The following is a 56874-nucleotide window of genomic DNA, read 5'->3' as shown; positions in this document are numbered from 1 at the left end:
TTACAGGAGGTGGATTATGGAAGAGGTAAAAGAAGTAATCAGTATGCCAAGGATTGGAGACCAAGCCCCAGGTTTTGAGGCTATGACCACGATGGGACCTATCAAGTTTCCAGAAGACTTTAAAGGACAGTGGGTAGTGTTCTTTTCCCATCCGGCAGACTTTACTCCAGTTTGTTCTACCGAGTTTTTAGCCTTTGCTCAGATGAACGAAGAGTTTGCCAAGAGAAACGTCCAGCTTTTAGGTCTAAGCATAGACAGTGTGTTCTCTCACATCGCCTGGGCTATGAACTTAAAGGAAAAAACCGGGATAGAGATTCCCTTCCCTATAGTAGCTGATGCTGATGGCAGAGTAGCGAAGCTTTATGGGATGTTACATCCAGGAGAAAGTTCCACCGCTACCGTAAGGGCTGTTTTTATCATAGACCCTAACGGTAAGATAAGGGCTATTATTTACTATCCTCTTTCTGCAGGAAGAAACATGAGAGAAATCTTAAGGTTGATTGATGCCTTACAAACTGCTGACAAGTATGGGGTAGCCACCCCTGCCAACTGGGTGCCTGAGCCTCAGGTTTGGGAGTTTACTGAGGAAAACACAAAGGTAATAGTACCTCCTCCAACCTCCTATGAAGAGGCAGTAAACAGGGCTAAACAAGGCTATGAATGCATTGACTGGTATTTCTGCAAGAAAAAACTGAGTTAGAGGGAAAAACATGTCTACAGGTTGTGTAAGCCCAGACGGAAGGCTTAGCGAAAAGGCTCTTGGGCTGTTAAAGTTGTTAGAAGAAAAAGGGGCTCTTACCCCTGTTGAAATAGCAGAAATAACCAAAAGACCCCTTTTTCAAGTAAGAAGTTCGCTAAGAGAACTTACAGAGGCTGGGTTTATTGCCTCATCAGAAGGGGAAAAATACAGTCTTACAGAAAAAGGACGTGCAGCCTTAAGCTAAACCTCTTTTATTTTTATAAAAACAGGAGGAAGGGAAAATTCCTTTCCTCCTGTTTAAACTTTTTCATGTTTAGGGTATAATTTAACCCCAAAATTTTTCTTAAAAAAGTTACCTTCTAAGCCTTTTCCAACATGTCTTTTTACTTTCTCCTTTTAAATTCACCACGAGGAAATTGACTTTTTATGTTTTTATGTTAACCTTTCTAAAATTTTTGGTTAACGAAATTTAAACCCTTTATCTAAAAACCAAAATTTACTTTAGCATGGAGGGCAAAGATGGGGATAGGCAGGATTTTAGGAATAGGAGGGGTTTTGTGTTTTTTATTTAACACAAATGCAGAGGCTGAAAACAGCGAAAAGATTACCTCGGTTTTTCTTGAGGAGGTAAAGGTTACAGCCCAGGCAAGTGTTGAAACGGTTGAACGTGTCTCTCAAGAGGTGAAAGTATTAAAAGAAGGTTGGGAGTTAAAGATCGGGCCTGAGAAGTTTTCTAATTTGCAATTTAGAGAAAGAGGAGAGTTTGGGGTGCAGCAGGATCTTTCTATCAGAGGTTCTACGTTTGAGCAAAATCTGGTAGTTTTTGAGGGTATAAGACTTTCTGACCCTCAAACAGGGCATCATCTTATGAACCTTCCTTTCACTCAAGAAGAGCTTTCTTCTGTAGAGTTGCTGGCAGGAGGAGCAAGTGCCCTTTATGGCCCTGGTGGTTTTGGTGGAGCCATCAACTTTAACCTCAAAAAGCCAGAAAAGGGAGTTTTTTTATCAGGAGGATACGGAAGCTATGACCTATGGGAGATGAAAGGTAGCTTAGGTTTTGTGTTAGGAAAAACCCCGATAGGGATCAACCTTTCTCAGCAGAAATCAAACGGTTTTATCTGGAACCGAGATTTTGACATAAGAACCTTTAATACCTACGTAAAAGACCAAAGTAAACTAATTTTTTATGGTTTTCAGGAAAAAGACTTTGGGGCAAGAAATTTTTATACCACTAAATACAACACAGAATGGGAAGAAACAAGGACCCATCTTTTTGTAGCCAAAAAGAATTTTTACGGAAATTCATGGTTTTTTGAGCCTGCACTGCTATACAGAATCCATTATGATACTTATCTTCTTGATCGCAATAATCCAGACTTTTATAAAAACCAGCACAAATCTCAGGTATTAAGGGCAAACTTGCCTTTAAGGTTAGAAAAAAGACTTGCTGACTATGTGGTTGGAGTTGAGGCTTCTTATGAAACCCTTGATAGCTCAAGGCTGGGAGACCATGTTAGACAAGGGTTAGGGGCTTATTTTTGGATATATCCGAAGATAAGTGATAAATTTTTCCCAAGCCTTGGGGTTCGATATGACAGCCTGGCTAAGAATGAAGACCTCTTTTCTTACTACTTAGGGCTTGCCTATCTGATCAACCCTAAGCTAAAAACCAGGGCCTCTTTTAGTTTTTCCTATAGAGCTCCAAGCTTTACAGAACTATACTATGATTCGCCTTATACCAAGGGTAACCCTGGTCTTTCTAACGAAAAGGCCTATAACTCAGAAATAGGTTTTGATTATAAGACCTCACACGTTGCTCTTTCAGGAACGCTTTTTTATAGAACAGGGAAAGACATCATAGACTGGATAAAGGTAGGAGCTATAACTCAAGCTCAAAACATAGAGGAACTAAAAACCTTGGGAGCTACCATGGACTTAAACATAGCATTTAACAGGATTAAACCGTTTCTAAGCTATACCTACTTAAACCAGGTAGCCAAAAACCTAAGTTCAGCCAGATACCAGGGTTCTTATCTAAGATATAACTTAGTAGGTGGGGTTTATGCAAAACTTCCCTGGGATATAGATTTGATCGTTAGCGCCAACCTGAGAAAACCCTATCGAGCTAATGAGATATACCTTTTAAACCTGGAATTGAAAAAACAGTTTAAAACCGGGGTTGGCCTTAGTTTATGGGGAAAAAACCTTCTTGACGAAGAATATGAAGAAATAAAAGGGGTAAAGGCCTGGCCTCAAACCTTTGGGTTAAGAATAGAGTTTAAAAAGTAATCTGTTTAAAGGGGCGTTAACGCCCCTTTAAACCATTTAAAAGATTTTTACCAGTTTTCACAGACTAATTCAAAGTAGGCTCTTGGGTGGTCGCAAGAAGGACACTTTTCAGGTGCTTCAAGTCCTCTGTGAATATAACCGCAGTTTCTGCATCTCCAGATGACTTCTATCTTTTTCTTGAAAACCGTTCCTTCCTTCAGGTTGTTGGCTAAAGCAAGGTATCTTTTTTCATGAAACTGCTCAGCTATAGCTATGGCTTCAAACACTCTGGCAATTTCCTCAAAACCCTCTTCTCTTGCGATCTTAGCAAAGGTAGGATACATTACTTTATATTCATAGTTTTCTCCACTTGCTGCATGAAGCAGGTTTTCAAGGGTATTTCCCAGTTTTCCTGCAGGAAACTTAGCGGTAATCTCTACCTCTCCTCCTTCTAAAAACTTATAAAGCCTTTTTGCATGTTCCTTTTCCTGGTTAGCAGTCTCCTCAAAGATAAAGGAAATCTGGTCAAATCCCTCTTTTTTAGCTATAGAGCTGTAAAAGGTATAACGGTTACGCGCCTGGGACTCTCCAGCAAAGGCAGTCAAAATGTTCTTTTCTGTCTGGGTGCCCTTTAGACTTTTCATACCTAACCTCCTTATTATTTTTTTTATTTAAAAATTATTATAAAGTATTTTCTCTAAAAGTCAAGACATCAATTTTTTAAATTATTTTTATAACCTTTGAGTCTTCACCTAACCGGTAGATAACTTTTATTTAGGAGATGTAAGGGGTGGATTAGAAAAAAGGAAAGATACCCTGGGAAGGCTAACTAACCCTTCCCAGGGAGAAACAAAAAATTATCTCTTAAGATTTATCAGTTCTTCAAGCATGGTATCTGAGACGGTGATGATACGGGAATCAGCCTGGAAGCCTCTCTGAAAGACAATCATTTTTACAAACTGTTCTCCCAGGTCTACGTTAGACTGTTCTATCGAGTTAGGAGCTATAGTTCCAAGGCCATTGCTACCTGGTTTTCCGGTTACAGGAGGTCCTGAGTGGGTGGTTTCTTTAAAGAGATTACCCCCTACTTTCTGCAGCCTTTCAGGAGCGTTAAAGTTTGCCAAAGAAACCATCCAGAGAGGAATAACCCTTCCGTTAGAGTAATTGCCGGTGATAATACCTTGGTTGTCTACAGTTATACTTTCCAAGGCACCTGGGCCAAAACCGTCTTGGTCGTAAAAAATGGTGGCATTAGAGGTTGCGTATTGCGTAGTTCTTACAGATTCAGACCTCCAGGAGTCTTTAAAAAAGTATCCAAAGTTTAACTCTATTTGCTGAAGGTCATTTCTTACAAGACCTTGATCTTGCGAGTTTGGTGGGTAAATATCATATGGAAAATCTATGCCCAAAAAGTCGGCTATCATAAGGGGGTAACCGTGTGAACCAAGGGCTGAAAATTTATCCACCGGGTCTGGAACAGGATTACCAGAGGTATCTACCACCTGAACTAAAGCCCCGGTGTTTGCATCCAAACGGTAGGTTTCATAAAACTTTTTTACATTTCCTTGGTTATCAAATTCAAGCCTACCATACATCAATACCCCTTTTAAACTCTTAGCCTGCACATTACCTGAGGGTATTTGAAGCTGTTGAGTAATCGTTCCTTCTTCGTACTGCCACTGCATAGGAAGGGTGTCTTTGGTAAAATCTCTTGCGTCTTCATTAGGGTTACAAGCCACCAAAAATTCGTAAACGTTATCTTTGGTGGTAGGGTTATAATAAACCGTAATCTCATGAGGAGTCCCAAGGGAATCATACACAGTAAGGGTTGTTCTGTAAGAATAGGCGGTAGAAGGTATAGGAACATCCTGTCTTGCATCCCAGTATGAAAGAAGGGTATCAGTTTCCTGTAAGGTAAACACTGTAGCAGTTGGTGTACCACCGCTATACCCTAAGTTAGACCAGTCTAAGTTGATCCTTTGAGTGGTTCCATCAAGAAAGAAGAAAATGTTCGTTTCATCAGAGTTGTCACCTTTTACAAGGAGGGTCCCTGTCTCTTGAGTAGGGTCATCAGGATTAGTTGCAGGGGTTGCAGCAGGGTTTTCAAAAACCCTATAGTCCCACCTGCCATCGGTGCTGTCATACCTTATATACACACGTAGCTTCCTTTGCGTTCCGTTAGCATCTATTACCTGAGGATCAGTAGGAGCAATAAAGTCTATGTATTCCCAGGTATCTGGATCTACATCACCTGACAATTCTATCATTCCTGTTCTTCCTGGCATCTTAATGTCGTTAGCACCGTTTACATGGGTAACTCCACTCCAGTCTAAACTTATTAGCTCTTTGGTAGAGGGGAGTTCAAAAGAGGCTCTAGTTGAGGTGCTGTCTGTAGAACTGACTATAGTCTGGTTTGTTTCCAAGTTATAGATTTCATAGGCCCATTTTTGGGTGGCTGCGTTATATCCAAGTCTTATTCCTATCTTATTGTCTTTACCATCTACGTCCCTTATTACTACCTCATAATAGCCTGCGTTAGGGAAATAAGTATAGTTTCCGTCTGAAGGGTCGTCGTATAGATTTCCGCTTAAAAAAATAAGCTTAGTTCTTGTTTCCTCTCTTGCATCTAAGTTTGTGATAACATCTATCTTAGAAGTCTTAACCGGAGGAGAAGAGCGGTCTATTTGAATGTCGGTGATAGCACCGGTTATGTCTCCGGTTACCTCATCTATCCTCCATCCTTGCACCCTTAACCCACCTGCATTAACTAAATATCCTGTTTTATCTATCACAAACTGTCCGTCTCTGGTGTAAAACACATTTCCTGTACTTTTAGGGTCTTTTACGATAAAAAACCCTGATCCGGCTATAGCCATATCAGTTGGGTTGGCTGTTGATTCAAAAGACCCTTGATTAAAAAGAGAATAAAGTGCCTGAATACTTGCTCCTCTTCCAAGTTGTCCTGAGCCAGCCCCGGTATTGATACTTTGAGACATAACATCACTAAAAGAGATCCTGGCACCTTTAAACGCGGTAGTATTTAAATTAGAAACATTGTCTCCGATTACGCTCATACCATGTCCAAGGGCCCTCAACCCACTTGTTCCTGTAAACAAGGCATCGGTCAAACCCATATCAACACCCCCTTTATATTTTTATCGGATTTTTTTATCGTTTACTTAAGAAATCTTCTAACATCTGGTCTGCGGTGGTTATCACCCTGGTATTACTTTGGAAAGCCCTCTGCAAGGTAATTAAACTCACCATCTCAGAAGCTAAATCTACGTTTGAGTTTTCGAGGGCTCCAGAAAGAAGCCTTCCCCTTTCAAAAACCCCGGGAGAAAAGATAAAAGGCTGAGCCCCTTCTCTTGCCATAAAAAGTCCATTTCCTACCTTAATCAAATTTTCTTCATACCCAGAAAAGTCTGCTAAGAAAATCTTTGAAACCTCTATGTTTTTGTTGTTGGTATACCAGGCAACCACCTTACCTTCTTCGGTAATCACCTCTATCTTGTCAAATACCCCTACTGGATAACCATCTTGGTTAAAGTACATCTGAGCAAAAGGGTTAGCCTGAAGTTTACTGGGATTGGCAGATCTCGTTATACTTCCGTCTGGTTCTACCCTGAAACCAAGGTTTAAGGTTATGGTTTGGGTAGCACCTCCTATGTTTACCTGAAACTGTGGTCTTCCAAGAGTGGTTAAATCCATCGGTGGGTCAACTGTGGGGTCAAAGGAAGAAGGGTTGGTTATCTCCCAAAAATTAGCCCCCACTATATCTCCGTTACCTCCAAAAGATAGCCTTCCATACAAAAATGCCCCTTGATATTTCCCTGAACCTCTTCCGTCTAAGGTGGGGTCTTCCAGGGCAAACAAAAGCTCATATTCATTAAGATTTGAAGTGCGGTCTACATAAAGCTTAAAGTTAGTCTTGTTCCCAAAGGAATCATAACCATAAAAATCAAAGACATAATCAAACTTCTGATTTTCTATTATGTTAGAAGAGGTTGCATCATAACTTTGCCAAAGTGGATCGTCTATAGGTTCAACAGGTTTGGTGCTATCAAAGATAAGCTGAAGGTCTATGTTAGATGTGCTTTTAGGAGGCATAACCTTAGGGATAAGATATGGTTTAAGATTGGTTAAATCGGCTGAAGTTGCATCTGGATCTGAACCCAAAAGGTAAAGTCCCATACTGTTTTGTAAGGCCAAGTGTTGTTCGTCTACCTGGTTAACAAAAAACTGTCCATCCCGAGTAAAAAAAATATTTCCCTTTTGGTCTGAGACCACAAAGAAGCCCTTACCAGAGATGGCAAGGTCAGTTGGAGAATCTGTGGTTACGATAGCCCCTTGGTTAAAAAGCGTTCTTATAGCCTTTACGTTACTTCCCAAACCTTTTTCTCTTCTAAAGGTTTCTGCATAAGCTTCTACCAGGGCATTGGCAAACTCATACCTACTTCCTTTAAACCCGGTGGTGTTAAGGTTAGAGATGTTGTCTGCAGAAACATTCATTCCCATAGAAGTGGTTAACACCCCGCTATATCCTATATACATGGCACCAAAAAGTCCCATTTCTTAACCTCCTATCAATTCTTTGATGTCAGAAAGGTTAATTTCCTGGACCCCGTTTATCACAAGCCTGTTTTCTTCCCCTAACTTAGCTCCTGTAACTTTAGCTACCATCGTTGGTTTTACCGAATTGACCGTTTTACCATCAAAAAGGAGGATAGAAAAGGTATAGTTACCATCAGGCACAGAGTTTCCTGCCTGATCCTTTCCATCCCATTCTATCTTATAGATCCCTTCTTTAAGGTCTGTAAGGGTTATCTTTTTTACCAGATTACCTTTAGAATCCCTTATAACTATTTCTCCTCCGGTGACAAACCCCTCAACCTTAAACTCACCCCCTAAAAACTGACCTTGCTCTACCCTTCCTATGTTTGAATCTACCTTTACCTTTTTATCTACCAAACTTGAGACATAGGTAAGATTAAGGTTTTTACCAAGGTCAACCAAACTCTTTAAGGTGTCGTTTATGTTAAAAAGCTGGTCTACCTGATTGAACAAAGCAAGTTGAATAGCCATATCGTTGTTTTCAAGAGGTTTCATAGGGTCTTGATACTGAAGTTGAGTAACAAAAAGTTTTATAAAATCATCTTTTTGTAAAACTTTTTTAGGTGTTCTCTGGGTATTCTGAGAAGAGCTGTTTACTGAACTAATGGTAGAACTATTGGTGTTAACCGGGGTGGTAGCCATAACCTTTTTCCTCCTTAAACGATAAAATAATGTTTTCCCTTTAGGTTTTTGAACCCTTTCTCAGGGGGTAAAATATTAGGATCTTGACTTTGTGCTTCTAAACCGGTTTTTAACCCCTTAGGCCCCTCTCTTTTCTCTCCAGATCCACCTGCAAACCCCTGATAACCCCAGTTAAGCTGGGTCTGGAAATCTTTAAGAGAGAGCCCAAGTTCTTTTAAACTTTCTTTTATGGTTTCAACGTTATTTTGAAGTTCACGAAAGGCCTCCTCTTTCTCCACCCTGGCTACGATGATTACCTCTTTTTCTTTAACCTTAATCTCTAAATCAAGACCTCCTAAATGGGGAGGTTCAAGCCTTACATAAGCCTTCTTTTCTCCTTCTGGAAGGACCTCTGCCGAAAACCTCTTCACAAACTCAAAAAACTGAGGAGACATCTTATCTCCTTCTAAGAACTTTACAGTCTCTATGTTTACCATGTGCTGATCCTCAGTCTTTAGGTGAGACACTTGATGGTAAAAAAATTGAAACCGTGTTAACTCTCCCTGCCCTTCTTGAAAAACTCCCTGTTTTTCCTTTGATAAGGAGATACCCTCAGCTAAAAAAGTCCCTTTTTCTTTAATCCTTTCAAAATATTTTTCAAACATCCCAACACTTTTATCTGAAACCTCTTGAGGACCTGAAGGCTTAGTAGATAATCCCTTAATCACCTCAAACGGGGCTTCAGCCAAGTTCAAACCCTTTACTTCTGCATTTCTCTCCCCTAAAATAGTCTGTTGTTCAGACAATCTTTCTCTTAACTTATTAAACAAACTATCGACAACCTGATTATTGGTTATAAAACCTTCCTTTAAACGTGCCTCAGCTTGATTTACAACCTCTAACAACCTTGGATTTAACCCTAAAAAGTTTTTATCAGAAAAAACCTCGGTCTTTAATCTTTCTTCAAGTTTTTGTATCAAGTTCTGAAAAGATAAACCATCCTTTCCCTCTAAAACTGTTTGTAATTTTTGTCCTTGGAGTAAATTTTGCTCTTCCTCCGTAACAGGTAGATCAATTTTTATCTTAAAAAACGAATAAGCCCAAAGAGACGTCATCTCTTCGTTAGACTGAAATCCATTTTCTATCTTATGGTTTAGCCAGGTTAGAAAATCAGTTTTAAGGTCAGGTAAAGATAAAAGTTTGTTCAATTCTTCATAAACCCTAAGTTTTTCTGAGGGATTAATTAAAAATCTATCCAAAAGTTCTCCCAACGCCTTTTGGTTTAGATTTAACCCAAAAACCTCTGTTAATCCTTCTTTAGATATGGATTGAATAACTCCATCCAAGTTAATACCTGTCCTATCAACCAAATATCCCCAAAACAAAAAACTCCACACACCTTGCAGGTCCTCATCTTGAGCTTGGTCTTTTTGAAAAATCTTAGTGTGAGACAGACCTTCAGTTTGTGTTCCTTTAGTCTGTATTAAACCCTGAACTTGGTCTGCGTTTATACCCTGAGAACTCAACAGCTGAGAAGAAGGATCTCCGTTAGAAAGCAAATAAAGAAGGATAACTTGTAGAAAGTTAAATTCCTGATTAATCTCTCCTGAAATACCCCCATTAGATAAAAAAAGGTTGCCACAGGAACAATTATTTGAATTTAAATTTATCTTCATCTTAGCTCCCCTCAAGGCTTTTTTAATTTAAAATCAAAAAGTGTGCCTAAATTTGAAAACTTAGGCTTTGGCAAAACTTAAGAAAAATGAAAGGTTAGCCGAAAAGGAGTTAGATCAGGGCAGGAAAAATTAGTCCTGTTTATTGATAAAGAGAAGGGAAAAGATTTCCTAAAGGTGTTTAGTATGGATAAAAAAGAAAGGTAAGATAAAGATAAAGGGTTCTGTAAACCATGTCTACCCAAGGTTTGGGGTAGATACCGATCAAAAGGGTAAGAAAAGCGGTTATACTCACAGGGAACCAAACCCCAGGTTCCCAACGGTAGGAAAAGGTTTCCTCAGTTTTTTCCATGTAGATAAACTTTAAAACCCTAAGATAAGGATAAGCCCCTATCACTGAAAAAAGAACAGCTAAGATAGCTACCCAGATATATCCTGACTTAACCAAACCGATAAAAAGATAAAATTTTCCCATAAAACCTGCTGTCGGAGGAATCCCTGCTAAAGCAAACATAAAAATCAAGGTTAAAAAACTAAGCCCAGGGGAGATTTGGCTCAAGCCTGACAGTTTAGGTATATAAAGAAGATCCTTTTGGTAGTTGGCCAAAAACACCGCTATACTAAACATTCCTATGGTCATGATAAGATAAACCCAAAGGTAAAAAATCGTAAAGCTATAGCCTATCAGGTCTCCAGTAATCAGGCCTAAACCAGCATAACCTGCATGTGCAATAGAGGAAAAGGCAAGCATCCTTATCAGATGGTCTTGCTTGATAGCAAGCACATTTCCGATAAGAATGGTTAACAAAACCACAGGAATAAGTATTTGCCCTATCTTGGCTTTTAAAGGAATAAAGGCTACCATAAGCAACTTTATCAGACAGGCTATAACCACAAACTTGATTATGGAGGCGATAAAGGAGGTTATAGGCAAGGGTGCGCTTTCATAAGCATCAGGAGCCCACATATGAAAAGGCACAAAGGACATCTTCACCGAAAAACCTGCCAAAATAAACAAAAATCCTAACAGCACATAGGTTAACTCTGCCTTACCAAACAGACTTTGGGCAATCTGCATAAAAAACAAAGATCCGGTAGCACTATAAACCAACCCCATACCCAAAAGTAAAAATACCGACCCCATAGCTCCAGCCAGGAAGTATTTAAAAGAACCTTCTAAGGATTTACGCTGTTGGGCAAAGTTTAACGCTATCAAAAGGTATACAGGGAAACTCATCAGCTCCATCGAAAGATACATGGTGATCAAATCCATAGAAGAAAGCATCAAAAAAGCACCTATCAGAGAAAGGATCAAAAACCCATAATACTCCCCGTAGTTAAGCTGTGAATGATAGGTAAGATAGTTCTTAGAAAGGATAACAACCAAAAAGGCACCAAACAAAACGATAAACTTAAAGACTATCGAGAAAAAATCGTTTTGATAACTTAACGTAAACCCTCCAAAAGGCGAGATTAAAAGCACACCACTTGCTATCAAAAGAGACAAAAGGGTTAACCAAAAGGCATATCCTTTGTTTTTAAAAAATCTATCAAAAAGAAAAATAAAACAACCTACTAGCAAAAGAAGAATCTCAGAAAGTATCACTCCAAAGTTAAGCTCTATGGTCATAATTGTAAGCCTCCTTAAAACCTTAGGTTATTAAGTAAATGCTCGATAGAGGTGGTCATGTAGTCTAAGAAGAGTTTAGGATAAAGCCCTATCAAGAACACCAGAACCAACATAGGCAGCAAGGATAAAAATTCGTTAACCCTTAAAGGTGCTAACCCTTCTATATTAGGATTTACCCTTTCAAAAAATACCCGCTGGTAAAGCCAAAGCATATAACCTGCCCCGATGATAAGACCTAAGGCAGCGAACACAACCAAGAGTTTGTTGGTAAAGAAAGTCCCTAAAAGGATCAGAAACTCCCCGATAAAACCGTTGGTTCCTGGAAGGCCGATCGAGGCTAACGTAAAAATCATAAAAAAGGTAGCATAAACAGGCATGACAGAGGCAAGCCCTCCATAATAGCTTATCGCACGGCTATGAGTACGGTCATAAACAATGCCTACACACATAAACAAAGCACCGGTTACGATTCCATGGTTAATCATCTGTAAGATAGCTCCTTTCATAGCTATAGGATTAAAGGCAAAAATTCCCAGGGTTACAAAACCCATATGACTAACCGAGCTATAGGCAATAAGCCTTTTTAAGTCATCCTGAGCAAGACAGGCCAAACCTCCGTAGATGATAGCTATCACCGAAAGTAAAAGTAATAACGGAGCAAACTCCTGGGCTGCATGAGGAAACATGGGTAACCCGAACCTTAGAAAACCGTATGCCCCAAGCTTAATCAAAATACCAGCTAAGATAACAGACCCAGCGGTAGGAGCTTCAGTGTGAGCATCAGGTAACCAGGTATGAACAGGCCACATAGGAATTTTTATCGCAAAGGCAAGGGCAAACCCTAAAAACAAAAGTTTCTCAGTCAAACCCCCAAGAGGAACCCCTAAAAGCTTGGTGTAATCAAAAGTTCCAAATTTAAGGAAAAGATAGATAATGGCAATCAGCATAAAAACTGACCCAAAAAAGGTATAGAGAAAGAACTTAAGGGTTGAATAGATCCTTCTTGGTCCTCCCCAAATCCCTATGATAAGATACATCGGAATAAGCATCGCCTCCCAAAATACATAAAAAAGAAGCAGGTCAAGGGCACAAAGGGTCCCTACAATCGCTATGTTGGTAAAAAGGAGAGCTAAATAAAACTCCCTGACCTTTTCCTTGATGGAATCCCAGGAAATGGTGATACAAAGTAAGGTGGTAAGGGTAGTAAGAGGTATAAAAAGGATGCTTATACCGTCTACCCCAAGAAAATAATAACTGTTTAAAGAGTCTATCCAGAGTCTCTTTTCTACAAACTGAAACCCAGGATTTTGAAAATCAAAGGAAAATAGAAGTAAAACCGACAAACCAAAGTCTATCAACATCGTAAAAAGTGCTATGCATTTGGCTGTATATTCAAATCTTTTTCCTAAAAGAAAAATCGGTAAAGCCCCTAATAAAGGGAGCCATAATATTACCGAAAGTAGATTGTTTTGTAAAAACTCCATAAACCTTCCTCCGCTTCTATCTTAGGCAAAAATACAAAATAAAATAAAGAATAAGACCTACCAAGATAAAAGTATTGTAATGGTTAACAATTCCTGAGTGCACCGTCCTTAAACCTGAGCCTGCAAGACTTATAAGTTTGGCTGTGCCGTTGATAATCCCTTCTATCAAAATACCGTCTGAAATCTTAGTAACCATCCATTTAGCTGTCCATAAGGTAGAACGTACAAAAAGTAAATCATACACCTCGTCAAAATACCATTTAGCATATAAAAATCTGTAGACTGAAGGAAGGTTTTGGGATAACCAAAACTGAAGGCTTGGTCTTTTAAGGTAGACTATCCAGGCTAAAAGGATACCCAAAAAGGCTGCCATAACAGAAAGTCCCATCAAAAGATACTCAGTCTGGTGTTCCATGGGCAGGGTCTTTGGGTGTCCAAGAACCGACTCTAAAAAGTTTAAAAATACAGGGTTTCCTCCTAAGGAATGAGGAACTCCTAACCAACCTGCAAAAACAGCCCCTATACTTATCAAACAAAGAGGAATAACCATCGTCCTTGGGGACTCATGAGGATGGAAATCCTTTCTTCCCTTATATTCTCCAAAGAACACCCGAAACACTAACCTGAAGGTATAAAAAGCTGTTAAAAACGCCACCAAAAGCCCTGTAACCCAAACCAACTTACCCCAGGGATACTGAGAGAAATAGGCCATCGCAAGTATTTCGTCTTTACTAAAAAATCCAGAAAGCCCTGGGAAACCAGCCAAGGCTAATGCACCTATCATAAAGGTAACAAATGTATAGGGCATATACTTTCTTAATCCACCCATCTGCCTTATGTCGTTGGTATGAACCGCATGGATCACGCTACCAGCCCCAAGGAAAAGCAGAGCTTTAAAATAGGCATGGGTAAAGAGGTGAAAAATACCTGCAGCAAAAGCCCCTACTCCACAGGCCATAAACATGTATCCCAATTGAGACATGGTAGAGTAAGCGATGATCCTTTTGATATCAAACCTGGTAGGGGCGATGGTTGCTGCCATAAAACAGGTAAAAGCCCCTACGAAAGCTACCATAGCCATGGCATAAGAAGAAAGCTCAAAAAGGCCATGGAGCCTTGCTACCATAAAGACCCCTGCGGTAACCATCGTAGCCGCATGGATTAGCGCAGAAACAGGGGTTGGACCTTCCATCGCATCAGGAAGCCAGGTATGAAGCGGAACCTGTGCGCTTTTACCCATAGCCCCGCAAAAAAGCAAAAAGGCTATCAGAAAAGGTACATGGACTTCTAAACCTAAAAAGTCTATATATTTTTCAGACAAAAGAGGGAGTTTAGAAAAGAGGTCGTGATAATAAAGAGTTCCGGTAAAATAAAACAAAGCAAACACCCCAAGGGCAAAACCAAAATCACCTACCCTGTTAACGATAAAAGCTTTTTTGGCTGCGTTGGCTGCACTTTTTTTCTCATACCAGAAACCAATCAAAAGATAAGAACAAAGCCCTACTGCCTCCCACCCTAAATAAAGTTGAACCACGTTGTTGGAAAGAACCAGCATCAGCATACTAAACGTGAAAAGAGAGATGTAAGAAAAAAATCGATAATACCCAGGGTCTCCATACATGTAGCCGATAGAGTAAACATGAATAAGAAAGGATAACGAAAGCACCATCGTGGTCATTACTATAGAAAGAGGGTCAACCAAAAAACCTAACCCTACCTTCAAGTTTGAAGCAGAAATCCAGGTATAAAGGTCAAAATCAAAAATCTTTCCTGAAAGCACCTCAAACAAAACCTTTAAAGAGATCAGAAAACTTATGAAAATAGCTAAAACTGGAATCTGATGTGCCTTTTCCTGTAAATATTTCTTCCCAAAGATAAGGGTAAAAAGGCTACCTAAAAGGGGTATAAAGGGGATAAGAAAAACCCAGAGGTTAAAATGGGTAATCAACTCATAAGGATGTTCTGCCATAAAAACTACCCCTTGTAATGGTTTATTTCGTCTGTATAAACGGTTTTAAGTTTTTTGTAGATCAATATAGCTAAGGTCAATCCGATCGCAGCCTCAGCCGCAGCCATCGCTATGATAAAAAATACCATCACATAACCAGTTATGTCTTTTTTAAAATAAGAAAGTGCGGCAAAAAGGATGATGATGGCGTTAAGCATAATCTCTATGGAAACCAAAACTACTATCAAGTTTCTTCTCATCAAGAAACCAAAAAGTCCTATCAGAAAAAGGACCGATGATAGGATTAAATATGCCTCAAAAGGTACCATTTTTTACTAAGCCTCCTCTGTAGTTTTAACTTTTCTTACCAAAAAGACCGCCCCTAAAACCGCTACCAGCAATATCACTCCTATAATCTCAAAAGGCAAAAGATAGTAGTTAAAAAGATAATGGGCTATCCACCAAAGGTTGTCTTTTTCCAGAGGATTAAAGGGTAAGACTGCCTGTTCAAATTTTTTGGCTCCGTATATCAAGTAAAGATTAACCCCCATAAAACCTAAAAACAGCAAGAAAACCAAACTACAGAGGCAAAAACGTTTAACAAAGATGCTGTGTTTTGTCTCTTTTCTCAGGTTTATCAGGTAAACCACAAACAAAAACAGGACCAGCACCGCCCCTGCGTATACAATCAGCTGTACAGCCATCAAAAACTCAGAGCCAAGGGTTAAAAGCAAAAAAGCCTGATGTACCACCATTACCAAAACGAGAAGCACGGTGTGTACTGGATTTTTCGAGAAAACCGCAAGCACACTTGAAACCACCATCGCAAAAGCCAGATACCCAAAAATAAGGCTGTTAAGATCTATGCCTAATCCCATTTTAAACCCCTTTAGCCTTTCTTTTTACTATAGAGAAAAATCCCTCTGGGATACCCTTAGGTTTCCAGAATGGATTAAAGTAAGGCCTTTCAGCTTTAGCGATAAACTCGTCCCAGTTTTTAAGCAACCTTTCCTGGTCAAAATAAAGGTCCTCTCTGTTTTCGCCTACATACTGATAAAACTCTGTAAGCACCAAGGCATTTACCGGACAAACCTCTACACAATACCCACAATACACACATCTTGAAGCATCTATCGCATACTCAGCTAACTGTCTTTTCCTCTTTCCTTCCTCTTCTATCTCTACAGTTTTGATGTAGATGCATCTTGAAGGGCAAACCCTTTCGCACCTATGGCAAGCCACACAGATAGGTCCCTGGGTAAGTTCACTTCTAACCAAAGCATGTCTTCCTCTAAATCCTGGATAAGGTTGAGGGATTACCTTGTCGTAGCATTCTATGGTAACAGGCTTTTCAAACAGTAATTTTTTAACGGTTAAGGCTAATCCCTTTAAAATTTCTATCAAAAAAAGCTTTTCAAACAGGCTTTTCACCTTCCATTTCCTCCTAAAAAATCAGTTTTATCAAGGCTGTTAAAAACAGGTTTATCAAACCAAGAGGAATAAGCACCTTCCATCCAAGGTCCATAAGTTGGTCATAACGATATCTTGGAAGGGTAGCCCTTATCCAGATGTAAAAGAAAAGTAAGGCATAAACCTTTACCACAAACCAGAAAAAGGGAACATAAGGAACCTCAAAAGGCCCTGCCCAACCACCTAAGAAACAAGTAACTGCAAGGGCACTCATCACAAGCATTCCAAAATATTCTGCCAGATAAAAAAGGGCAAACCTCATACCTGAATATTCTACAAAATACCCTGCAACAAGCTCTGTCTCTGCCTCAGGCAAATCAAAGGGAGTGCGATTACACTCAGCTACCGCTGAGATGATAAAAACAAAAAAGCCAATCAGCTGAGGAATAAGATAAACCTTAAAAGGTGAGTTTATCTGAGCTCTTACGATATCTCCAAGGTTAAGGGACCCTGCCATCAAAACCACGCTTAAAAGGGCAAGGCTCATCGCTATCTCATAGCTTATCACCTGAGCACTGGCCCTAAGCCCTCCTAAAAAGGCATACCTTGAGTTAGAAGCCCATCCTGATAGTATAACTCCATAGGCACTTAAAGAGCTTAAAGCCAAAATAAACAAAAGACCTACGTTTATGTTGCTTATCACAAAATTTTCCCAAAGAGGCACCAACGCTATCCCTGTTCCAGCACAAACCAGAGAGATAAAAGGGGCGATATAAAATACAGGCTTATCTACCTGAGCAGGAATGATATCTTCCTTGGTAAGCAGCTTTAACATGTCAGCTATGGGTTGTAAAAGCCCTCTTGGTCCTACCCTGTTAGGTCCAAGCCTTTGTTGCATCCTGGCAATGATCTTTCTTTCTGCGTAGGTAAGATAAGCTACGTGTAAAAGGCTTACTATAAGCAGGATCACCGTTCCTGCCAAAAACCAAAACAGATTGGACCAAAGGTCTTCCATATATCCTCCTTACCTGTCAGAATCCCCTAAAACTATGTCAAGGGTCCCTATAATGGCTACCAGATCAGCAATCATATGCCCTTTTGTCATATGAGGAATGGCAGAGATATGTACAAAAGAGGGAGTCCTGATCCTAAGCCTCCAGGGTCTACTTGAACCATCACTTACCACATAAACCGAAAGCTCACCCTTAGGGGATTCTATAGAGGCAAAGGCCTCCCCTACAGGGACGATTTCTTTTTCCTTTGGTTTAAACATAACCCCAAGCTTGGGATGGGGTTGAGCAGAAACCTCTCTCACCTTTTCTGGCATAAGAAGGTCAGGAGAATTTTCAGCTAACACAAGCTCTCCTTCAGTTTCAGAAAGCTTGTCTAAACACTGTTTAATGATCCAGTTAGACTGACGAAGCTCTATCATCCTTACTTTATAACGATCATAGGTATCTCCATTTTGTCCTACAGGAACCTCAAACTCTACCTCAGAGTAAGCATCATAGGGTCTAAATTTTCTTACATCATAGGAAACACCAGATCCTCTTAAACAAGGACCGGTAAGCCCTAAGTTAAAAGCCTCTTCAGCAGAAACCACCGCTATGTTCTTGGTTCGTTTAAGCCAGATACGGTTGGTATCGATTAAGGTCTCGTAGTCGGTAATCCTTTTAGGAAACTCCTCTACAAACCGATAGAGTTCCTCTATAACCTCAGGCTCAAAATCTCTTCTTACCCCACCCACCCTAACGTAGGTATGGGTGAGCCTTGCCCCACAAATCCTTTCATAGATGTTTAACAACCATTCTCTGTCCCTAAAACAGTAAAGAAAAACCGTCATCGCACCTATATCAAGGGCATGGGTTGCAAGCCAGAGCAAATGGCTACATATCCTTGCCATCTCTGAAACGATCGTCCTTATCAGCTTAGCCCTTCTTGGCACCTCAAGCTTGAAGAGTTTTTCAAAGGCAAGGGCAAAGGCTACGTTGTTTGCCGCAGAAGAAATATAGTCTAACCGGTCACTCAAAACGATGGTCTGGTTGTAGTTAAGATTTTCTGCAAGTTTTTCTATTCCTCTATGAAGATAACCGATGATAGGGTCGCAGTTAACGATGGTTTCCCCCTCTAACTCAAGGAAAAGGCGTAAAACCCCGTGAGTAGAAGGGTGCTGAGGCCCCATGTTCAGGTAAAAAGGCTCCTCCCAGCTGTCTTTGCCTTTCTGTTTTTTATTAACCTCTAAAACTAAAGACATCCTTTAGCCTCTCCTCTTATACTTTTCTACCAAAACCTTGTATGGTTCCCAATCCTCTTCCTCTGAGAAAAGAGGATAGTCCTTTCTTAAAGGATATCCCTTCCAGTCTTCAGGCATAAGCACCCTTCTTAAGTCAGGATGACCTTTAAAAACTATCCCAAACATATCAAAACACTCTCTCTCAAACCAGTTAGCCTCCTTCCACAGAGAGGTGATAGAATACTGCCAGGGATCCTCTTCTGGAACCCTAACCTTTAACCTTAAAAGTTTTCTTTCATCTAAATTAAAAACATGATAAACCACCTCAAACCTTTCCTCAAAGGTCTTAGGTTTGTATCCTAAGTAGTCAACCCCACAAAGGTCTATCAGATGGATAAAACCTTTTTCTTGTTTAAGCCAGGCTATAAGGTCTAAAAAACCTTCTCTATTGCAAACCACCACTTCTCCGTCAACTTCCTGAAAACCTTCTTTCACTACCTCTGGGAACTTAGTCTTTAACTCTTCATAAAGTGCCATACACTATCTCCAGTAACCCCATCTTTTAGTCTCTTTTTTTATTTTTTCCTGGAGTTGCAATAAAGCATAGATCAAGGCTTCAGGACGGGGAGGGCAACCAGGGAGATAGAGGTCTACCGGTAAAAACTGGTCTACCCCCTGAGCTACCGCATAGGTTTTAAAAATTCCACCAGAGCAGGCACAACTTCCCATGGCAATCACATATTTAGGCTCTGGCATCTGGTCATAAACCCTTCTTACGATCGGAGCCATCTTTTTGGTTACCGTACCTGCTACTATCAAAAGGTCTGCCTGACGAGGGGTAGCTCTAAAGATTATCCCATACCGGTCAAGGTCATAGTGACTGGCTCCAGTTGCCATCATCTCTATGGCACAGCAGGCAAGCCCAAAGGTAAGAGGCCACAAAGACCCTGCTCTTGCCCAGTTTATCACTTTGTCTATAGTAGTCACCACTACAGGGGCTCCAGGAACCTGTCTTACTCCAGGTGCTATCTCTATGGTAGATTTTTCTACTCCCATTTTAAAGCTCCTTCTCTCCAGGCATAGACATAGGCTACCAACAACAAAAACACAAAAACTGCTATTTCTACAAAACCAAACCAACCAAGGTCTTCAAAAACTACTGCCCAGGGATAAAGAAAAACCAACTCAACATCAAAAACCAAAAAAATCACAGCTATCAGGTAAAATTTCACCTTAAGGGGTATTCTTGCATCCCAAGAAACATCTATACCACATTCATAGGGCTTAAACTTAGCAGAGTTAAACCTTTTTAAAGCCAAAAAATTGTTAGCTATCACCAATAAAGCCCCAAGAAGGAAAAGCAAAAAACCAAACAAAAAAATCCCTTGATATCCACTCATTTATTTTTCTTCCTCCTTAGGTTTAGGAGTTTCTTTAACTAGCTCTAAAGCCTGATTAGGACAAGCCTCTACACAATAAGGTAAAAGACCTGCCTTTACCCTTTCTAAACAAAGGTCACATTTGTTAATCCTGCCTGTTTTTTTGTTAAACTTAGGGACACCAAACGGGCAAGCCTCCTCACAGTTTCTGCATCCCACACAAAGCTCTGGATAAAGCCTTACCACCTCTCCTTCTCTTTCTATAGCACCTACAGGACACACCGACGCACATTGAGGCCTTTTACACTGAAGACAAGAAAAATAATAAAACTTGCCATCTACCTCATAAACAGCACAATTACTTAACCCTTCATGATTTTCTGCACAAGCCTTAACACATTCCCCACAACCAGAACAACGTTCAGGATAATGCTTTATCTTGTATTTCATCTATAACCTCTCTTTAACCAGGAATAACTTGTTAGCTTTATCCTTAAATCTCTAATCTCTGCTACCCCTTTTTAAACTGCTTGTTAAATATTTCACATATCTTAAAAAAACTTTTAACCTTAAACCTTAATTACCAAGATGTCTTCATACTCGCTATTTTGCACCAGTCTACACTGTTCATAGAAACACATGAAAAGAAGAGCAAGAAAATAACAAACCACTCTTAACACATCGAGATCTCTGGTTTTTAGGAAATCTTTAAAATAAAAAGAAGGATTTTGTTGTAAAAACTGATAGACCTCATCTATGTAATCGTCTATCGAAACCTGTGGCAGCCTTTCTAAGACTTCTGTTTTAAGGGTTTCCCGTTGAAGCACCCTAAGAAGAGCCTGTAAAAGAAGATTGAAAGCCTGTTGACTTTCTGGACTGTTTGAAATTTCATCTGAAGACAGTTGAACCTCTGAACTTTTAGGTAAAAAAACTTTATCTTCGAGAACCCGGTCTAAGGGAATAAGGTTATAGTAGTGAAACTGTCTTTTTATTGAAATCTCTTCCTCAGGATAAGATTCCTCAGAAGGTTGAGGTTCCTCCTGAGGACGTGTGTTTAACAAAAAACAGCTTTTCCAGTAAAGGGCTTCAGAAAGTTTAACTATAAGCTCTAAAAATAAACCAGAAAAAAGCTTGGGAAGAGGGACGGTTGATAGGAGTGCCACAAATTCTGAAAGATTATACTTTAAAACCTCCTGTTTGTTTTTGGTAAAAACTTTCCTGAATTGCTCTAAGTCTGTGTATACTTCTACCTCGCGGAAGCCTTCTGTCATCTACTGGCCTTTCTTTTTGCCTATCATATGGACTTTTTTAAAACATTTATTCATCACTACCTTTATCCCGTGGGCCTCAGCAAGTTTTTTAGCTTCTTCGTTAATCACCCCCTCTTGCATCCAGATCACCTTAGGTTTTAAAGCCAATGCCTCTTCTACTATCGGTAAAACCATCTCAGGCTTTCTAAAAATAATCACTACCTCAGGATAAAGCTCTTCAGGGAGTTGAGATAAAGAAGGATATACCTTTTTCCCAAGGATTTCTTCCCTTACCGGGTTTATAGGGACTACTTCAAAACCTTCTTTTAGTAGATATTCCATTACCTGATAGCTTGGGCGTTCTGGATTATGACTTGCCCCTACTATGGCCAATCTTTTGTATTTCTTAGGTATTTCTAAAATCTCGTAAGAAAGGTCGGTATAATCGGGTAAACTACACTGTTCTGTCATGGCCCTTTCTCCTTAAAGGGCTACAGCGCAAATCTTTAAAAATTTCTCAGGGTCTAAAGAAGCTCCACCTACCAACACCCCATCTATGTTAGGTTGCTTGATAAGGCTTTCTATGTTTTCAGGGGTTACACTTCCTCCATAAAGGATTCTTATGGTTTCTGCCTTCTCTTTTCCATAAAGACCTGAAAGAAAATCTCTGATAAAACCATGGACTTCTTCAGCCTGTTCAGGGGTTGCGGTAATGCCTGTTCCTATAGCCCAAACAGGTTCATAGGCTATCACCAGATCCCTTTCCCCAACCTCTTTAATCCCGCTTAAACCTGCCTCTATTTGCGATTTTATTACCTCTAAGGTTTTATTCTGCTGTCTTTCTTCGAGAGTTTCTCCTACACAAAGAACAGGGGTCAACCCAAAACGAAAAATACCTTCTGCTCTTTTTCCTACCAGCTCATTGGTTTCTCCGAAAACATGTCTTCTTTCTGAATGACCTACTATCACATACTCAACCCCTAAATCCTTAAGCATCAAAGGGGATATTTCTCCGGTAAAAGCACCTTTTTCCTCCCAACAGGCATTTTGAGCACCTAACTTGATAGGTGAACCATCAGTCAGTTTTCTTGAGTAAGCTAATGCTGTAAAAGGTGGAGCTATCATTATTTCTTTGGCTGAAAGGTCTATTGTTTCTAAGTCTTTAAGAAACTTCTCAAAATAGGCCTTTACTTCAGACAAAGTTTTGTGCATCTTCCAGTTTCCAGCTAAAAGAACCTTTTTCATAAATCTAACCCCTTTTTTCAACGTTACTTCGTTAAAGCTAAAATTCCTGGCAGGTCTTTTCCTTCTAAATACTCTAAAAAGGCCCCACCTGCGGTAGAAACATAGGAAAATCCTGTTTCTACGCAGGCATATTTTATGGCAGAAAGGGTATCTCCTCCCCCTGCTATGGTGGTACAGGTAAGAGAGGCAATCTTTCTGGCTATCTCGACAGTTCCATAGTCAAAAGGTGGTTTTTCAAAATAACCTAAGGGCCCGTTCCACACCACAGTTTTAGCTCCATCAAGACTCCTGCAGAAAAGTTTTACCGTCTCCTTTCCTATGTCAAACACCTTATCTTCTTTAACGATTTCCCTTAAGCCCTTAGCTAAAACCTGTCCGTTGTTTTCAACCACTACATCTACCGGTAAATAAATTTTAACCTCCTTTTCCTTAGCTTCTTTAAGAATTTCCTTTGCCACCTCTATGTATTCTTCTTCTACAAAAGAATCTCCTACAGAATACCCTTTGGCTGCAAGAAAGGTGTTGGCCATCGCCCCACCGATGATAAGCTTGTCAAGCTTGTTAAGTAAGCTCTTTAAAACCCCTATTTTGGTGGAAACCTTACTTCCTCCTACTACCGCATAAAAGGGTCTTTCAGGCTTTCCCACAATCTTCGAAAGGTATTTCAGTTCCTTTTCCATCTGTAACCCTATCCCCTTTTCTTTAACTAGAAGAGGTACTCCTACAACGGAGGCATGTGCCCTGTGTGAGACAGAAAAGGCATCGTTAATGTAGATGTCTGCAAACTTGGCTAAAGCCTTGGCAAAATCAGGGTCGTTTTTGGTTTCTCCCTCGTAAAATCTTATGTTTTCTAAAAGCAAAATCTCCCCTTCTTTCAGGTTTTCGAGTTCTTTTTCTGCCTCAGGACTCAAAAAATCCTCTAAAAACTTGACCTCTCTGTCTTTAAAAACCGTTTTCAGATATTCATAAACAGGCCTTAAAGAAAATTCAGGCACTCTTTTTCCCTTAGGTCTTCCTAAATGAGAACAAAGGATAACCTTACCATAGGAATGCAACACATGGGTAATGGTAGAAAGGCTTTCTACTATACGAGTATCGTCTAAAATTTTGCCGTTTTCTAAAGGGACGTTAAAATCAACCCTTATAAAAACCTTTTTACCTTTAAGGTCAAAATCCCTTAAGGTTTTAAGCATGGCTCCTTCCCCTTAAACCTGGTTTATCTTTTTTAAAAGGTTTATCATCTCAAGGGCACTTAGGGCAGCCTCAGCCCCTTTATTACCGGCTTTGGTGCCAGCTCTTTCTATCGCCTGCTCTATCGTGTCTGTAGTAAGGATACCAAAGATAATAGGGATTTCTGTTTCTAACATCACATGAGCTACACCTTTTGAAGCCTCTGCGGCTACGTATTCAAAATGAGGGGTAGCCCCTCTTATGATAGCCCCTAAACAAAGGACTGCGTCAAACTTCTGGGTCTTTGCAAGCTTTTTAGCCACAAGAGGAATTTCAAAAGCCCCTGGCACCCAGGCTACATAGATATTTTCCTCTTTTACCTTGTGTCTTTTTAGCACATCTAATGCACCTTCTAAAAGTTTTTGGGTAATAAACACGTTAAAACGGCTGATCACTATACCTACTTTGACGTCTTCTCCCTCAAAAAACCCCTCTAAAACTTTATAGTTCATAAAAAGCCCCCTTGATTAAGGTTTTTTTTCTCCCTTTGCCTGAGGAGAAGAATAGATGATGATTTTTTCTCCTTCTTTTATGTATCCATATTTAGTCCGTAAGATCTCTTCATAAGGCTCATCAGAAGAGGTTAACCTTTTAATTTCACCTTCATAATATACATTTTCTCTTTTGACTCGTTCCACCTCTTCCATCTCCTTTTTGATTAAAAAATTTAGCGTTAAAAAAACAGCACATGTAAGGCCTAAAAAAATCAAAAGTAAGGTAAAAAAAACCTTCTTAAACCTGCTCTTTTTTTTCTTAGCATAAGGTCTTATATAAATTTGAGGACCTTTCTTCCTCATCGCTAAAACCATTGCCAGGGTGATGGCTGTGGTTGGGTCTGCGGTTGCATCAAGGATTGAGGTTGAGGTTGAATTTGAGGTTGAGGTTTGGAAAAAGCCGGATTAACGGTATACGCCTCTTTCTGAGGAGTTTTTAAAGACGTCTGAGGGTTTACCTCTAAAGGTTGATGAGAAACCACCACCCCAGGAGGAGGGGGAGGGGGAGGGATGGGAATGCTTATTTTAAACTCACTTTCTTTAGCAAAAAGGTTAGACATCCAGTCTGACAACTTTTCAAATGGGTTTAACTTACTAAAAAAAGATTTCTTTTCTTTTATTATCTGAACGTTATACTCTTTTGTCTCGGATAGATTCTTAGGTAAAGGAGTAATTCCTCCCGCAGGAGTACTAACCTGAGACTGAGAAGGTCCAGAAAAAGAAGTAAAGGTTTGAGGCTGAGGACTACCCTCAACCAAAACCCTTTTTATCTCTTCCAAGTAAACGGCTATCTTAGAAAAAAGTTGATCTCTTGCTACCTTTTCTTCTTTAGCCCAAACCTCTTTAGGGGTCGGGCTTACGCTATCAAGCTTTAGTTTTAATGCTACCTGTTCTTTCTCGACCTTTATCTCTGAGGAAAGGAGATAGTCTAATCCAGATAACGTTCGTCCATCTTCTAACGACACGGTTTTTACCTTAGAAGGCACCCACAGCCTGTGATAAATATGGTTTTGTAAAGCTTCTCTTAAATAACCGTATTCTGCAGGTGCCTCAAGTTTTAAGGGTAATATACCTACATTTATTTCTGCCCAGGCAAAACTACAAAAAACAAAAAACCAAAAAAAGATAACCCTTAAAATTTTCACTTTTTCTTTTTTAACTCCTTTTCTTTCTCAGCAACCAAAAGCCTGGTTTTAATTACAGTATCTGGGGAAAGGCTCATAGAATCGATCCCACATTCTACCAAAAACGCAGCAAAATCAGGAAAATCACTGGGTGCCTGTCCACAGATTCCGACCTTTCTTCCGAACTTATGGGCAGTTTCAATAAGCTGTTTTATTAAAATTTTGATGGCTGGGTTTCTTTCGTCATAGATGTGGGACACTAACTCTGAGTCTCTGTCTAATCCCAAGGTAAGCTGGGTTAAATCGTTAGACCCTATCGAAAAACCGTCAAAAATCTTGGCAAATTCTTCTGCCAAGATAACGTTGCTTGGTATTTCAGCCATCACATATATCTCTAACCCGTTTTCTCCCTGTTTAAGCCCATATTTTTCCATCACCTTAATAACCCTTTCCCCTTCTTCTACCGTCCTGCAGAAGGGCACCATAACTTTGATGTTGGTAAGCCCCATTTCGTCTCTGGCCTTCTTGATAGCCTTGCACTCTAAAGCAAAGGCAGGTTCAAACTTAGGGTCATAATACCTTGAAGCCCCTCTCCAACCTAACATCGGGTTATGCTCTACTGGCTCATAGAGATATCCTCCCACCAGGTTAGCATATTCATTGGTCTTAAAATCTGAAAGTCTCACGATAACATCCTTAGGATAAAAGGCAGCACCTATCATCGCTATACCTTGAGCCAGTTTATCTACATAAAAATCCGCTTTATCGGTATAGTTATAGGCTCTTTCTTCGATCACAGCTACTACCTTTTCGATTTCCTTATCTTTTTTAGCCTCTTCCTTAAGCTTTTCATAGTTAAGCAAAGCCAGAGGATGGATCCCTATATGAGACCCGATGATAAACTCTATACGAGCAAGACCTACTCCATCGTTTGGTATCTGTGCCTGAGCAAAGGCTTGTTCAGGGATACCTACGTTCATCATGATTTTGGTCCTGGTTTCAGGGAGTTTCTCAAGGTCTATCCTTTCAACTTCATAGTCTACCAACCCTTCTAAAACTCTTCCTATCTCTCCTTGAGAACAATCAACGGTAATTTTATCTCCGGTGTTGATAAGTTTGGTAGCATTTTCTGTACCCACAATACAGGGTATTCCCAATTCTCGAGAAACTATGGCTGCATGGCAGGTTCTTCCGCCTCTATCGGTAATGATGGCAGAGGCCTTTTTCATGATAGGTTCCCAATCAGGGTCTGTCATCTCAGTTACCAAGATCTCCCCTGGTTTAAAATTTGCAATTTCGTTTAAGCTAAGGATCACTCGAGCTTTTCCTTGCCCTATCTTGCTACCTACAGCCTTACCGGTGCAGATAACCTTCCCTTCTCCTTTAAGTTTATAGACTTCATAATATTTATACTCCTTAATGGCGTGCACTGTTTCAGGTCTTGCCTGAACGATAAAAATCTCTCCTGTACCGATAGTTTTTCCATCTCCGTCTTTAGCCCACTCTATATCCATAGGCCTTCCATAGTGCTCTTCAATAATCATCGCCCATTTGGCAAGTTTTAAAATTTCTTCATCAGAAAGCACAAAGCTTAATCTTTCGTCTTTGGTGGTTTTAACTGTCTTAACCGGATGTTTTGGGTCCTCTCCATAAACCATCTTAAGGTGTTTCGAACCTAACTTTTTAGAAAGGATAGGACGAAACCCCTGTTTAAGGGTAGGCTTAAAAACATAATATTCATCAGGGGTGACCTTACCCTGAACCAAGGCTTCTCCTAATCCCCAGGTGCCTGTGATGTAGACCACATCTCTAAAACCGGTTTCTGTATCTAAGGTAAACATAACTCCTGAACAAGCGGCATCACTTCTTACCATCTTTTGTATGGCTACTGAGATATAAACAGAAAAATGATCAAACCCTTTATCCTCTCTGTAGGAAATGGCTCTGTCGGTAAAAAGAGAGGCAAAACACTTTTGGACATATTTTACGACATTATCTACCCCTCTGATGTTAAGAAAGGTCTCTTGCTGTCCGGCAAAAGAGGCATCTGGTAAATCTTCGGCAGTCGCAGAAGACCTGACAGCCACATCGGTATTCTTGCCATATCTTTTCTCAAGCTCAGCATAGGACTCTCTTATAGCAGCCTCAAGTTTCTCTGGCATTTTAGCCTTAAGAAGAAGGGTCCTGATCTTCTTACCTCTTTTTTGTAGATCTAACACGTCATGAGTATCAAGCCCTTTTAAAATTTCTTTTATCTTATCGTCTAAATGGTTTTCTTTTATAAAATATCGATATGCCTCTGCGGTTACTGCAAAACCATAAGGCACTTTAATCCCTTTTTCTGTAAGTTTTGAATACATCTCTCCCAAAGAAGCATTTTTACCACCAACCAAAGGAATGTCATCTTTGGAAATCTGATCAAACCATAGAATTAAAGGTTTCTGAGCACTCATGACAAACCCCCGTTAATTGATCTTTAACAACCTTTACTAACCCTTTACAAGGATATTAGCAAAATTATTTATCTTGTCAAGGCAAACTATTTGTGTTAATTTAGTAAAACATATGAAGGTAGTGTGCACCAACAAAAAAGCCTATCATCTATACAACATTGAAGAAACCTATGAAGCTGGGATCCAGCTTTATGGATGTGAAGTAAAATCATTAAGATTAGGTAGGGCTAACCTTAACGACAGTTTTGCCAGGGTTGTCAACGGAGAGGTCTTTCTCTATAACATGCACATAAGCCCCTATCCTCACAGCAGAGAAGCTCAAAACCTTGACCCTACCCGCACAAGAAAACTTTTACTTAAAAAATCCGAAATCAAAAGGTTGGCAGGAAAGGTACAGGAAAGAGGTTATACCCTTATTCCTACCAAAGTCTACTTTAACGAAAGAGGATTGGCTAAGGTAGAGTTAGCCTTAGCTAAAGGTAAAAAAGTCTACGACCGCAGAGAAGACATCAAAAAAAGAGATCTTGAACGAGAACTTTCAAGAAAATATAAAATAAAATAAAAGAATGCGTCCTTTATTTCTTTCTATCAAAGGGTTTGGTCCTTATTTAGACGTTAAAATCAGCGAACAGGATTTTAAAAAGTTAAACGACAGCAGGCTGTTTTTGATTTCAGGAGAGATAGGTGCAGGGAAAACCACGCTTTTTGATGCCATCGTTTATGCTCTTTACGGAACCACTACCATAGAAAAGCGAGACCCAAAGGCCCTTGTTTCTCACCTTGTCCAACACCAGGCTAACCTCCTGCCAGAAATAGAGTTTAAGTTTTTCTTAGACGGAAAAGAATACAGAATCATAAGAAGGCTTCCTTTCAAAGATAATAAAGGTAAAAAATTAAGTCTATGGATAGAAGGCAAATTTTTTTCTGACAAAGAAAAAGAGGTCAACGGTAAGATACAGTCTTTGATAGGACTTAATGCCGACCAGTTTAAAAAGGTGTTTCTTATTCCTCAAGGAGAGTATCGTAAAATACTTCTTGCAGAAAAAAAGGAAAGAGAAGAGCTTTTTAAGATCATCTTTGACACCTTTTTGTTTGCCGAGTTAGAAGAGTTTTTTAAACTTAGTCTAAAAGAACTCCAAAACCAGATCAAGTCAAACTTAGACCGGGAAAACCAGATCAAAAAACTGGCTAACATTAACGAATTAAAAGAACTGGAAGATCAAATAAAAGAAACCAAAAAAAATCTTTCAACCTTAGAGGCAGAGGTTAAAAACCTTACTAAGGAAAGAGAAACTCTAAGTCAGGAAATATCAACCAAACAAACCCTCTTGTCTGACCTAAAAACCTTTCGTGAGGTTTTACAAGGGTTAGAGAATCTCTTTGCCTTAGAAAATGAGATAAAACAAAAAGAAAACAGGTTAGAACTTTTAAACACTGTTAAAGATTATTTGCCTTTTTATGAAGACTTTAAAAAATTTAAACAGGAAATATGGAAAGTAAGGTTTAAAATCAAAGATCTTTCTGCCAAAAAAATAAAACTATCTGCAGTTTTAAACACCCTTTCCCAAAATCTCTCCCAAGTTTTATCTCAAATTCCAGAAATAGAAGACCTGAAGTTAAAAGTAAAGGAGTTGAAACAGTTAGAAGAAAAGCTTAAAGAAAAAACAGCGTTAGAAATATCAGTCGATCAACTTTCTAAGGAGGTTCAGTCTAAAGACGAAGAAATTTTTTCAATCCGGGAAGAAATTAAAAAACTTAAACAACTCCTTGAGGAAAACTCAGAAAAATTAAACCTTTTATTAAAAATTCAAAGCTGGCTTAACGAAGAAAAACAAATTAGACAGCTCTTAGAAAAGTTTACTAAACTAAACCATTTCTTAAGTAAAAAACCTGAATTAGAAAACAAAGTAGCTAATCTTTCTACTGAAATAGAGAAGTTAGAAAAGCAAAAACAGGAGTTTGAGGTTAAAAACCTTGCTTTAACGGTTGCTAAAGCTTTAGAAGAAGGAAAACCTTGCCCTGTCTGTGGGTCAACCTCTCATCCCTCTCCCATCACCGATAAAAACTTTACTGAAGAATTAAACAATCTAGAAAAAATTTTAACAGAGAAAAAAAGGGATTTTGAACACTACAAAACTCAGTTTCAAACCTTGGAGATAAGGATTGACACATTACAAACTGAGCTCTCCCCTTATCAGGAAGAAGAATTAAAAGAAAAATTAGCCCAAATAGAAGCACAAAAAAGTGCTTATCCAGAGCTTGTTTCCCAGTATCAAAAGAATCCTATGATCATTAAAATCCTTGAAGGTAAAATCAAAGAACAAAAAAATATCCTTTCTAAAAAAGAAACAGAAGAAAAAGACCTCTCTTTAGCCTTAGAAAACCAAAGAAAGAAGCTTTTGCTATCAAAAGGACGCCTGGAAGAATTAACAAATAGTTTAAAAGCTCTCCTTACAGAAGAGATAAGTTTAGAAGCTTTAAAAAGAAAAATCGTTACCGAAGAAAAAAAGATTACTGAGTTTGAAACCCAAAAAACCGACTTAGAAAAACAGATAAACAGCCTTACCAACCAAAAAACCGCGATAGAACAGGACTTAAAAAACCAAAAAGAATTTTTGCAGCATCTTTTAACAAACTATAAAGCTAAGGTTTTTAAACTGTTACCCCTAAAAAGACAAAAAATTATAAACCGGTGGGACGAGTTTGAGGAACTAAAACCTGAGATAGGTAAAATCCAAACCTTAGAAGCTGAAATAAAAGATTTTTATCAGAAAAAAGAAAGGCTTACAGCAGAAAAGGAAAAATTAACCCAAAAGCTTGAAAGTTTAGGCCTAAAAAACTTAGAGGAAATAGAAGCCCAACTTGAGGTAATCAGTCAGAATTTAGAAGCATTGACCCAAAAAAAAGAAAGGTTAGAACTTACCTTTAAACGCCTAAATCAGGAAATAGGGATAGCCTATCAAAAGTTAGAGCAACTTGAGGGTTATCTCAAAGAATACCAAGAGTTAGGGAAAGAAAGAGAAAGATTAGAAAAAAGATTTGGTTTTTTAAGTAAACTCTGTGATCTCATTTCAGGGAAAAACCCTAAAGGGATCTCTTTTCATTCCTTTGTAGTTTCTATGTTTGCAAGGGCTATTTTTCAAAGGGCTAACGAATATCTGAAGGAGTTTTCCTTTGGAAGGTATACCTTTGTAGAGGACATGTTTTTGCAAAAAAACGTCTCAATCGAGGTGTTTGACGTTTATACAGGAACCAAGAGGGAGGTTAAGACCCTTTCAGGAGGTGAGTCTTTTATAGCTACCCTTGCCCTTGCCCTTGGAACTTCAGACGTTATCACCTATCTTTTTAAAACCAAGCATTTTGAGTCTCTGTTTATAGACGAAGGGTTTGGTAGCTTGGATGAAAAAACCTTAGAAAAAGTGATAACCATCCTGCTTGGTCTGTCTGAAAAAAGTGGAAGGATTATCGGGGTTATCTCCCATCTTGAATACATGAAAGAGGTCTTTCCATTGGTTTTGGAGGTGGTAAAAGACCGTAGTCTTGGCAGTAAAATCAGGTTGATACAGAAGTAGCTTGATGAAAGTAGTGGTATTAGCCGGAGGAAAAGGAGAAAGGATAGGAGGAGATAAGCCTCTAAAGACCTTTTTAGGGAAACCTTTAGCCTACTGGGTATTTAACATCGCTAAAAAGATTAACCTGCCCGTATATTTCTCAGTAAAAAACACAGACCAAGCCCAAAAAATAGCAGAGGTTTTACAAAGGCTAAACGTTCCTCTACAAACGATCGATTTTATCTTAGATAAACATCCTGAGCTCGAAGGGCCTATTTCTGGGATATGGTCTGTAGTCTCTAAGTTTAAGAATGAGACCATTCTTTTCTTAGCAATAGACCAGCCTCTAGTAGAGCCTGAGTTTCTTAACTGGTTAATCTCCCTCTCAGAAGTTTTTTGCCATAGTTTTGTGATTCTTTCTAAGGGAGAAGACAAAATCAAACCCTTTCCAGGTATTTATCCTGGGTGGCTAAACGAAGAGATAGAAATTTTTATAAAAATTTCTCCCAAGTATAGCCTTTTTAGGCTTTTCAATTATCTTATAGATAAAGGAAGGGTTTTGACCTTAGAGGACTCTTATATAAACCCCAGGAACTTCTTAAACCTGAACACTTTGGAAGATATTAAGGAAGCGGAGAAATGTTTTTACCTGAGATAGAGGACCCCAAAAACACCAAAGTTTTTCTGGTAGACGATGACGACCAGATAAGAGCTTCTCTTTCTGAGGTTTTAAGTTTAGAGGGATTTCAGGTTTTTTCTGCTAAGACTGGGCAGGAATTTTTGGCTAAACTTGAAGAGGTAGACCCAGACATTGCCCTTATAGATTACCTGCTCCCAGGAGGGTTAGATGGCCTTTCTCTTTGCAAAATCATCAAAAACGACTATAAAACCTTTGACATAGGGGTAATCATCATCACAGGAGTAAACGACTTAGAGACCAAGATGAGGTGCCTTGCCGCAGGGGCAGACGACCTCTTAACCAAACCGGTATTTATCCCAGAACTTTTTGTAAGGATTAAAACCTTAAGCAAAAACAAAAAATACCGGGAATTTCTTAAAAACTACCAGCATAACCTTGAAAAAGAAGTCATCCAAAAAACTAGAGAACTACAAAAAATCTATTTAGGCCTAAGCGAAGCCCATGAAGAGATAAGAAGGCTTTCGTTAGAACTCATCCAAAGACTTGCCAGGGCAGCTGAATACAGAGACGAACATACCGGGGCTCATATCCACCGGATAAGCTTTTACTGTACAAAAATCGCAGAGGCCTTAAACCTTTCTAAGGACCAGATAGAAATCCTTCAGTATGCCTCTCCCCTCCATGATATAGGGAAATTAGGTATCCCAGATAAAATCTTACTCAAACCTGGACCTCTTACTCAAAAAGAATGGGAGATAATGAAACTCCATACGGTAATTGGAGCCCAGATCTTAGAAGGTTCTAACTTAAAATACCTGAAGGCTGCACAGAAAATTGCCCTTTACCATCACGAAAGATGGGACGGCAGAGGGTATCCCTTTGGTTTAAAAGGTAAAAAAATTCCCCTTTTTGCAAGGATCGTTGCCATCGCGGATGTATTTGATGCCCTTACCTCCAAAAGACCTTACCGAAAAGCTTTACCTTATGATGTAGCCTTTCAGGTGATCAAAAACGAAAAGGGAACACGATTTGATCCAGAACTGGTAGATATCTTCCTTAAAATCAAGCCAGAACTTGTAGAAATCAAAGTCCTGTTTCAAGATGAAGAAATACCTCATCTTTTTAAACTTTACAAAAAACTTGAAGAAGAGGAAGAATCTTAAGTTGATGACAAAAGCCTTTTAAAGGTTAAAGCGTCTGAAACTGCATGTCCTAAAGCTGTATTGTCAAAGTAAACCCAGATCTCCTTTACATCAAACTTTTTTAATCTTTCAACCAAACCTTGCAACTCATCTTCTTCATACTTAGAAACATAAAGTTGTTTTCTTCCATGCAGTCTTAGATACAAAAAATCAGCAGTTTGGACTTCATACCACGAAGGATATCTCACCCCACAGTCAGAAAAACAAAGGCACACCCCTTTTGTCTTAAGTAACTCTATAAATACTTCGTTATGAAAGGACTGGTTTCTTATTTCGATAACTATCTGATAATCTGAAGGTAGCACCTCTAAAAAACTTTCTATCAAATCCTTATCAAACCTTAAAGAAGGAGGAAGCTGAAACAAAAGAACTTTAGCCTTTTCCTTTAAGGCACTTACCCTTTTCAAAAACTCTGTTAGGTCTTCGGAGATGTCTTTTAACCGTTTTACATGGGTAATAACCTTGGGAGCTTTCACTGAAAAGACAAAATCAGCAGGGGTTTCTTGATACCATTTTTCTAAGGTTTTAACAGAAGGAAGCCTGTAAAACGTTGCGTTAATCTCTACGGTGTTAAAATGATTAGCATAGACAGAAAGCCAATCCTTAGGTTTTGATTCTAAAGGATATAAAATTCCTTTGAAAGAATAATAGCTCCAACCTGAAGTCCCTACGTAGCATTTCATTCTATAGGTCTTAATTTTATATTGCCTCTTTGATTGATAGTTTTTGTTTTTAAAGGTAAAATGTTTTTTGAATTTTACAATCAACCAGCAACAGACATCGCAGGATGAAAAAGGGTTTTAAAAGTCTTAAAGATTTAAAGCTTTTTACCAAAAAACTATTCAAAGAACGGTTTAAAGGATTGCCTGAAGGGGTTAAAATAGAGGTAGAGGCTTTAGAAATAAACCCGCCTCAGGTGAGGATTTTTCTTCCCTTTTATTCTGAGGGGAATCTTATCAGATGCAATGAAGTGGATTTTTTTGTGGAGGAACTGATGGACTTAGGGATAAAGGCTGAGGTGGTTTATCTTGACGATAGCCTTGAGTTAGAAGAACTTGAGGTAAAGGGGCTGTGATGAAAGAATCTTTTTTCCTTATCCCTTCAGAGTTTGAAGCTTCCTCCCTTTCTGGTTTAGACGTAAAATATGGTTTAACAGGCATAGGGTTGGTTGAAGCCTCTCTCTCCTCTATGCTTCTTTTTCAAAGACTACCCAACCAAAGGTTTGTTCTTATCGGATGGGCGGGAGGGTATCCTGATACCGGATTAAAGGAAGGAGACATAGTCATTGCCTCAAAAGAGGTATGGGTTGACTTTGGAAGGCGCCATAAAGACCGTTATGAAGGCCTACCAGATAAACTAAAAGTAAAAAGAGAGATAGAGTTTAACCCGGTTTTGACCGAAAGGGCAGAAAACTTGCTTAAAGCTAAAGGATTTAGGCCTGTGGTTGGTCCTATGGCTACGGTGTGTGCTACCTCTTATGACCCTGAAAGAAGTCTTTTTTTTAGAAACCAGTTTAACGTGATTGCGGAGAATATGGAAGGATTTGGAGTAGCCAAGGCTGCAGAAACATTTAAGGTTGCCCTCTTAGAAATTAGGGTAATAAGTAATCTCTTAGACAGTCCTGATAAACCCTGGGATTTTCAGGTTGCTTCTAAAGTTTTAAGAGAGGTGGTTTTATGCCTGAAAAAGCTTTAGAGATAGCCCTTTCTCCCTGCCCAAACGATGTTTTTATCTTGTCTGGGCTTATCTTAAAAAAGGTAGACCCTGGTATAAACTTAGCTTTCCGGTTTGAAGACATAGAAACCCTTAATCAGTTAGGGTTAGCTGGAGAAATCTCTGTTATCAAGACCTCTTTTGCCATCTGGGATAAACTCTATCAAAGGTATGACCTTATGCCTGTAGGGGCAGCCTTGGGTTTTGGGGTTGGGCCTTTGGTTGTGGGGTTAAAACCTTATGATTTGGAAGATTTCCCTGAGCTTACTGTGGCTATACCAGGGGAGCATACCACCGCTCATCTGCTTTTTCGTTTTTTTTATCAGGGAGAAATAAAAAAAGAGTTTATTCGGTATGACCAGGTTATCCCTTATCTGTTAGAAAACAAAACCGAGCTTGGGGTTTTGATACACGAAGGCAGGTTTGTTTATCAAAGATACGGTCTTTACAAGATATGCGACCTTGGAGATTACTGGGAAAAACAAACTGAAGCTCCGGTGCCTTTGGGAGGTTTTTTTATCAAAAAAGACCTTCCTTTTGAGGTAAAACAAACACTTGTCAATGCCTTTAGAGAAAGCCTTCTTTGGGCTCAAAAAAACTGGGAAGAAGTTTTACCCTTATTAAAGTTTTACGCCCAGGAACTTGACGAAAAGGTCATAAAACTTCATGTAGAAACCTATGTAACTGAACACAGCTTTGATTTCAAAGAAAACTCTTTAAAAGGGTTGACGTATTTAAAAAACTTCTTAAAAATAGAAAAAGGCATCAACGAATTAATCTGGAGAGGCTAAATGGAATTCTGGAAGCTTTTTTGGCAAACAGGATACGTTGGTAAGGCTGTACTTTTGGTACTGGTCTTTTTTAGCGTCCAGAGCTGGTATTATATCTTTGCCAACTACTTCAGATATAGAGCTTTTATCAACGAACTTTCAGACTTTAACAGAAACCTCGAAAACACCAGAGACTTTGTTAGTTTGATCAAAATGGTCAAATCCTTAGACCAGAACATGATTTCAAAGAGTATAAAAAGGTTGGTAGCAAGCTTTGGAGAAATCTATGATTATTATTTTCGCAACAATCAACCTAAAATCTCTGATGAGAAGTTAAAAATCACCTTTGCTGAAAAAGAGCTTGAAGATTTAATTTTATTAGAAAAGGAACGGATGCTTTTAAACCTAAGACATGGGTTAGGTTTTCTTGCAACTACTGGCAATGTGGCTCCCTTTATAGGACTTTTTGGGACAGTATGGGGCATCATGAAGGCTTTTCATGACATCGGATTAAAAGGAAGTGCAAGCTTAGCTACCGTTGCTCCTGGCATTGCAGAGGCTCTTATCAACACCGCCATGGGACTTTTCTGTGCTATCCCGGCTGTGATGGCTTATAACTACTTTTTGTTAAAAAACGAAAGGGTCAACAAGGAACTGGAGGTTGTACTAAAAAAGTTTTTCTTGGGATTAAAAAGAGGATTTTTGAGTTGAGGGTTCTTGCAGTTTTAGGTTTTTGAGGTAGTGTATTTATTTACTAAAATACTAAAAGGAGGGTAACATGGGGGCACCAAAGGTAACTGATGAGACTTTTGAAACCGAGGTTCTTAAATCTCCTATTCCTGTGCTGGTAGATTTTTGGGCTGCCTGGTGTGGTCCTTGTAGGGTGATTGCACCTATCATAGATGAGTTGGCTGAGGAGTTTGAAGGGAAAGTTAAGGTGATGAAGTTAAACGTAGACGAAAACCCGGTTACTCCAGGGAAATATGGAATAAGAGCCATCCCTACCCTTATCATCTTTAAAAACGGAGAACCTGTAGAGGTAATCGTAGGTGCGGTTTCTAAAAACACCATAGTAAACGCCTTAAATAAAGTCTTAGCTTAAATGATATGGATAAAAAAAACAATCTAACCATTATCCTTTGCTGGTTTTTAGTTTTTGGACTGCTTTTTGGTCTTTATGGTTGTGGAACTATCTCTAAGATTGGCTCACAGCTTACCTCAAGGTTAGAAAAAGAAGTTTCTAAGAAAGCAGATAAAGAAGAGGAAGAAGACTTAGCAACCCTTTTAAGAGAGGCTGAGAGGCTTTTTAACAGAGGAAGTTATGATTTAGCTTATGAATACTACAAAAAAATAAGCGATATGTATCCAGGAAGTCCTCAGGCCATCCTGGCTGAGCTCAGGATGGCTGACTCCAAGTTTTGGGCAGGAGAATATTTAGAGGCACTCTCCCTTTATGAGTCTTTTGAAAAATTTTATCCTAACAACGAGGCCATCCCCTATGTGATTTTTCAAATAGGCACATGCTATTATAAGCTTAAGCTAAGTTATGACCGCGATCAATCTTATGCCAAAAAGGCGATAGAAACCTATGAAAGATTACTGCAAAACTATCCCAAGAGCCCTTACAGGGCTGAGGCTGCTAAAAGGATTAAGGAACTCCGAGAACAGTTAGCTACCCATGAATTTTATGTAGCGCAGTTCTACTACAAATTAGGATACTATCGGGCAGCTTATAACCGGGTGCTTTACATCCTTAACAACTTTTCTGACACCGATGTCTATCAACAAGCCCAAAAGGTAGCTTCTCTTTATTATCAAAAGGCTTTACTTGAAACCAAAGAACTTGCTGAAGGGACTAAAAAAGACTTCTGGGGGGATAGATTCCCTTAAGATTTTTTAAATAAAATAAATCCTATTTCGTTTATTCGGGAAATTTAAAATCAATTTCTTTAGGTGGTTTTTCTTCTGTGTTAGGTTCTTCTCCTATAGAAATTCCTTCCTGGATAGAGGGCTTTTCTTCAAAGTCATCAATCGATAAGAAAGGCTCGTTAGCAGGGCGAGGGAAGTGGCCCAAAACTTCAAGGATAAGGGTCATACTGTTCCCGCATCGTAAACACTGGGTATACTCCTCAGAAAACACATAACCACACTTAGGACATTTCATCTTTAACCCCCTCTTCTAAGTTTCTACCACAGCATTTTTTATACTTCTTACCACTCCCGCAGGGGCAAGGATCATTTCTTCCGACCTTGTGCACCTTAACCGGCTGAGGTTTTTCAGAGGTCTCTTTTTCTTCAAACACGTCTTCTCTTTTATATTCTAACTTCTGAGTATCTACTTCTTCCTCTAACTCAAGGACCTCCTCTATCTCTTTTGCCTCTTTTATCTCCACCCTGAAAAGATAGGAAAGGGTGGTTTCTCTTATCTTTCTCATAAGTTCTACAAAAAGATGAAAGGCCTCTTTTTTATATTCCTGAAGCGGGTTTTTCTGCCCATACCCTCTTAAGCCTACGCTATCTCTGAGATGGTCAAGCATGAGTAAATGTTCTCTCCAAAGGGTATCGATGGTGTTTAGTAAGAAATACTTCTCGATAGCCCGCATGTTATCAGGACCTATGACCTTTTCTTTATTTTCGTAAACCTCTAACAGGGTGTTCTTTAAAAACTCTAAAACTTTGTCCTTTGAGTGTTTACCTTCAGCAAAGGCTACGTTAAAGGCAAAAATCTCTTTTATTCTTTCTACCAGACCTTGCAAATCTTCCTGGGTAAGTTCCTTCCTTTCTAAAAATGTGTCTTCTACAAGCTCCTGCAAAGTTTCTTCTATCATAGATACTATCCAGCCTTTTACCGAATCACTTTTCAAAACCTCTTTTCTCTGAGCATAGATGGTCTCTCTTTGCTGGTTCATCACGTCATCATACTCAAGGAGATGCTTTCTTATCTCAAAGTGATAGGCTTCTACCTTTTTCTGAGCTTGTTCTATAGCCCTTGACAACCAGGGATGCTCTAAAGCCTCACCCTCAGGAAGGCCTATTTTTTCCATAAGGCCTTTTAGTTTATCTGACCCAAAAAGCCTTAAAAGGTCATCTTCAAGCGATAAGAAAAATCTGGATGCCCCTGGGTCACCCTGTCTTCCTGCCCTACCTCTTAACTGGTTGTCAACCCTTCTTGATTCATGCCTTTCTGTACCTATAATATAAAGTCCACCAAGTGCTCTTACCTTTTCTGCGTCTCTCTGGCACTCAAGATATTTTTCATAAAGCACCTTAGCCCAGTAATCCTTATACTTTTCTGTTGGATCTAAGCCCTGTTTTGCCATGGCCAGAACTTCGTTCCAGGCCCTTTCGTCTATCTCAGAAAGGTCATAGCCTTCAGCCTCAAGCTGAGCCTTAGCAAGCCCTTCAGGATTACCACCTAAAAGGATGTCTACCCCTCTACCAGCCATGTTGGTTGCGATGGTAACTGCATAGGATCTTCCTGCCTGAGCGATGATAGCTGCCTCTTTTTCATGATGTTTGGCATTAAGCACCTGATGAGGAATCTTCCTTTTCTTTAACATCTTAGATAAAAGCTCGCTTTTCTCTATGCTGGTAGTACCAACAAGCACCGGTCTTCCTTGCTTGTAGGCGTTTTCTATCTCTTCTACTACCTTTTCAAACTTTTCCTTCTGTGTCCTGAAAACCACATCTGGATAGTCAATCCTTATCATCGGTTTGTTGGTAGGGATAACCACCACGTCAAGGTTGTAGATCTGTTTAAACTCTGCCGCTTCGGTTTCAGCCGTTCCGGTCATTCCTGCAAGTTTTTCATACATCCTGAAATAGTTTTGGATGGTAATCATCGCCAAAGTCTGGTTTTCTGCCTCTATCCTTACCCGCTCTTTTGCCTCTATAGCCTGATGAAGCCCATCACTCCATCTTCTTCCTGGCATGAGCCTTCCTGTAAACTCATCCACGATGATGATCTTTCCATCCTTCACCACATAGTCTACGTCTCTTTTAAACAGATGATGAGCCCTTAAGGCCTGATGGATATGATGGACTAACCTAACATAACGAGGGTTGTAAAGGTTCTTTATACCCAAAAGTTTTTCACATTCAGCAATCCCTTCTTCAGTTAGGGTAGCATTTTTGGTCTTTTCATCTACCGTAAAATGTATGTCCTTTTTCAGCTTTCTTACGATTTCGTCTATAAAATAGTAAATATCGGTAGATTCTTCAGAAGGTCCTGAGATGATAAGAGGAGTTCTTGCCTCGTCTATAAGGATTGAGTCTACCTCGTCTATGATGGCATAGTGATGACCTCGTTGCACCATATCGTCTAACGAATACTTCATATTATCTCTTAGGTAGTCAAAACCAAACTCGCTGTTAGTTCCGTAGGTAATATCACACTGATAGGCTTTTTTCCGTTCTTCATCATCCATCTGGTTCTGTAAATACCCTACAGTTAAACCTAAAAATCTATAAACCGGACCCATCCACTCAGCGTCTCTTTTAGCAAGATAGTCATTTACAGTAACGATGTGAACGCCTTTTCCTGTCAAGGCGTTAAGATAGGCAGGAAGGGTGGCAACCAGGGTTTTTCCTTCTCCTGTTTTCATCTCAGCAATTTTACCCTGATGTAAAACCACACCTCCGATAAGCTGCACATCAAAGTGTCTCATCCCTAAAACCCTTCTTGCAGCCTCTCTCACCACCGCAAAGGCCTCAGGCAAAAGGTCGTCTAAACTTGCCCCGTTTTCTAATCTCTGTTTAAACTCTATGGTTTTTTGAGAAAGTGCCTCGTCAGAAAGTTTTCTGATTTCAGGTTCTAAGCTGTTTATCTTTTCAACGATAGGCCTTATCTTCTTTAACTCTCTTTCGTTTTTTGTCCCAACAATCTTGGACAAAAGCTTGGTAATCATCGGCTTATCTTTCCTCCCTGCAAATTTATGTTCGTGTATAAGTATCGTGTTTTAAATTTAATACCTTTTAAGCATAAAACAACCACCTTACTAAAACCGCACTTCTATGCTATATTGGAAAGAGTTATCTTGAGGTAAGCCATGATAAAAATAAAAGAAAACATCGAAGATTTTATCGTATCAGAGGTTGCAGAAATCTTCCCTGAGGGGAAAGGGGAATATTCTTTATACTTGCTAAAAAAATACAACGTTTCTACCTGGGATGCCTTAGGAAAAATAGCCAAGCTCATCAGAATTCCGATGGATTCTATAGGGTTTGGAGGGCTAAAGGATAAAAAAGCCATAGCCCAGCAGTTTATAACCATCAAAAACGGTCCCAAAAAAGACATAAAAACCAGGGAATTTGAACTGACTTATTTAGGCCAAACCAACAAACCCATGTCCAAAAACCTTCTCTTAGGGAATCGCTTTGAGATAAGGGTAAAAAACTTCCCGATTGACCCTAAGAGATTAGACCAAGAAGTTAAACTTATCCAGACCTATGGGATAGCCAACTATTTTGACGACCAGAGATTTGGTTCAGTCAAATCCTCTAAGGAGTTTGCTGCAAAAGAGATCATCAAAGGAAACTACGAAAGGGCACTTTATCTTATGCTTGCTGAGGCAAGCCCCTCAGAGATAGAAAAAACTAGAAAACTTAGAGACTGCCTAAAAAAACACTGGAGAGATTTTAAAAGGTGTATAGAGTTTGCCCATCTATCCTGGGAGAAAAACTTGCTTAAATTTTTGTCAGAGCATAAACCCTCTAAACGAACCTTTAAAAGGGCTTTAAACCTGGTAGACCGGGAATACCTGTTTTTCTTAGGTAATGCCTACCAGAGCTATCTCTGGAACGAGATATTAAAAGAGATACTGCAAGAGTTAGGCCTAAACCACTTTAAGGCTCCCTATCTGTTAGGAGAATTTTTCTTTTACCGTGAGGTTAATGAGGATCAATGGAAAATTCTCAAAAACTTAAAGCTTCCTCTTCCCTCACCTAAACTGCGTCTTGAGTTAAACAACTCACCTTTTGACCTCAGAAGATTTTATGACAAGGTCTGTCAAAAGGAAGGATTTACAGACCTAACGCAACTAAGAAGTTTTATCAAAGGTATGGTTTTTAAAACCTATCCCAGACCAGCAGTTATCTTTCCAGAAAACTTAGTCTGGGAAAAACTAAACGACCAAGAGATCAAACTTATCTTCTTTTTAGAAAAAGGTTCTTATGCAACCCTGGTGGTGAAGAGGCTTTTTTATGGTTGTGCGCATTCCTAACTGGTTAGGCGATGCCTTGATGGCAACCCCTGTTTACTACAACCTCAGTCAAAAGACCAAAATCTATCTTTTTGGTCCACCACCTCTTGTAAGCCTTTTTAAGTTTTTCCCAAACGTAGGCCTTCTCCATTATGAAAAAGGCAACACCTCGCAAAACCTTGAAACTCTAAAACCCTTTAAAAACGAAACAGGGCTTCTTTTAACCAACTCTTTTTCCTCAGCCTGGTTGTTTTTTAGGGCAGGGCTTAAAGAAAGATGGGGTTATGCCAAGGACTTAAGAAGTTTTTTACTAACTAAGGCCATAAAACCACCTAAACAAAAGCTCCATCAAAGGGACTACTATCTATACCTTTTAAAAACCTTGGGTCTTCCTTGTGAGTATAAAGACCTTGTCTTACCTCTGGGAGAAGAGGCTATCGAAAAAGCAAAAACCCTCTTAAAACCTACAGGAGAAAATCCCTTTGTGATCCTTGCACCTGGTGCAGCCTATGGGCAAGCCAAGATGTGGCCTAAGGAATATTATAAGAGTCTTGCCTCAAGGCTGGTTAAACAAGGGTTTGTTGTGGTAATTGCAGGTGGAGAAAAAGAAAAAGAGGTAGGTGAGTTTATCAAGAAAGATTTGCAAGGAGTATACAACCTTTGTGGCAAAACTGACTTAATAGCAGTTGCAGGCATGTTTGTGTTAGCTAAAGCGGTGGTTTCTAACGACTCAGGGCTTATGCACCTTGCTGCAGCCTTAAGGATACCTCAAGTTGCCATCTTTGGCTCAACAGATCCCCAAAAAACAGGGCCTCTAAACCCAAAGGCTATCGTATTACACCATAAAATGCCTTGCAGTCCCTGTTTTAAAAGAACCTGCCCGTATAACCACTATGAGTGTTTAAGATCTATCTCAGTAGATGAGGTGCTTAAAGCCTCAGATAAAGTTTTTGGCATAAAAATTTAGTTTTGAATACAAGTTTTGATTACGCGGTTTTTGGTTTACTTAGAGCGATTTTTAAACAAAGGTTGAAACTTAAACTTGACGATTTTAAAGTAAACCCAAAGGTATAGAAAAACAAAAAACAGAAAAAACAAAATGAGAACCAGGGTATGTTTCCAGAAAAAGATGGCTGGTAGATAGCAAATAAAATGGATAATCCAGATAAGAGGGGCTGTTTGGGCGTTTTTAAGTAATCTTTCGGATTCATCTCCTAAAAAGATTTGGGTTACCCTTTTATAAATCAACGTATGAAAATGAAGAGGATCTGGCTGAAAAGGAGAAGACCCTCTTAAAAATTTTCTTCTATACGCAGAAAAAAGGGTTTCCCAGACAGGGTAAGCACAGAGAAGGAAAGGGAACCAGGGGGAAACCTCAAGATATCGATCAACCATAAGAACAGCAAGCAAGGCATTAGCAAACCCAAGAAGATAAGCCCCGCAATCCCCAAGAAAAATCAACCCAAAAGGATAGTTCCAGAGAAAAAACCCTAAGGTGGCTGCAAAAAAGCCTAAGCTAAGATAGAGGAGAAAAAAATCGTTGTGTAGAAAAGAAACATAAGCATAAGCCAAAAAATTCATCAAGGCAACCCCTGAGGCAAGTCCGTTAAACCCATCTATGATGTTAAACCCATGGGCAACCCCTGCTACAGCAAAAACGGTAAAAACATAGCTTACAAAAGCTATTTTTAAAAGCCCGTCAAAAAAAGGAAGGTCAACCCTTGAAACAGAGGTAGATAACAAGACGATAACCAAGGCCCCAGAAATAAAACCGGCAAAAAGTCTAACTTTAGGAGAGACCTTTTTAGTCAAGTCTTCAAGTAAACCTGCGATAAAAACAGGAAAGGCACATATCAGGACTTTTAAGTAGTCTAAGGTAAAATCTTTATTACCATAAAAAAAGGCAAAGCCTAAAAAGACGAGGCTCAAATAAATGGCAACCCCACCAACCCTTGACACAGGCCGACAGTGAAACTTCTGAACCCCACAGATTGGGTCAACCCCAACACAAACTCTTATAAAAATCAGACTAAGCAAAAAACTTACAAAAAAAGAAAGAATAAGATAAGGCATGGGTAAATTTTAGCTAAAAATTAAAATAAATCAATCTTTGTTTCATCTAATCTTTCCAGTGCGTTATTTCTATCTCAGGTGTTTTACATATTTTACCATTACTCATCGCAAAAAACCGTGGTATTTTGGCAGGACAGACAATCCTGAGGTATTCCTGAGTTTGTACCCTTTGGCTAAGCTTATTAAGCTTATAATAGATAGGAAGAAGATGTTTATTGATAACCTGAGTCACCGGATAAAGCCTCATCCAAGACCTTCAGCAAGAATAACTGAGTTTATATTTCACCTTCCTTGAATCTTTAATAATTAATTATTTCCCTTAGCTCTCGTTCTCTTTGCGTTATCCCACCATTCAAGAATGAAAGCTAAAAACATCCCAACAAAAAGTGCACTAACTGCGGAAACAGCTATTATTAATCTCCTTTTAGGTTTTACTGGCTGGTCAAAATATGTAGGCTTTTCAATTACATTTAAAACAAAAAAGTTGTATTCCCTGTTTTTATCTGGATTTTTAATAAACGTAGTTTTATAGTTTTCTGAAACTCTTTTTAACTCCCTGTCCAGCTCCTCCACCGCAGCCGATACAATATCTTTTGCAATTTTTTTATCCTGATGAATAGCTGTAATCATAATAGACTGAGTCTTTGGGTCAACCTTTGATTGTAATATTTTTTCTAAATCTTCTTCATCTATGTTATCAAGTCCTATTTTTTTTAGACTGCCATAGGAGCTCTCTAAAATTTTTAAAACATTTTTTTTAAATTCTATACTATTTAGTATAGAAAGAGCTAAATTATTTGCGTTTGGCGGTGAGTTTGGTAGACTAAGAAAAACATTTTTAGGCTCCGTTGACTGAACTGTTTGCAAACTCTGTATCAAAGCTAGTGTTAAAAACGAATCTACCCAAACAGTAGCCCTCGCCTGGTATATATTGGGCATTAAAAACACTGCAATCGTTGCAATTACAACCGAAGCAAAAACAACAGCTCCTATCAATTTAGCTCTTTTCTTTAAAACAAGTAAAAGCTCATAAAGATCAATTTCATCTTTACAGGTCTCTTTAACAACTTTTTCTTCCACTTTTAATACCTCCCAATTTAAAACTTTATTTAAAAAATTTTGTCATAAAACCTCTTCCTATACCTCTTTGGTTGGTCAAAATTATAATTTTTCCGAATACTTCTCTTAATATCTTCATCGCTTCGATAACACCAGGTAAAAACTCAAACTGTTCCCATCTTCTAACGTAATCATTTTCTATTTTCTTGTTTAAAACTCCATCTCTATCTAAAAACAAAGTCCAGCTTTTGTCAAAGTGAAAGTTTTTCAAATTCATTTTTTGCTTTTTCATAGTCCTCAGGGATTCCTATATCAATAAAATAAGCATCTGAAACATATCCGTAAAAATCAAAATCTTTATAAAACTTTTGGAGAAAATCTTTTTCAAACGAAAATTTATATGGTAGATTTTGAGATAAAAAAAACTCTTTATTAATAATGTAGATACCACCGTTTATCAAAGTTTTATCTTTTTTTATACCCTTTTCGTAGAATGATCTTATCTTGCTTTTTTCATCAATTTCTACACTTCCATATCTTTCTGGATTTAATATTTCTTTTAAGGCTATGGTAACGAATGATTTTTTTGATTTATGAAAGCGGTAAAAATCTCTTAAATCTACTAAAAAAATAGTATCTCCATTTAAAACAAAAACATCTTTAGAATTAATCAAATTTAAACTCTTTTTGATAGCTCCTCCAGTACCTAACGGCTTTTCTTCTATGGAATATTTTAAACCTAAATTTAAAAACGAGTTTCCGAAATAATTTATTATCGATTCATGTTTATAACCTACAGATAAAACCACATTTTTGATTTCCATATGTGACAAATATTTTAAAACATATTCAAGAAAGGGTTTGCCATTTATATCAGCCATGGGCTTTGGAATATCTTTAATAACATTTCTTAATCTTGTTCCAAGTCCACCAGCAAGGACTATTGCTTCCTTGACCATTGTTTATGCCTTCCATGTTTCCAATCCATATTTTGTAAACTGATATCTTCTGAACTCTCCGCCAAATTTTTGCAATGCTTCAATTACTTTATACCTTGTATTTTCTGGACAATAAAGCATCATAAATCCGCCACCACCTGCGCCTGATATTTTTCCTCCAATTGCTCCAGCCTTTTTAGCAGTCTCATATATTTCTTCAATCACAGGATTTGTAATACCTTCTGCCATTTGTTTTTTATACTGCCATCCATAATCTAAAATTTCTCCCACTTTATCCAGTTCACCTTTAAGTATTGCTTCCTTCATGAGTATAGCTTGTTCCTTCAGTTTATGCATTGCTTCAACTGACTTTTCCTTTTTTTCAATAACATTTTTCATTTGAGCCTCGATGATTTTTGAAGAGAGTCTACTTGTGCCTGTATAATAAAGGAGTAATCTGAATTGAAGTTCATTAATAATCTCTGGTTTTATTCTTAGTGGATTAACAATAACTCTGTCGTTATCGTAAAATTCCATAAAGTTGAACCCTCCAAATGTTGCAGCGTATTGATCTTGTTTTCCTCCAGCCATTTTAAGGTCTTTTCTCTCTATTTCAAACGCAAGATGTGCGATTTCATATTCTCCGAGCGGCAATCTAAGCCATTCTACAAATGCTCCTAAAACAGCGACAACAAGAGTTGATGAACTTCCAAGCCCAGAGCCAGGAGGAGCATCTACATAAGTTGTTAGTTCAAAAGAAAGGGGGGTTTTAGTGAAATCTCTTACAATTCTGTTGTATATCCCTTTTAGAAGATCTAATTCGCCTTCAATTTCTAAGTATTCATTTGAGTCAAGCACCACTTTTTTTTGCGTGTCTACTGAATTAAAAACTATTTTTCCGTCATCTCGTGGTTCAAGGGTTGCATAGGCATACATTGATATGGTAGCATTTAAAACTGCCCCACCATATAAATCAGAATAGGGACTTACATCGGTTCCCCCACCTGCAAGCCCAAGTCTTAAAGGTGCACAAGACCGAATTATCATGATAAGACCTCCTCAATAATCTTTAATATTTTTTTTTCATAAATGGTCCAGGTGAAGTTATTTTTAATATATTCTCTCGCATTCCGTTTGATGTGTTCATATTTATCAGGATGAGCATGGATATTGTTTATTATATTTGCCATTTCCTTTGGGTCGTCAACTACTATAAAATGTTCCATATTTTTGGCACCTATGGGTTTTGCTGCCAAGGAAGAGACAACATTAACTGTTCCCAAAGCCATACACTCAAGAATTTTATTCTGAATTCCTCCTCCTGTTCTCATAGGAGCTACAACACACAAGGCAGATTTTAATATTTCATATGGATCTTCTACAAAACCAGTAATTTCAATATCTGAATATTTATCTTTTAGGGAAGTAATTTTTTTTGGAGGGTAGGCTCCAACTATAATAAATTTAATGTTTTTATTTAAATGTGGAAAAACCTTATCTATGAACCACAAAACAGCATCTATATTTGGCTGATAATTCATCTTTCCGAAAAAGGCAACATAATTTTTGTAATTTGGATTTACCTTTTCGTAAATTAGTAGATCTTCATTTACTCCATGTGGGATCCATTCAGTTTTATTTTCATTTAGAAAAAATTCTCTTTCCTCTCTATTAAAAAATAAAGTTTTGTCAAATATTTCAATACATTTTTCCTCAAATTCTAACAATTTCGCACTTTCATAGCTATAAATAAATCTCCAAAGTATTGATTTCGTATTTTGTGCACTTCTTCTATAATTTAAGCCTATAGAATCAGCCATATCTAAAATTTTAGGTTTATTTAACTCCATAACGTATTTAGCAGTTCTAACAAGTGTTGAGAAAATCAGATCATATTCGGTATAGATGGAATTTATGTATTGTTGAACATCTTTGAAATAGTAATAATTCACCTGTAAAGGTAAACCATTATATAGTGATTTCAGAGCATTCAGATAAAATTGAGTTTTTCGTTTTGGAAAAAGTTTAAATGTAATTCCAATTTCATTTGTCCAATCATAAAATTCCTTTGGTATTTCTTCTTCAACTATTGACACCAGATGAGCTTTAAAATGTTTGGAAAGAATTTTAAGTAACCAGTAGTTCTTGAGCCTATCTCCACCGATTGGCGGATATGGAAGCCGAGAAGAAAGAAAAAGAATTTTTTGTTTATTAACAATATTTCTAATCATTCTTCAATCCTTCTATTGTTCCTTTTATCCATGCTTTAATAGACTCAAAATTTTTAGAGCCTCTCAATATCTGATATATCCTAAAAGGAGTATAAAGAAAAAAATGTAAAACTAAATAATAATAAAATAAAGATCTGTCAAACAATTTTTTTCTTACTAATACATTACTTTTAGCTAAATTATATAGCACAAATGGTGTGGTTCTATATTTAATGATATCTATATCATGCCAGGCAAATGCATTAGGTACCCATAATAGTTCGAACCCTGCTTTTTTAACTCTAAGAGAATAGTCAAGATCTTCACCGTAAAAAAATAAGTTTTCATCAAAAAAACCAACTTTTTCTATAGCTTCTTTTTTTAATAAAAGAACACAACCAGTTAAAAAATCAACTTTTTTTGGTTGAAGAATTTTGAAAAATGAAAAATCTACTGTTTTATTTTTATAAGGAATATCAATGCCCATAGTTAGTTTATTAAAATACCCCCCCGTATGCCAGACTTTATTTGGATATTTTTCATAAAAAATGGTTGGTCCTGCTAATAATGCTTTTTTGTCTTTTTCTAAAGCATTAATAAGCAACGGGAGACAATTTTTATCTAAATATGCGTCGTCGTTTAAAAGTAAAATATAATCTGTTTTATTTTCTATAGCAATTTTAATTCCTTGATTAACTGCTTTAGAAAATCCTAAGTTTGTTTTATTATTTATAAAAAATATGTTGTTATATATTTCTAATTTATTTTTCAAACCATTGAATATTTTAATATTTTCACTATTATCGATTAATATTATTTCTATGTTTAAATCATTATTCATAACAGATTCAACTGCTTTAATTACAGAATTTACCTTATTGTAAGATACAATGATTACATAAATTTTGTTTTGTATTTTCATTTATACTCCTATCGACTGAACTACATTTTTAAATTTAATTTTTAAATTTAGAGTCCCAAAAATATCCCATCATTAACCAATAAATAAAATTTACAAAATAAAATTCTGTTGTATTTGATCCTATCATATTAATACTTAACCCCAGCAATGATAAATATACCGTTAATCTATTAATAGACATTTTATATAAATAAAAACCTCTTAATACAAGGTATATGAAGAATCTAATATAAAATGGAATTAAAATTATACCAGTTTCACTCAATATCCTGAAATAATCTCCATCTAGAACAGGTAAATAATCATTTTCTAAATTAAGAATTCTTCTTACTTGTCCTACAGTACCTAAACCAGTACCAGAGGGAATTGATAAAAAGTTATTTAGTCCATTTCTCCATAATGAAGATCTCTCCTCTATTGCTTCTCCTTTTATAAGAGAAACAAATCTCTCTAATAGAAAATCTATATAATATTCCAAAACTGATGTTATAATCATTAATATTAAAACTGGAAAAATAATTAACAGAAAAATTAAATAAAGTTTTTTTTTGCTCTGGATATTTTGATTTATAGCAAGATAAGCAAGTATTAAAATATTATAAATGAATAAACTTATCCAAACACTTCTTTGCATTGTAAATATATCAACAAAATAAAAGATAAATAATAAAATAATATACTCTTTTTTGAATCTTAAAATAACCATATTTAAAACAAAAACTGAAACTATTGTCATTAATGCTCCTAAAACTAAAGAACCAGATACACTAGACATTCTAAAAGCCATTACTCCTTCATATAAAATTGACCTTATATCTTCAAGAAAACTGGGTAAAGGGAAAAAACCATAAAGTAATATAGCTATAAGAGAATGAACAAAACCAACAAAAACAATTGATATAACTACAAAATTAAACGGAATAATTCTACTGTAAAAGTATCCAATCATAGGTATTAAAAAAGTTGCTACACCAAAAATAGTAACTTCCAAAGATACTGTTTTCAAAATAAAGACGGATATTGGTATGTATAATATTAGTAAAAAAAAGGAAATTAAAAAAGGTATATCCATATGTGATAGGTATAATTTATTTTTCCTAAAAATTAAATATATAAAAAATATTATTGGTATATAAAAAGAGTAATACAAGCTATTTCCTGTAACCTTTGCTACCCCTGGAAGTAAAGAGTAAAATGTCAACAATAAACTTAATATATAAATTTTATTTATCTTTATTGTCATTTTTTGTATCTCGAATATTTTTACTAAGTTCTTTATATAATTTAATAACTTCTTCTTCATTAGGTAAATTACTTTTAGCAATTGCAGTTGCCCGATAAAAAGCCATTGCCAAAGATAAATATAAACCTATCCATCCATCTTTATATCCTTTTTTATATATAAATCTTCCAAAAAATTCACGGCAAATATGATAGAGTATCTTTATAGCAGGTTTTCCTTTATAGTTATATTTTGTTGAAAAGGTTTCGAAATCAGTATAAGTATTTAATTTTTCAATAAAATGCCGAACACTATTGTAATTAAAATGAATTATGGATGACTCTTTATCAATAATTTTACCTACTCTTGCTTTTGGATTTATTTTTATAAAATTATGTACTTCCGAGCCATAGGTGAGAAATCCTTTTTTAAAAAAACGCGCTATGACATCTTGATCATATCCCCAAGCTCCTCCTAGTAATTCTTTTCCAAAAAAGAAATTCCGTCTTGAAATCAATACTACATCAAAAATATCTTTATCTGCTATTTCTTTCAATCTTATTTTCAATTTTTTCGGGATTAATTCATCCGAATCTAGAGCCAAGATCCAATCATACGAACACTTAGATAACCCGTAATTCCTAGCAGGATCTGCATAACCAAGATATTCGTGCATATAAATTTTTGCTCCAAATTCTTGAGCAATTTCTATTGTTCTATCAGTGCTGTACATATCTATAATTACAATTTCATCACACCATTCTACACTTGATAAACATTCCCTTAAATATTTTTCTGAATTATATGTATGGATAACACAGGATATTTTACTCATTTATAAGCTTCCAATATTTGGAAAATATTTTTAGCCCGTATTTCCCATGTATTTTTCATGAGAAACTGAAGAGCTTCCCGTTTTGAAAATTTAAGATAATTATTTTTTGTCAAAAATTCGATAGTATTTTTTAAATCTTTATAATCATTATAGAAATAAACAAATTTTCTAAATTTCTCCATCTCTTTATAATAAATTGAAACTATATTTTTACCAAAACTAATATATTCATATATTTTTACTGGATCTACAGACAAAATTAATTCATTTAAGATAAAAGGCATGATTAATACATCATAATCTTTAACAAATGATAATAAATTACTATGAGGTATAATCCCATTATAAATAAGTCTTTTATGCTTAGGTATATCGACTTCACAGGGACCTACTAAAGTAACGGTAATATTAGGCAAATCATCCAAAAGTTTTAAAATCTTTTCAAAGTCAAACCAATATGATATCGTTCCAACATAAAGCAGTTTAAAATATTTTTTATTTTTAACTATATAATTATTATCTGTATTATCTGTATTTATATAACTATTTTCAAATTCACGAATAAGACCTGAAGAAATAGCATTATTTATCACATAAATTTCTTTCTTGTAGCCTCTTTTTTTTATTACATTTTTTAAGTTATCGCTACTGACAAAAACTATATCTGCTATACTAAGAAGTTCATGTTCTAATTTAAGAATTTTATTTCTTTCAATATCATCTTTTATTCCAATATTATCATCCATACAATCATAAATTATTTTACTTTTTTTAAATCTATTCTTTATAAAATTAACATATGTTGGTGAAGTTAACCAAACATAATCATAATTATTATCAAACATTCGAAATTGCAATTTTAAAATTGTGTCATTAATGATCCTACCAAACAAAGTATTTCTAAACCTTTGGTGAGGTAATCTATATAAAGCAACAAACCTGTTTATATTGTTTTTTTGATTATGTACTAATAATTTTCTTCTATACCCATAAGTATAGACAACAGTTAAATCATAAAATTTTGCCAATTCTTCAGCTAAAAATTGCGGTCTTTGTTTTATCCAATTCCAATCAATATGCATAACATACAACATTTTTTTCTTCATATATCAAAGTACCTCTTTTATTATATCTCTTATTCTATTACTTGCTTTTCCATCTCCATAAGGATTAATTGCTTTTGCCATATTATTATACTCAACTTCATTAGTTAATAAGACAGATACTTCTTTTATTATCTTTTCCTTGTCAGTTCCTACAAGTTTAGCTGTTCCCGCTTTTATACCTTCTGTCCTTTCAGTTATTTCTCTCATAACTAAAACAGGTTTACCTAAGGCAGGAGCTTCCTCTTGTATCCCACCTGAGTCTGTTAGTACTAAATAAGATTTATTCATAAGCCAAATAAAATAAGGATACGATAATGGTTTTATGAGATGTATCCTTTTATTACTCTTTAAAATTTTATACACAGGTTTTCTAACATTTGGATTTAAATGTACAGGGTACACAATTTCTACATCGTCATAATTTTCAGCTATTTCTTTTATTGCATAACATATATTTTTAAAAGGCTCTCCAAAACTTTCTCGCCTATGTCCGGTTACAAGAATTATTTTTTTTGAAAAATCAATAAAATTAAAATATTCATAATATTTTTGTTCACCTTCTTTCTTTATAATTTCTAAACCTAAAAATAAAGCATCTATTACTGTATTTCCAACAACATAAACATTTTTCTTAATGTTTTCTTTATACAAATTTTCCTTTGCTTTTTTTGTAGGAGCAAAATGGTAATCTGCAAGATGTCCAATTAAAACTCTATTCATCTCTTCAGGAAACGGAGAATATTTGTTATAACTTCTTAAACCTGCCTCTATATGAGCTATTTTCGCTTTTGCATAATACCCTGCAAGTGCACCTACAAATGCAGTAGTAGTATCACCTTGAATAAATATTAGGCTTGGTTTTTCTATTTTTATTACTTTTTCTAATTCTTTAATTATACTTGCTGTTATATTGTAAAGAGTTTGATTTGGTTTCATTATGTTTAAATCATAATCAGGTTTTATGTCAAAAAAATTTAATACCTGATCCAACATTTCTCTATGCTGCGCTGTGACGCATACTTTAACTTCAAATTCGTTATGTTTTTCAAATTTTTTAATCACAGGAGCCATCTTAATTGCTTCAGGACGAGTACCGAAAATAAAAAGTATTTTCATATTCTCTTTTCTAGCTTAAATTAATATTATATTTATTATCTAAGTTACCGAAAAGTTTTTTCTCAACAAAAAGATAAATTTCTTTTCTTGGAAAGTCTGGTTGGAAAACTTTTATATCTCTGAATCCAGCAAGCTTCAGGGCATTCTCTAAAGCTTTATGAGAAAATCTCAAAAAGTGATGAGGTGGATAGTCAATCAAGGAGTCTTTCCTGATTAAAATCTCTGCAAAAAAACTCTCCCTATTTGGCACACTTCCCGCCATATAGCCACCCTCTTTCAAAAGCTCTCTTACCATCCTTAAAAAGTCCATGGGTCTGTCCTGATGCTCAAGGACTTCAAAGAAGGTAATAACATCAAACTTAAGGTTTCTCTCTCTGGCAAATTCATAAAACTCCTCAAGGCTCATGGCGTAAATTGTGTCAACGCCAAGGGTTCTCTTAGCAATTTCTACGCTTTTTCGGTCAAAATTCTATTCCCCAGACTTCAAAGCCCTGCCTTTGGGCTTCTTTTAGAAAAACTCCATCGCCACAGCCCACATCAAGGAGTTTGCCTTTTATGTGCTTGGGAATATGTTCAAAAAACATTCTGTGGTTCTCACCTATCCTTAATCTCGGTGCTTCATGAAAGGCAATATAGCTTTCAAATACCTCACTCTCATAAAACTCCGGGATTATCTACAACGGCTCCCACCAGTGAACCTCACAGTGCGGACATTCGTATTTTTCGTATTCCTGCTTGTTATAAGGGCTTGTGTAGGTCTCGGTGTAAGCTTCAACCTGAGTCTGACAAACCGGGCAATGTGGCATATCAAACCTCTCTATCAGAATTAAAGCTTAAACTATCAACCAGGCTTTCAAGCTTTTCTATTAATTGCCCTATTAAGCCTTTCATCTTCAGATAATTCTGGTAAACTCCTCGTGGGATAGCTCAAGATATTCATGCGCAAGAACATTACGAAAAGCCCCTAAGCCTTTCAACATTTCAAATAACTCTTTGTCTATAATACCTTTGCTGTAGGCGTTTCTTATTATGTCTTCATAGCTATCGCTTATCACTTGGAACTTGCTTGCCAGAATGTGGTCAAAGATATCAAGGATACTTTCGGCTATGAGAAAAAGCAACCTTTCTACCGAGTAGTGTAGCCACCTAGTCTTCATGTAATCCTCAAAGCTCAGCTCTCCTAAATCTAAAAGGTCCCTTCTGTATTCCTTTAGCTTTTCCAATCTCCTGATGAGGCTTTCTTTTCTATAAACCATCTTTGCTTGCCTTTCTGTGCTTTTCAAGGTAAATAACATAATCGTAATAATTTTTCTTGGCTTTGAGCTCATAATCGTTTAGAATGTCTACATCCCTGTAAAAAAGCACTTTGCCATGTTTAATTACTTCAAACTGAAGGATAGGATTAGCCATGTTGAGCCAGATAAGGTCAAGACGGTCAGACCTAAGCTTTATGGTTAGCTCTCCATACAGGTCATAGTAGTCATCCCAGCTAAAATCTTTAGTGGTATAGATAGCTAAATCAAGGTCGGACTCTTTGGTACCTTTGTCTTTAGCTAAAGAACCAAAAAGGTAGACAATAAGGACCTTAGGGTTTTTCCTTAGAACTTCTTCGCTTGTCTTTACTACTAAATCAGGAGGCATATCAATGGGTTTTGTCCCTTTCCACCTTTCTCTGACACCCAAGGCTTAACCCCTTTTGAACATTATACAGTAAAGACTGCAAAAGGTAAAGAATGGCTCTCACTAGTATATCGCATTTTGGACATTCGTATTTTTATATTTCTGGTTGTTATATGGACTTGTGTAGGGTTTAGTGTGGTTCTCAACCTAAGTTTCACAAATTCGGTAAATGGCGTAATCTTGAGCGTTCTTTATCTGTTTGGCTTTATTTAAGCCTTCTTCTAAGGCCTTGAGAACCTTTTCAAAATCTTCTAAGAGCTTTGCAAATCTATCCAGAGAATCCCCTCCTTGAGTATTTCCTCTTTCATTTTTCAGAAGCCTTTTCAAAAGACACAAAATTTACTTTCTGAGAAAGAAAAGACTCCGATAAGGGCTTTAAGCTCGAGAAGTTCGTCGCTATGTCTTCTTCTAAGATAAATGCTTAATCTATGTCAGATTAATATAGCATAAAACTAAATCATCTGGCGTATAGGACCAGATGACATCTTAGCATCTTCTAACAAAATTTTTAACAAAATTTCTTACTTTTTGAACTCAAAAGGCAACTCCTTTAGCCTCGTTTTTATTCTCGCATATTCTTGCAATTTTTTGTAGTTCAATAAACAAGTTTAGTGAATTTTTAGTTGTCAAGTTTTCTTAAAAGACAAAAGGATAGTCCGCAAAGTACCATATATCCAAAAAAGGTTCCAAGACAGATACCAATAATGCCAAGCTTTAGGACCACAACAAAGAAGTAATTAAAAAAAATATTTCCTATTATACCTACCAATGCTATAAAAAAGACAGCTTCTAATTTATTTTTTATTTGAAAAGTTCTGTAAAAAACTGGCCAGAGAAAAGCTAAAGGTAAGGAAAGGGCATAAAATCTTGTTGCAGTGGCGGTGAGAGAGACATCTGTTTTAGTGAAAGCTCCATATCCAAAAAAAAGACTTACAAGTATATCTGAAAAAACAAAGAAAAAAAGAGCAAAAACGCTTCCAAGTAAGATAAGCTTTTTGGTATAAAAAATTAATTTTTCCCATGCACCTCCTACTTCTGAAAGAGAAGTTATAGCTATATGCTCAAATTTTATAACTCCCTTTGGCGCGTGAGCAATTAGAAGACCATAGGTAAGAGCAGAAACTCCTTTTTCTCCCAAAAGAGATCCAAAGACTCTATCAACAAGTATATAAAGATAAAAAACACTATAAACTGCTGTAAGATAGAAAAGATGCTTTAGTAAAAGTCGCACGTTTTCATCCATGTAAAACCTAAATTTTATATGCTCTCGTGCCATATACACCATATACAGAGTGGCTAAAAACTGAGACAAAGACCAACTGATGGGCAAAACCCTATAATCTCTAAAAAAGTAAAGTCCTATGATGATACAAACAAAACTAAGAAAAGAAAAAATAAATTCTCCTATAAAATAAACTGTAAACCTTCTTAAACTTCTCAAAATCGCTCCAAAATGATGAAAGAAGAAGGAGAAAAACAGATAAGGAAGAAGTAACAGGTAGGATTCTTTTGTATAGTAAATCGCCTCTTTTTTAAAACCAAAGGGAACCTTAAGAAGGACAGGAAAAAAAACGATGGCCAATAAGGCAAGGGAACAAGCTAAGATTGTGGTAAAAGTCAGTAAAAGCCCTGCTAATTTTTCAAATTCTTCCTGGTTTTTTAGTCTTGCTGAAACAAGATTAGGCACTCCTATTGAGTCAAAAACATCGACAAAGATCATGAAAACTCCGAGCAAAGATAAGGCCATAAAAAAAGCATCGGTTTGATAGGAAAACCCAAGAAGAATTGCTATGGCTAAATTTTTTAAATAACCAAAACCTCGTGCAAGTAGATTGATAAAAGAACTTCTTAAAACCGCATCAAAAACCATCTCTGGCTTCG

General features: G+C 37.3%; 62 protein-coding genes. 15 read left to right on the top strand and 47 right to left on the bottom strand.

Features of this window, described 5'->3' with window-relative positions; all coding sequences use genetic code 11:
• Positions 1-16: 16 nt before the first annotated feature.
• From H529_RS0104995 to H529_RS0104985, 3 genes are all read left to right on the top strand, one after another.
• Complete coding sequence (locus H529_RS0104995) at positions 17-700, top strand: peroxiredoxin (protein ID WP_022855444.1); 684 nt, start codon at positions 17-19, stop codon at positions 698-700.
• 10 nt (positions 701-710) lie between these two features.
• Complete coding sequence (locus H529_RS10220; protein ID WP_033396841.1) at positions 711-944, top strand: winged helix-turn-helix transcriptional regulator; 234 nt, start codon at positions 711-713, stop codon at positions 942-944.
• A gap of 275 nt (positions 945-1219) precedes the next feature.
• Complete coding sequence (locus H529_RS0104985; RefSeq protein WP_022855443.1) at positions 1220-2989, top strand: TonB-dependent receptor plug domain-containing protein; 1770 nt, start codon at positions 1220-1222, stop codon at positions 2987-2989.
• Positions 2990-3036: 47 nt separating this feature from the next.
• On the opposite strand, the gene rbr is transcribed toward H529_RS0104985, so the two are convergent.
• From rbr to ppsA, 25 genes are all read right to left on the bottom strand, one after another.
• A complete protein-coding gene (gene rbr / locus H529_RS0104980; RefSeq protein ID WP_022855442.1) occupies positions 3037-3612 on the bottom strand; it encodes a rubrerythrin in 576 nt (191 codons plus the stop codon).
• Positions 3613-3825: 213 nt separating this feature from the next.
• A complete protein-coding gene (locus H529_RS11215) occupies positions 3826-6102 on the bottom strand; it encodes a flagellar hook-basal body complex protein (RefSeq protein WP_022855441.1) in 2277 nt (758 codons plus the stop codon).
• A gap of 34 nt (positions 6103-6136) precedes the next feature.
• Positions 6137-7540 (bottom strand): flagellar hook protein FlgE, encoded by a 1404-nt coding sequence (locus tag H529_RS0104970; RefSeq protein WP_022855440.1) that lies wholly within the window; start codon positions 7538-7540, stop codon positions 6137-6139.
• Between the two features lie 3 nt (positions 7541-7543).
• Positions 7544-8224, bottom strand: coding sequence for a flagellar hook assembly protein FlgD (locus H529_RS0104965; protein WP_022855439.1), 681 nt, complete (start codon positions 8222-8224; stop codon positions 7544-7546).
• A 14-nt stretch (positions 8225-8238) separates the two neighbouring features.
• Positions 8239-9879, bottom strand: a complete 1641-nt coding sequence (locus tag H529_RS0104960) for a flagellar hook-length control protein FliK (protein ID WP_022855438.1) — start codon at positions 9877-9879, stop codon at positions 8239-8241.
• Positions 9880-10057: 178 nt separating this feature from the next.
• Complete coding sequence (locus tag H529_RS0104955; protein ID WP_022855437.1) at positions 10058-11506, bottom strand: NADH-quinone oxidoreductase subunit N; 1449 nt, start codon at positions 11504-11506, stop codon at positions 10058-10060.
• 14 nt (positions 11507-11520) lie between these two features.
• On the bottom strand, positions 11521-12990 hold the full coding sequence (locus H529_RS0104950) for an NADH-quinone oxidoreductase subunit M (RefSeq protein WP_022855436.1): 1470 nt from the start codon (positions 12988-12990) through the stop codon (positions 11521-11523).
• Between the two features lie 16 nt (positions 12991-13006).
• Positions 13007-14959 (bottom strand): NADH-quinone oxidoreductase subunit L, encoded by a 1953-nt coding sequence (gene nuoL, locus H529_RS0104945; RefSeq protein WP_022855435.1) that lies wholly within the window; start codon positions 14957-14959, stop codon positions 13007-13009.
• A 5-nt stretch (positions 14960-14964) separates the two neighbouring features.
• Entirely contained in the window at positions 14965-15267 is a 303-nt protein-coding gene (nuoK, locus tag H529_RS0104940; protein WP_022855434.1) for an NADH-quinone oxidoreductase subunit NuoK, read from the bottom strand.
• Positions 15268-15273: 6 nt separating this feature from the next.
• Entirely contained in the window at positions 15274-15816 is a 543-nt protein-coding gene (locus H529_RS10210; protein WP_022855433.1) for an NADH-quinone oxidoreductase subunit J family protein, read from the bottom strand.
• A 1-nt stretch (position 15817) separates the two neighbouring features.
• The gene (locus tag H529_RS10205) at positions 15818-16369 is read right to left on the bottom strand and encodes a NuoI/complex I 23 kDa subunit family protein (protein ID WP_022855432.1); all 552 of its coding nucleotides are present in this window, start codon (positions 16367-16369) and stop codon (positions 15818-15820) included.
• A 13-nt stretch (positions 16370-16382) separates the two neighbouring features.
• Complete coding sequence (gene nuoH, locus H529_RS0104925; protein ID WP_022855431.1) at positions 16383-17363, bottom strand: NADH-quinone oxidoreductase subunit NuoH; 981 nt, start codon at positions 17361-17363, stop codon at positions 16383-16385.
• A gap of 9 nt (positions 17364-17372) precedes the next feature.
• Positions 17373-18602 (bottom strand): NADH-quinone oxidoreductase subunit D, encoded by a 1230-nt coding sequence (locus tag H529_RS0104920; protein ID WP_028843061.1) that lies wholly within the window; start codon positions 18600-18602, stop codon positions 17373-17375.
• A 3-nt stretch (positions 18603-18605) separates the two neighbouring features.
• The gene (locus tag H529_RS10200; protein WP_033396839.1) at positions 18606-19118 is read right to left on the bottom strand and encodes an NADH-quinone oxidoreductase subunit C; all 513 of its coding nucleotides are present in this window, start codon (positions 19116-19118) and stop codon (positions 18606-18608) included.
• A gap of 3 nt (positions 19119-19121) precedes the next feature.
• Entirely contained in the window at positions 19122-19637 is a 516-nt protein-coding gene (locus H529_RS0104910) for an NADH-quinone oxidoreductase subunit B (RefSeq protein WP_022855430.1), read from the bottom strand.
• Positions 19628-19981, bottom strand: coding sequence for an NADH-quinone oxidoreductase subunit A (locus H529_RS0104905; RefSeq protein ID WP_022855429.1), 354 nt, complete (start codon positions 19979-19981; stop codon positions 19628-19630). Before H529_RS0104905 ends, H529_RS0104910 begins: the two co-directional genes overlap by 10 nt.
• Positions 19982-20410 carry a 4Fe-4S dicluster domain-containing protein gene (locus H529_RS0104900; protein ID WP_022855428.1) on the bottom strand — a complete coding sequence of 143 codons (429 nt, stop codon included), beginning with the start codon at positions 20408-20410 and terminating at the stop codon, positions 19982-19984.
• 119 nt (positions 20411-20529) lie between these two features.
• Positions 20530-21231, bottom strand: coding sequence for a hypothetical protein (locus H529_RS0104895; protein ID WP_022855427.1), 702 nt, complete (start codon positions 21229-21231; stop codon positions 20530-20532).
• Positions 21232-21681, bottom strand: coding sequence for a CoA-binding protein (locus H529_RS0104890; protein ID WP_022855426.1), 450 nt, complete (start codon positions 21679-21681; stop codon positions 21232-21234). It abuts the gene before it with no gap.
• A 12-nt stretch (positions 21682-21693) separates the two neighbouring features.
• A complete protein-coding gene (gene tpiA, locus H529_RS0104885; protein ID WP_022855425.1) occupies positions 21694-22455 on the bottom strand; it encodes a triose-phosphate isomerase in 762 nt (253 codons plus the stop codon).
• 23 nt (positions 22456-22478) lie between these two features.
• Positions 22479-23648 (bottom strand): phosphoglycerate kinase, encoded by a 1170-nt coding sequence (locus tag H529_RS0104880; RefSeq protein ID WP_022855424.1) that lies wholly within the window; start codon positions 23646-23648, stop codon positions 22479-22481.
• A gap of 12 nt (positions 23649-23660) precedes the next feature.
• A complete protein-coding gene (ribH, locus tag H529_RS0104875) occupies positions 23661-24137 on the bottom strand; it encodes a 6,7-dimethyl-8-ribityllumazine synthase (protein WP_022855423.1) in 477 nt (158 codons plus the stop codon).
• A gap of 15 nt (positions 24138-24152) precedes the next feature.
• Complete coding sequence (locus tag H529_RS11835) at positions 24153-24482, bottom strand: FtsB family cell division protein (protein WP_022855422.1); 330 nt, start codon at positions 24480-24482, stop codon at positions 24153-24155.
• Positions 24483-24484: 2 nt separating this feature from the next.
• Positions 24485-25324 carry a hypothetical protein gene (locus H529_RS0104865; RefSeq protein ID WP_022855421.1) on the bottom strand — a complete coding sequence of 280 codons (840 nt, stop codon included), beginning with the start codon at positions 25322-25324 and terminating at the stop codon, positions 24485-24487.
• A complete protein-coding gene (ppsA, locus tag H529_RS0104860; protein WP_022855420.1) occupies positions 25321-27756 on the bottom strand; it encodes a phosphoenolpyruvate synthase in 2436 nt (811 codons plus the stop codon). Before ppsA ends, H529_RS0104865 begins: the two co-directional genes overlap by 4 nt.
• Before the next feature lie 112 nt (positions 27757-27868).
• On the opposite strand from ppsA, the gene smpB reads away from it, so the two are divergent.
• The 4 genes from smpB to H529_RS10195 are packed head-to-tail and all read left to right on the top strand — an operon-like array spanning position 27869 to position 33110.
• The gene (gene smpB, locus H529_RS0104855) at positions 27869-28318 is read left to right on the top strand and encodes an SsrA-binding protein SmpB (protein WP_022855419.1); all 450 of its coding nucleotides are present in this window, start codon (positions 27869-27871) and stop codon (positions 28316-28318) included.
• Positions 28319-28322: 4 nt separating this feature from the next.
• A complete protein-coding gene (locus H529_RS0104850) occupies positions 28323-31328 on the top strand; it encodes an AAA family ATPase (RefSeq protein WP_022855418.1) in 3006 nt (1001 codons plus the stop codon).
• A 4-nt stretch (positions 31329-31332) separates the two neighbouring features.
• Complete coding sequence (locus H529_RS0104845) at positions 31333-31965, top strand: molybdenum cofactor guanylyltransferase (RefSeq protein WP_022855417.1); 633 nt, start codon at positions 31333-31335, stop codon at positions 31963-31965.
• The gene (locus H529_RS10195; RefSeq protein WP_022855416.1) at positions 31947-33110 is read left to right on the top strand and encodes an HD domain-containing phosphohydrolase; all 1164 of its coding nucleotides are present in this window, start codon (positions 31947-31949) and stop codon (positions 33108-33110) included. Before H529_RS0104845 ends, H529_RS10195 begins: the two co-directional genes overlap by 19 nt.
• On the opposite strand, the gene H529_RS0104835 is transcribed toward H529_RS10195, so the two are convergent.
• Complete coding sequence (locus H529_RS0104835; RefSeq protein WP_022855415.1) at positions 33107-33832, bottom strand: DUF72 domain-containing protein; 726 nt, start codon at positions 33830-33832, stop codon at positions 33107-33109. The two genes, H529_RS10195 and H529_RS0104835, sit on opposite strands and share 4 nt — an antisense overlap.
• A gap of 104 nt (positions 33833-33936) precedes the next feature.
• Here H529_RS0104835 and H529_RS0104830 point away from each other — a divergent pair, with 104 nt between their 5' ends.
• The 6 genes from H529_RS0104830 to H529_RS10180 all read left to right on the top strand — a co-directional run bounded on the left by H529_RS0104830 (position 33937) and on the right by H529_RS10180 (position 37522).
• Positions 33937-34224, top strand: a complete 288-nt coding sequence (locus H529_RS0104830; RefSeq protein WP_022855414.1) for a hypothetical protein — start codon at positions 33937-33939, stop codon at positions 34222-34224.
• Entirely contained in the window at positions 34224-34844 is a 621-nt protein-coding gene (locus tag H529_RS0104825; RefSeq protein WP_022855413.1) for a phosphorylase family protein, read from the top strand. The genes H529_RS0104830 and H529_RS0104825 overlap by 1 nt, the downstream gene beginning before the upstream one ends.
• A complete protein-coding gene (locus H529_RS10190) occupies positions 34826-35653 on the top strand; it encodes a 1,4-dihydroxy-6-naphtoate synthase (protein ID WP_022855412.1) in 828 nt (275 codons plus the stop codon). Before H529_RS0104825 ends, H529_RS10190 begins: the two co-directional genes overlap by 19 nt.
• Positions 35654-36343, top strand: a complete 690-nt coding sequence (locus H529_RS10185; RefSeq protein ID WP_022855411.1) for a MotA/TolQ/ExbB proton channel family protein — start codon at positions 35654-35656, stop codon at positions 36341-36343.
• A gap of 67 nt (positions 36344-36410) precedes the next feature.
• Positions 36411-36734 (top strand): thioredoxin, encoded by a 324-nt coding sequence (gene trxA, locus H529_RS0104810; protein ID WP_022855410.1) that lies wholly within the window; start codon positions 36411-36413, stop codon positions 36732-36734.
• A gap of 5 nt (positions 36735-36739) precedes the next feature.
• A complete protein-coding gene (locus H529_RS10180) occupies positions 36740-37522 on the top strand; it encodes an outer membrane protein assembly factor BamD (RefSeq protein WP_022855409.1) in 783 nt (260 codons plus the stop codon).
• Between the two features lie 31 nt (positions 37523-37553).
• On the opposite strand, the gene H529_RS0104800 is transcribed toward H529_RS10180, so the two are convergent.
• Both H529_RS0104800 and secA read right to left on the bottom strand, forming a co-directional pair.
• Positions 37554-37796 (bottom strand): hypothetical protein, encoded by a 243-nt coding sequence (locus tag H529_RS0104800; protein ID WP_022855408.1) that lies wholly within the window; start codon positions 37794-37796, stop codon positions 37554-37556.
• Complete coding sequence (gene secA, locus H529_RS10175; protein WP_022855407.1) at positions 37783-40539, bottom strand: preprotein translocase subunit SecA; 2757 nt, start codon at positions 40537-40539, stop codon at positions 37783-37785. The genes H529_RS0104800 and secA overlap by 14 nt, the downstream gene beginning before the upstream one ends.
• 141 nt (positions 40540-40680) lie before the next feature.
• On the opposite strand from secA, the gene truD reads away from it, so the two are divergent.
• Entirely contained in the window at positions 40681-41853 is a 1173-nt protein-coding gene (truD, locus tag H529_RS0104790) for a tRNA pseudouridine(13) synthase TruD (RefSeq protein WP_022855406.1), read from the top strand.
• Positions 41834-42799: a lipopolysaccharide heptosyltransferase II gene (gene waaF / locus H529_RS10170; RefSeq protein WP_022855405.1), complete on the top strand. Its 966-nt coding sequence runs from the start codon at positions 41834-41836 to the stop codon at positions 42797-42799. The genes truD and waaF overlap by 20 nt, the downstream gene beginning before the upstream one ends.
• A 35-nt stretch (positions 42800-42834) precedes the next feature.
• Here waaF and H529_RS0104780 read toward each other — a convergent pair whose 3' ends face one another.
• The 19 genes from H529_RS0104780 to H529_RS0104690 form a co-directional block, all read right to left on the bottom strand.
• Complete coding sequence (locus H529_RS0104780) at positions 42835-43905, bottom strand: MraY family glycosyltransferase (RefSeq protein WP_022855404.1); 1071 nt, start codon at positions 43903-43905, stop codon at positions 42835-42837.
• Between the two features lie 46 nt (positions 43906-43951).
• Entirely contained in the window at positions 43952-44152 is a 201-nt protein-coding gene (locus H529_RS11830) for a hypothetical protein (RefSeq protein ID WP_022855403.1), read from the bottom strand.
• Positions 44153-44211: 59 nt separating this feature from the next.
• A complete protein-coding gene (locus tag H529_RS11210; RefSeq protein ID WP_022855402.1) occupies positions 44212-44985 on the bottom strand; it encodes a YveK family protein in 774 nt (257 codons plus the stop codon).
• A 25-nt stretch (positions 44986-45010) separates the two neighbouring features.
• On the bottom strand, positions 45011-45241 hold the full coding sequence (locus H529_RS10980; RefSeq protein WP_158506230.1) for an HAD-IIIA family hydrolase: 231 nt from the start codon (positions 45239-45241) through the stop codon (positions 45011-45013).
• On the bottom strand, positions 45216-45923 hold the full coding sequence (locus H529_RS0104760) for a nucleotidyltransferase family protein (RefSeq protein WP_028843058.1): 708 nt from the start codon (positions 45921-45923) through the stop codon (positions 45216-45218). Before H529_RS0104760 ends, H529_RS10980 begins: the two co-directional genes overlap by 26 nt.
• 3 nt (positions 45924-45926) lie before the next feature.
• The gene (locus tag H529_RS0104755; RefSeq protein ID WP_022855400.1) at positions 45927-46949 is read right to left on the bottom strand and encodes a GHMP family kinase ATP-binding protein; all 1023 of its coding nucleotides are present in this window, start codon (positions 46947-46949) and stop codon (positions 45927-45929) included.
• The gene (locus H529_RS0104750; protein ID WP_022855399.1) at positions 46946-48133 is read right to left on the bottom strand and encodes a glycosyltransferase family 4 protein; all 1188 of its coding nucleotides are present in this window, start codon (positions 48131-48133) and stop codon (positions 46946-46948) included. The genes H529_RS0104755 and H529_RS0104750 overlap by 4 nt, the downstream gene beginning before the upstream one ends.
• Entirely contained in the window at positions 48126-49034 is a 909-nt protein-coding gene (locus H529_RS0104745; protein ID WP_022855398.1) for a glycosyltransferase family 2 protein, read from the bottom strand. Before H529_RS0104745 ends, H529_RS0104750 begins: the two co-directional genes overlap by 8 nt.
• Positions 49035-49068: 34 nt before the next feature.
• The gene (locus H529_RS0104740; protein WP_144241975.1) at positions 49069-50025 is read right to left on the bottom strand and encodes a hypothetical protein; all 957 of its coding nucleotides are present in this window, start codon (positions 50023-50025) and stop codon (positions 49069-49071) included.
• Between the two features lie 232 nt (positions 50026-50257).
• Positions 50258-51091, bottom strand: a complete 834-nt coding sequence (locus H529_RS10160) for a glycosyltransferase family 2 protein (protein ID WP_022855396.1) — start codon at positions 51089-51091, stop codon at positions 50258-50260.
• The gene (locus H529_RS0104730; protein WP_022855395.1) at positions 51088-52197 is read right to left on the bottom strand and encodes a glycosyltransferase family protein; all 1110 of its coding nucleotides are present in this window, start codon (positions 52195-52197) and stop codon (positions 51088-51090) included. The genes H529_RS10160 and H529_RS0104730 overlap by 4 nt, the downstream gene beginning before the upstream one ends.
• 3 nt (positions 52198-52200) lie before the next feature.
• Positions 52201-53313 (bottom strand): non-hydrolyzing UDP-N-acetylglucosamine 2-epimerase, encoded by a 1113-nt coding sequence (gene wecB / locus H529_RS0104725; protein ID WP_022855394.1) that lies wholly within the window; start codon positions 53311-53313, stop codon positions 52201-52203.
• Between the two features lie 10 nt (positions 53314-53323).
• Positions 53324-53758 carry a class I SAM-dependent methyltransferase gene (locus H529_RS0104720; RefSeq protein WP_340371399.1) on the bottom strand — a complete coding sequence of 145 codons (435 nt, stop codon included), beginning with the start codon at positions 53756-53758 and terminating at the stop codon, positions 53324-53326.
• Positions 53759-53774: 16 nt separating this feature from the next.
• Positions 53775-53897 (bottom strand): methyltransferase domain-containing protein, encoded by a 123-nt coding sequence (locus H529_RS11995; protein ID WP_022855392.1) that lies wholly within the window; start codon positions 53895-53897, stop codon positions 53775-53777.
• A 90-nt stretch (positions 53898-53987) separates the two neighbouring features.
• A complete protein-coding gene (locus tag H529_RS12090; RefSeq protein ID WP_281166816.1) occupies positions 53988-54119 on the bottom strand; it encodes a hypothetical protein in 132 nt (43 codons plus the stop codon).
• Between the two features lie 87 nt (positions 54120-54206).
• Positions 54207-54569 (bottom strand): type VII toxin-antitoxin system HepT family RNase toxin, encoded by a 363-nt coding sequence (gene hepT, locus H529_RS0104705; protein WP_022855391.1) that lies wholly within the window; start codon positions 54567-54569, stop codon positions 54207-54209.
• The gene (gene mntA, locus H529_RS0104700; RefSeq protein WP_022855390.1) at positions 54559-54996 is read right to left on the bottom strand and encodes a type VII toxin-antitoxin system MntA family adenylyltransferase antitoxin; all 438 of its coding nucleotides are present in this window, start codon (positions 54994-54996) and stop codon (positions 54559-54561) included. Before mntA ends, hepT begins: the two co-directional genes overlap by 11 nt.
• A 144-nt stretch (positions 54997-55140) precedes the next feature.
• Entirely contained in the window at positions 55141-55329 is a 189-nt protein-coding gene (locus H529_RS0104695) for a hypothetical protein (RefSeq protein WP_022855389.1), read from the bottom strand.
• A gap of 283 nt (positions 55330-55612) precedes the next feature.
• Positions 55613-56874: lipid II flippase MurJ (locus tag H529_RS0104690; protein WP_022855388.1), on the bottom strand; the 1262-nt coding region annotated here is incomplete at its 5' end.

The sequence above is a fragment of the Thermodesulfobacterium thermophilum DSM 1276 genome, from assembly GCF_000421605.1.
GTDB classification, from domain to species: domain Bacteria; phylum Desulfobacterota; class Thermodesulfobacteria; order Thermodesulfobacteriales; family Thermodesulfobacteriaceae; genus Thermodesulfobacterium; species Thermodesulfobacterium thermophilum.
Note: the sequence above shows the minus strand (reverse complement) of the source record. Positions and strands in the feature narration are given on the sequence as shown.

Coding starts and splice junctions, on each gene's coding strand:
- H529_RS0104995 (WP_022855444.1), top strand. CDS start 17: ATGGAAGAGGTAAAAGAAGTAATCAGTATGCCAAGGATTGGAGACCAA.
- H529_RS10220 (WP_033396841.1), top strand. CDS start 711: ATGTCTACAGGTTGTGTAAGCCCAGACGGAAGGCTTAGCGAAAAGGCT.
- H529_RS0104985 (WP_022855443.1), top strand. CDS start 1,220: ATGGGGATAGGCAGGATTTTAGGAATAGGAGGGGTTTTGTGTTTTTTA.
- rbr (WP_022855442.1), bottom strand. CDS start 3,612: ATGAAAAGTCTAAAGGGCACCCAGACAGAAAAGAACATTTTGACTGCC.
- H529_RS11215 (WP_022855441.1), bottom strand. CDS start 6,102: ATGGGTTTGACCGATGCCTTGTTTACAGGAACAAGTGGGTTGAGGGCC.
- H529_RS0104970 (WP_022855440.1), bottom strand. CDS start 7,540: ATGGGACTTTTTGGTGCCATGTATATAGGATATAGCGGGGTGTTAACC.
- H529_RS0104965 (WP_022855439.1), bottom strand. CDS start 8,224: ATGGCTACCACCCCGGTTAACACCAATAGTTCTACCATTAGTTCAGTA.
- H529_RS0104960 (WP_022855438.1), bottom strand. CDS start 9,879: ATGAAGATAAATTTAAATTCAAATAATTGTTCCTGTGGCAACCTTTTT.
- H529_RS0104955 (WP_022855437.1), bottom strand. CDS start 11,506: ATGACCATAGAGCTTAACTTTGGAGTGATACTTTCTGAGATTCTTCTT.
- H529_RS0104950 (WP_022855436.1), bottom strand. CDS start 12,990: ATGGAGTTTTTACAAAACAATCTACTTTCGGTAATATTATGGCTCCCT.
- nuoL (WP_022855435.1), bottom strand. CDS start 14,959: ATGGCAGAACATCCTTATGAGTTGATTACCCATTTTAACCTCTGGGTT.
- nuoK (WP_022855434.1), bottom strand. CDS start 15,267: ATGGTACCTTTTGAGGCATATTTAATCCTATCATCGGTCCTTTTTCTG.
- H529_RS10210 (WP_022855433.1), bottom strand. CDS start 15,816: ATGGGATTAGGCATAGATCTTAACAGCCTTATTTTTGGGTATCTGGCT.
- nuoH (WP_022855431.1), bottom strand. CDS start 17,363: ATGGAAGACCTTTGGTCCAATCTGTTTTGGTTTTTGGCAGGAACGGTG.
- H529_RS0104920 (WP_028843061.1), bottom strand. CDS start 18,602: ATGTCTTTAGTTTTAGAGGTTAATAAAAAACAGAAAGGCAAAGACAGC.
- H529_RS10200 (WP_033396839.1), bottom strand. CDS start 19,118: ATGGCACTTTATGAAGAGTTAAAGACTAAGTTCCCAGAGGTAGTGAAA.
- H529_RS0104910 (WP_022855430.1), bottom strand. CDS start 19,637: ATGGGAGTAGAAAAATCTACCATAGAGATAGCACCTGGAGTAAGACAG.
- H529_RS0104905 (WP_022855429.1), bottom strand. CDS start 19,981: ATGAGTGGATATCAAGGGATTTTTTTGTTTGGTTTTTTGCTTTTCCTT.
- H529_RS0104900 (WP_022855428.1), bottom strand. CDS start 20,410: ATGAAATACAAGATAAAGCATTATCCTGAACGTTGTTCTGGTTGTGGG.
- H529_RS0104895 (WP_022855427.1), bottom strand. CDS start 21,231: ATGACAGAAGGCTTCCGCGAGGTAGAAGTATACACAGACTTAGAGCAA.
- H529_RS0104890 (WP_022855426.1), bottom strand. CDS start 21,681: ATGACAGAACAGTGTAGTTTACCCGATTATACCGACCTTTCTTACGAG.
- tpiA (WP_022855425.1), bottom strand. CDS start 22,455: ATGAAAAAGGTTCTTTTAGCTGGAAACTGGAAGATGCACAAAACTTTG.
- H529_RS0104880 (WP_022855424.1), bottom strand. CDS start 23,648: ATGCTTAAAACCTTAAGGGATTTTGACCTTAAAGGTAAAAAGGTTTTT.
- ribH (WP_022855423.1), bottom strand. CDS start 24,137: ATGAACTATAAAGTTTTAGAGGGGTTTTTTGAGGGAGAAGACGTCAAA.
- H529_RS11835 (WP_022855422.1), bottom strand. CDS start 24,482: ATGAGGAAGAAAGGTCCTCAAATTTATATAAGACCTTATGCTAAGAAA.
- ppsA (WP_022855420.1), bottom strand. CDS start 27,756: ATGAGTGCTCAGAAACCTTTAATTCTATGGTTTGATCAGATTTCCAAA.
- smpB (WP_022855419.1), top strand. CDS start 27,869: ATGAAGGTAGTGTGCACCAACAAAAAAGCCTATCATCTATACAACATT.
- H529_RS0104850 (WP_022855418.1), top strand. CDS start 28,323: ATGCGTCCTTTATTTCTTTCTATCAAAGGGTTTGGTCCTTATTTAGAC.
- H529_RS0104845 (WP_022855417.1), top strand. CDS start 31,333: ATGAAAGTAGTGGTATTAGCCGGAGGAAAAGGAGAAAGGATAGGAGGA.
- H529_RS10195 (WP_022855416.1), top strand. CDS start 31,947: ATGTTTTTACCTGAGATAGAGGACCCCAAAAACACCAAAGTTTTTCTG.
- H529_RS0104835 (WP_022855415.1), bottom strand. CDS start 33,832: ATGAAATGCTACGTAGGGACTTCAGGTTGGAGCTATTATTCTTTCAAA.
- H529_RS0104830 (WP_022855414.1), top strand. CDS start 33,937: ATGAAAAAGGGTTTTAAAAGTCTTAAAGATTTAAAGCTTTTTACCAAA.
- H529_RS0104825 (WP_022855413.1), top strand. CDS start 34,224: ATGAAAGAATCTTTTTTCCTTATCCCTTCAGAGTTTGAAGCTTCCTCC.
- H529_RS10190 (WP_022855412.1), top strand. CDS start 34,826: ATGCCTGAAAAAGCTTTAGAGATAGCCCTTTCTCCCTGCCCAAACGAT.
- H529_RS10185 (WP_022855411.1), top strand. CDS start 35,654: ATGGAATTCTGGAAGCTTTTTTGGCAAACAGGATACGTTGGTAAGGCT.
- trxA (WP_022855410.1), top strand. CDS start 36,411: ATGGGGGCACCAAAGGTAACTGATGAGACTTTTGAAACCGAGGTTCTT.
- H529_RS10180 (WP_022855409.1), top strand. CDS start 36,740: ATGGATAAAAAAAACAATCTAACCATTATCCTTTGCTGGTTTTTAGTT.
- H529_RS0104800 (WP_022855408.1), bottom strand. CDS start 37,796: ATGAAATGTCCTAAGTGTGGTTATGTGTTTTCTGAGGAGTATACCCAG.
- secA (WP_022855407.1), bottom strand. CDS start 40,539: ATGATTACCAAGCTTTTGTCCAAGATTGTTGGGACAAAAAACGAAAGA.
- truD (WP_022855406.1), top strand. CDS start 40,681: ATGATAAAAATAAAAGAAAACATCGAAGATTTTATCGTATCAGAGGTT.
- waaF (WP_022855405.1), top strand. CDS start 41,834: ATGGTTGTGCGCATTCCTAACTGGTTAGGCGATGCCTTGATGGCAACC.
- H529_RS0104780 (WP_022855404.1), bottom strand. CDS start 43,905: ATGCCTTATCTTATTCTTTCTTTTTTTGTAAGTTTTTTGCTTAGTCTG.
- H529_RS11830 (WP_022855403.1), bottom strand. CDS start 44,152: ATGAGGCTTTATCCGGTGACTCAGGTTATCAATAAACATCTTCTTCCT.
- H529_RS10980 (WP_158506230.1), bottom strand. CDS start 45,241: ATGAATTTGAAAAACTTTCACTTTGACAAAAGCTGGACTTTGTTTTTA.
- H529_RS0104760 (WP_028843058.1), bottom strand. CDS start 45,923: ATGGTCAAGGAAGCAATAGTCCTTGCTGGTGGACTTGGAACAAGATTA.
- H529_RS0104755 (WP_022855400.1), bottom strand. CDS start 46,949: ATGATAATTCGGTCTTGTGCACCTTTAAGACTTGGGCTTGCAGGTGGG.
- H529_RS0104750 (WP_022855399.1), bottom strand. CDS start 48,133: ATGATTAGAAATATTGTTAATAAACAAAAAATTCTTTTTCTTTCTTCT.
- H529_RS0104745 (WP_022855398.1), bottom strand. CDS start 49,034: ATGAAAATACAAAACAAAATTTATGTAATCATTGTATCTTACAATAAG.
- H529_RS10160 (WP_022855396.1), bottom strand. CDS start 51,091: ATGAGTAAAATATCCTGTGTTATCCATACATATAATTCAGAAAAATAT.
- H529_RS0104730 (WP_022855395.1), bottom strand. CDS start 52,197: ATGAAGAAAAAAATGTTGTATGTTATGCATATTGATTGGAATTGGATA.
- wecB (WP_022855394.1), bottom strand. CDS start 53,313: ATGAAAATACTTTTTATTTTCGGTACTCGTCCTGAAGCAATTAAGATG.
- H529_RS11995 (WP_022855392.1), bottom strand. CDS start 53,897: ATGTTTTTTGAACATATTCCCAAGCACATAAAAGGCAAACTCCTTGAT.
- H529_RS12090 (WP_281166816.1), bottom strand. CDS start 54,119: ATGCCACATTGCCCGGTTTGTCAGACTCAGGTTGAAGCTTACACCGAG.
- hepT (WP_022855391.1), bottom strand. CDS start 54,569: ATGGTTTATAGAAAAGAAAGCCTCATCAGGAGATTGGAAAAGCTAAAG.